The sequence below is a fragment of the Comamonas sp. C24C genome, assembly GCF_053345995.1.
In genome coordinates, this window is record NZ_JBKFBC010000005.1 from 292,928 (window position 1) to 348,783 (window position 55,856).

Annotated in this window: 51 protein-coding genes (1 of these 51 cut by a window edge); 24 read left to right on the top strand and 27 right to left on the bottom strand. The window is 64.8% G+C overall.

Annotation, left to right across the window (positions count from 1 at the left end; genetic code table 11):
• Positions 1-122 (top strand): D-aminoacyl-tRNA deacylase (locus tag ACLBXN_RS11975; RefSeq protein WP_447612316.1); only part of this gene is annotated, 122 nt, incomplete at its 5' end.
• A 54-nt stretch (positions 123-176) separates the two neighbouring features.
• Positions 177-1,958, top strand: coding sequence for a dipeptidase (locus tag ACLBXN_RS11980; RefSeq protein WP_447612270.1), 1,782 nt, complete (start codon positions 177-179; stop codon positions 1,956-1,958).
• A 30-nt stretch (positions 1,959-1,988) separates the two neighbouring features.
• On the opposite strand, the gene ACLBXN_RS11985 is transcribed toward ACLBXN_RS11980, so the two are convergent.
• Positions 1,989-3,314: an amidohydrolase gene (locus ACLBXN_RS11985; protein WP_447612271.1), complete on the bottom strand. Its 1,326-nt coding sequence runs from the start codon at positions 3,312-3,314 to the stop codon at positions 1,989-1,991.
• Between the two features lie 163 nt (positions 3,315-3,477).
• On the opposite strand from ACLBXN_RS11985, the gene dbpA reads away from it, so the two are divergent.
• The gene (gene dbpA, locus ACLBXN_RS11990) at positions 3,478-4,887 is read left to right on the top strand and encodes an ATP-dependent RNA helicase DbpA (RefSeq protein ID WP_447612272.1); all 1,410 of its coding nucleotides are present in this window, start codon (positions 3,478-3,480) and stop codon (positions 4,885-4,887) included.
• Positions 4,888-4,990: 103 nt separating this feature from the next.
• On the opposite strand, the gene ACLBXN_RS11995 is transcribed toward dbpA, so the two are convergent.
• Entirely contained in the window at positions 4,991-5,755 is a 765-nt protein-coding gene (locus ACLBXN_RS11995; protein ID WP_447612273.1) for a sulfite exporter TauE/SafE family protein, read from the bottom strand.
• A gap of 190 nt (positions 5,756-5,945) precedes the next feature.
• On the opposite strand from ACLBXN_RS11995, the gene ACLBXN_RS12000 reads away from it, so the two are divergent.
• Positions 5,946-6,929, top strand: a complete 984-nt coding sequence (locus ACLBXN_RS12000; RefSeq protein ID WP_447612274.1) for a Bug family tripartite tricarboxylate transporter substrate binding protein — start codon at positions 5,946-5,948, stop codon at positions 6,927-6,929.
• Between the two features lie 145 nt (positions 6,930-7,074).
• Here ACLBXN_RS12000 and ybeY read toward each other — a convergent pair whose 3' ends face one another.
• Both ybeY and ACLBXN_RS12010 read right to left on the bottom strand, forming a co-directional pair.
• A complete protein-coding gene (ybeY, locus tag ACLBXN_RS12005; RefSeq protein WP_003050847.1) occupies positions 7,075-7,533 on the bottom strand; it encodes an rRNA maturation RNase YbeY in 459 nt (152 codons plus the stop codon).
• A 49-nt stretch (positions 7,534-7,582) separates the two neighbouring features.
• On the bottom strand, positions 7,583-8,596 hold the full coding sequence (locus ACLBXN_RS12010; protein WP_043006009.1) for a PhoH family protein: 1,014 nt from the start codon (positions 8,594-8,596) through the stop codon (positions 7,583-7,585).
• Positions 8,597-8,645: 49 nt separating this feature from the next.
• Here ACLBXN_RS12010 and ruvA point away from each other — a divergent pair, with 49 nt between their 5' ends.
• Both ruvA and ACLBXN_RS12020 read left to right on the top strand, forming a co-directional pair.
• Positions 8,646-9,221 carry a Holliday junction branch migration protein RuvA gene (gene ruvA, locus ACLBXN_RS12015; RefSeq protein WP_003050853.1) on the top strand — a complete coding sequence of 192 codons (576 nt, stop codon included), beginning with the start codon at positions 8,646-8,648 and terminating at the stop codon, positions 9,219-9,221.
• A 49-nt stretch (positions 9,222-9,270) separates the two neighbouring features.
• Positions 9,271-10,836: a trypsin-like serine peptidase gene (locus tag ACLBXN_RS12020; protein WP_447612275.1), complete on the top strand. Its 1,566-nt coding sequence runs from the start codon at positions 9,271-9,273 to the stop codon at positions 10,834-10,836.
• Positions 10,837-10,863: 27 nt separating this feature from the next.
• Here ACLBXN_RS12020 and ACLBXN_RS12025 read toward each other — a convergent pair whose 3' ends face one another.
• Positions 10,864-11,400, bottom strand: coding sequence for a peroxiredoxin (locus tag ACLBXN_RS12025; protein WP_343677261.1), 537 nt, complete (start codon positions 11,398-11,400; stop codon positions 10,864-10,866).
• Positions 11,401-11,519: 119 nt separating this feature from the next.
• Positions 11,520-13,757, bottom strand: coding sequence for a ParB/Srx family N-terminal domain-containing protein (locus ACLBXN_RS12030; RefSeq protein ID WP_447612276.1), 2,238 nt, complete (start codon positions 13,755-13,757; stop codon positions 11,520-11,522).
• A gap of 186 nt (positions 13,758-13,943) precedes the next feature.
• On the opposite strand from ACLBXN_RS12030, the gene ruvB reads away from it, so the two are divergent.
• Positions 13,944-15,041 carry a Holliday junction branch migration DNA helicase RuvB gene (gene ruvB / locus ACLBXN_RS12035; protein ID WP_003050864.1) on the top strand — a complete coding sequence of 366 codons (1,098 nt, stop codon included), beginning with the start codon at positions 13,944-13,946 and terminating at the stop codon, positions 15,039-15,041.
• 131 nt (positions 15,042-15,172) lie between these two features.
• On the opposite strand, the gene ACLBXN_RS12040 is transcribed toward ruvB, so the two are convergent.
• The 5 genes from ACLBXN_RS12040 to ACLBXN_RS12060 form a co-directional block, all read right to left on the bottom strand.
• Entirely contained in the window at positions 15,173-15,892 is a 720-nt protein-coding gene (locus tag ACLBXN_RS12040; RefSeq protein WP_003050868.1) for an MgtC/SapB family protein, read from the bottom strand.
• 105 nt (positions 15,893-15,997) lie between these two features.
• Positions 15,998-18,745 carry a magnesium-translocating P-type ATPase gene (gene mgtA, locus ACLBXN_RS12045; protein WP_447612277.1) on the bottom strand — a complete coding sequence of 916 codons (2,748 nt, stop codon included), beginning with the start codon at positions 18,743-18,745 and terminating at the stop codon, positions 15,998-16,000.
• Positions 18,746-18,757: 12 nt separating this feature from the next.
• Positions 18,758-19,081, bottom strand: coding sequence for a hypothetical protein (locus tag ACLBXN_RS12050; RefSeq protein WP_447612278.1), 324 nt, complete (start codon positions 19,079-19,081; stop codon positions 18,758-18,760).
• A 236-nt stretch (positions 19,082-19,317) separates the two neighbouring features.
• Complete coding sequence (locus tag ACLBXN_RS12055; protein WP_211457203.1) at positions 19,318-19,515, bottom strand: hypothetical protein; 198 nt, start codon at positions 19,513-19,515, stop codon at positions 19,318-19,320.
• Between the two features lie 390 nt (positions 19,516-19,905).
• On the bottom strand, positions 19,906-21,708 hold the full coding sequence (locus ACLBXN_RS12060; protein ID WP_447612279.1) for a lysoplasmalogenase family protein: 1,803 nt from the start codon (positions 21,706-21,708) through the stop codon (positions 19,906-19,908).
• Positions 21,709-21,970: 262 nt separating this feature from the next.
• On the opposite strand from ACLBXN_RS12060, the gene ACLBXN_RS12065 reads away from it, so the two are divergent.
• The 9 genes from ACLBXN_RS12065 (at position 21,971) to ACLBXN_RS12105 (ending at position 31,739) form a co-directional block, all read left to right on the top strand.
• Positions 21,971-22,963, top strand: a complete 993-nt coding sequence (locus ACLBXN_RS12065) for a Bug family tripartite tricarboxylate transporter substrate binding protein (RefSeq protein ID WP_205244651.1) — start codon at positions 21,971-21,973, stop codon at positions 22,961-22,963.
• A 3-nt stretch (positions 22,964-22,966) separates the two neighbouring features.
• Positions 22,967-24,196, top strand: coding sequence for a M20 aminoacylase family protein (locus ACLBXN_RS12070; protein ID WP_447612280.1), 1,230 nt, complete (start codon positions 22,967-22,969; stop codon positions 24,194-24,196).
• Positions 24,197-24,203: 7 nt separating this feature from the next.
• A complete protein-coding gene (locus ACLBXN_RS12075) occupies positions 24,204-24,959 on the top strand; it encodes a phosphoribosyltransferase (RefSeq protein WP_447612281.1) in 756 nt (251 codons plus the stop codon).
• A 138-nt stretch (positions 24,960-25,097) separates the two neighbouring features.
• A complete protein-coding gene (locus ACLBXN_RS12080; protein WP_034391161.1) occupies positions 25,098-26,606 on the top strand; it encodes an amidohydrolase family protein in 1,509 nt (502 codons plus the stop codon).
• Between the two features lie 102 nt (positions 26,607-26,708).
• Positions 26,709-27,827 carry an ABC transporter substrate-binding protein gene (locus ACLBXN_RS12085; protein WP_034391158.1) on the top strand — a complete coding sequence of 373 codons (1,119 nt, stop codon included), beginning with the start codon at positions 26,709-26,711 and terminating at the stop codon, positions 27,825-27,827.
• Complete coding sequence (locus ACLBXN_RS12090) at positions 27,827-28,675, top strand: ABC transporter permease (protein ID WP_447612282.1); 849 nt, start codon at positions 27,827-27,829, stop codon at positions 28,673-28,675. Before ACLBXN_RS12085 ends, ACLBXN_RS12090 begins: the two co-directional genes overlap by 1 nt.
• Positions 28,672-29,448 (top strand): ABC transporter permease, encoded by a 777-nt coding sequence (locus ACLBXN_RS12095; RefSeq protein ID WP_211457198.1) that lies wholly within the window; start codon positions 28,672-28,674, stop codon positions 29,446-29,448. Before ACLBXN_RS12090 ends, ACLBXN_RS12095 begins: the two co-directional genes overlap by 4 nt.
• Positions 29,449-29,485: 37 nt before the next feature.
• On the top strand, positions 29,486-30,346 hold the full coding sequence (locus tag ACLBXN_RS12100) for an ABC transporter ATP-binding protein (RefSeq protein WP_447612283.1): 861 nt from the start codon (positions 29,486-29,488) through the stop codon (positions 30,344-30,346).
• A gap of 25 nt (positions 30,347-30,371) precedes the next feature.
• Positions 30,372-31,739 (top strand): LLM class flavin-dependent oxidoreductase, encoded by a 1,368-nt coding sequence (locus ACLBXN_RS12105; protein WP_447612284.1) that lies wholly within the window; start codon positions 30,372-30,374, stop codon positions 31,737-31,739.
• Positions 31,740-31,878: 139 nt separating this feature from the next.
• Here ACLBXN_RS12105 and ACLBXN_RS12110 read toward each other — a convergent pair whose 3' ends face one another.
• The 7 genes from ACLBXN_RS12110 to ACLBXN_RS12140 all read right to left on the bottom strand — a co-directional run bounded on the left by ACLBXN_RS12110 (position 31,879) and on the right by ACLBXN_RS12140 (position 37,472).
• Entirely contained in the window at positions 31,879-33,063 is a 1,185-nt protein-coding gene (locus ACLBXN_RS12110) for a DSD1 family PLP-dependent enzyme (RefSeq protein ID WP_211457195.1), read from the bottom strand.
• Positions 33,047-33,688 carry a histidine phosphatase family protein gene (locus ACLBXN_RS12115; protein WP_447612285.1) on the bottom strand — a complete coding sequence of 214 codons (642 nt, stop codon included), beginning with the start codon at positions 33,686-33,688 and terminating at the stop codon, positions 33,047-33,049. The genes ACLBXN_RS12110 and ACLBXN_RS12115 overlap by 17 nt, the downstream gene beginning before the upstream one ends.
• Positions 33,689-33,900: 212 nt before the next feature.
• Entirely contained in the window at positions 33,901-34,383 is a 483-nt protein-coding gene (locus ACLBXN_RS12120) for a DUF2501 domain-containing protein (protein WP_003050913.1), read from the bottom strand.
• Positions 34,384-34,485: 102 nt separating this feature from the next.
• Positions 34,486-35,217 (bottom strand): DUF4136 domain-containing protein, encoded by a 732-nt coding sequence (locus ACLBXN_RS12125; RefSeq protein ID WP_343677245.1) that lies wholly within the window; start codon positions 35,215-35,217, stop codon positions 34,486-34,488.
• An 83-nt stretch (positions 35,218-35,300) separates the two neighbouring features.
• Entirely contained in the window at positions 35,301-36,296 is a 996-nt protein-coding gene (ttcA, locus tag ACLBXN_RS12130; RefSeq protein WP_003067973.1) for a tRNA 2-thiocytidine(32) synthetase TtcA, read from the bottom strand.
• Positions 36,290-36,661, bottom strand: a complete 372-nt coding sequence (locus ACLBXN_RS12135) for a dihydroneopterin aldolase (protein WP_003050921.1) — start codon at positions 36,659-36,661, stop codon at positions 36,290-36,292. Before ACLBXN_RS12135 ends, ttcA begins: the two co-directional genes overlap by 7 nt.
• A 25-nt stretch (positions 36,662-36,686) precedes the next feature.
• Positions 36,687-37,472, bottom strand: a complete 786-nt coding sequence (locus ACLBXN_RS12140; RefSeq protein ID WP_043007238.1) for an SDR family oxidoreductase — start codon at positions 37,470-37,472, stop codon at positions 36,687-36,689.
• A gap of 9 nt (positions 37,473-37,481) precedes the next feature.
• On the opposite strand from ACLBXN_RS12140, the gene ACLBXN_RS12145 reads away from it, so the two are divergent.
• Positions 37,482-38,609: a class I SAM-dependent methyltransferase gene (locus tag ACLBXN_RS12145; protein ID WP_447612286.1), complete on the top strand. Its 1,128-nt coding sequence runs from the start codon at positions 37,482-37,484 to the stop codon at positions 38,607-38,609.
• Positions 38,610-38,638: 29 nt separating this feature from the next.
• Here the strand turns inward: ACLBXN_RS12145 and ACLBXN_RS12150 are convergent, their stop codons facing one another.
• Positions 38,639-39,625, bottom strand: coding sequence for a Bug family tripartite tricarboxylate transporter substrate binding protein (locus tag ACLBXN_RS12150; protein WP_447612287.1), 987 nt, complete (start codon positions 39,623-39,625; stop codon positions 38,639-38,641).
• A 208-nt stretch (positions 39,626-39,833) separates the two neighbouring features.
• Between ACLBXN_RS12150 and ACLBXN_RS12155 the strand changes: the two genes are divergently transcribed.
• Both ACLBXN_RS12155 and trxC read left to right on the top strand, forming a co-directional pair.
• Positions 39,834-40,034, top strand: a complete 201-nt coding sequence (locus ACLBXN_RS12155; protein WP_012839950.1) for a DUF2905 domain-containing protein — start codon at positions 39,834-39,836, stop codon at positions 40,032-40,034.
• Between the two features lie 199 nt (positions 40,035-40,233).
• Positions 40,234-40,668: a thioredoxin TrxC gene (trxC, locus tag ACLBXN_RS12160; protein ID WP_167004068.1), complete on the top strand. Its 435-nt coding sequence runs from the start codon at positions 40,234-40,236 to the stop codon at positions 40,666-40,668.
• 60 nt (positions 40,669-40,728) lie between these two features.
• Here trxC and adhP read toward each other — a convergent pair whose 3' ends face one another.
• The 3 genes from adhP to ACLBXN_RS12175 form a co-directional block, all read right to left on the bottom strand.
• Positions 40,729-41,763: an alcohol dehydrogenase AdhP gene (adhP, locus tag ACLBXN_RS12165; RefSeq protein ID WP_447612288.1), complete on the bottom strand. Its 1,035-nt coding sequence runs from the start codon at positions 41,761-41,763 to the stop codon at positions 40,729-40,731.
• Between the two features lie 237 nt (positions 41,764-42,000).
• Positions 42,001-43,263: a multifunctional CCA addition/repair protein gene (locus ACLBXN_RS12170; protein WP_447612289.1), complete on the bottom strand. Its 1,263-nt coding sequence runs from the start codon at positions 43,261-43,263 to the stop codon at positions 42,001-42,003.
• A gap of 59 nt (positions 43,264-43,322) precedes the next feature.
• Positions 43,323-44,003 carry a glutathione S-transferase family protein gene (locus ACLBXN_RS12175; RefSeq protein WP_447612290.1) on the bottom strand — a complete coding sequence of 227 codons (681 nt, stop codon included), beginning with the start codon at positions 44,001-44,003 and terminating at the stop codon, positions 43,323-43,325.
• A gap of 116 nt (positions 44,004-44,119) precedes the next feature.
• Here ACLBXN_RS12175 and queC point away from each other — a divergent pair, with 116 nt between their 5' ends.
• Entirely contained in the window at positions 44,120-44,869 is a 750-nt protein-coding gene (gene queC / locus ACLBXN_RS12180) for a 7-cyano-7-deazaguanine synthase QueC (RefSeq protein WP_447612291.1), read from the top strand.
• A 117-nt stretch (positions 44,870-44,986) separates the two neighbouring features.
• Here the strand turns inward: queC and ACLBXN_RS12185 are convergent, their stop codons facing one another.
• On the bottom strand, positions 44,987-45,247 hold the full coding sequence (locus ACLBXN_RS12185) for a hypothetical protein (RefSeq protein WP_043007814.1): 261 nt from the start codon (positions 45,245-45,247) through the stop codon (positions 44,987-44,989).
• Between the two features lie 19 nt (positions 45,248-45,266).
• Complete coding sequence (locus tag ACLBXN_RS12190) at positions 45,267-45,839, bottom strand: 5-formyltetrahydrofolate cyclo-ligase (protein ID WP_019044041.1); 573 nt, start codon at positions 45,837-45,839, stop codon at positions 45,267-45,269.
• Positions 45,840-45,854: 15 nt separating this feature from the next.
• Between ACLBXN_RS12190 and ACLBXN_RS12195 the strand changes: the two genes are divergently transcribed.
• From ACLBXN_RS12195 to ACLBXN_RS12205, 3 genes are all read left to right on the top strand, one after another.
• Positions 45,855-47,834, top strand: coding sequence for a transglycosylase SLT domain-containing protein (locus ACLBXN_RS12195; RefSeq protein WP_447612293.1), 1,980 nt, complete (start codon positions 45,855-45,857; stop codon positions 47,832-47,834).
• 368 nt (positions 47,835-48,202) lie between these two features.
• Entirely contained in the window at positions 48,203-50,383 is a 2,181-nt protein-coding gene (locus ACLBXN_RS12200; RefSeq protein WP_211457186.1) for a TonB-dependent receptor domain-containing protein, read from the top strand.
• Positions 50,384-50,592: 209 nt separating this feature from the next.
• The gene (locus ACLBXN_RS12205; RefSeq protein WP_447612294.1) at positions 50,593-51,165 is read left to right on the top strand and encodes a DUF4124 domain-containing protein; all 573 of its coding nucleotides are present in this window, start codon (positions 50,593-50,595) and stop codon (positions 51,163-51,165) included.
• A 15-nt stretch (positions 51,166-51,180) separates the two neighbouring features.
• On the opposite strand, the gene ACLBXN_RS12210 is transcribed toward ACLBXN_RS12205, so the two are convergent.
• The 3 genes from ACLBXN_RS12210 to ACLBXN_RS12220 form a co-directional block, all read right to left on the bottom strand.
• The gene (locus ACLBXN_RS12210; protein ID WP_043007806.1) at positions 51,181-51,861 is read right to left on the bottom strand and encodes a Fe2+-dependent dioxygenase; all 681 of its coding nucleotides are present in this window, start codon (positions 51,859-51,861) and stop codon (positions 51,181-51,183) included.
• 215 nt (positions 51,862-52,076) lie between these two features.
• Positions 52,077-54,392 carry a catecholate siderophore receptor Fiu gene (locus ACLBXN_RS12215; RefSeq protein WP_447612295.1) on the bottom strand — a complete coding sequence of 772 codons (2,316 nt, stop codon included), beginning with the start codon at positions 54,390-54,392 and terminating at the stop codon, positions 52,077-52,079.
• 338 nt (positions 54,393-54,730) lie between these two features.
• Positions 54,731-55,174, bottom strand: coding sequence for a MarR family winged helix-turn-helix transcriptional regulator (locus ACLBXN_RS12220; protein WP_043007802.1), 444 nt, complete (start codon positions 55,172-55,174; stop codon positions 54,731-54,733).
• Positions 55,175-55,241: 67 nt separating this feature from the next.
• Between ACLBXN_RS12220 and ACLBXN_RS12225 the strand changes: the two genes are divergently transcribed.
• Positions 55,242-55,856, top strand: the 5' portion of a protein-coding gene (locus ACLBXN_RS12225; protein WP_447612296.1) for a siderophore-interacting protein. It continues 186 nt past the right edge of the window; the window shows 615 of its 801 coding nt (coding positions 1-615); its start codon is at positions 55,242-55,244; its stop codon lies off the right edge, out of view.

A 55,856-nucleotide genomic window follows, 5' to 3' on the forward strand; every position in this document is an offset into this window, starting at 1 on the left:
TGGACCAGGCCAGGCTGGCCCATGCTCAGGTGCAGACCGGTGAGTTTGCCGCCGACATGCAGGTGCATCTGGTCAATGACGGCCCCGTCACCATTCCCATGCGCATGGAGCCACAGGTCTAGGCAAGGCCAGGCCTGCGAACCCATCCGTCACCACGACTTCAACAACAGCTGTCCATGAAGCCATCCTGCAAGCCCTCTTTGCCCCTCATCACCGCCGGCCTGATTCTCGGTCTGGCAGGCGTCAGTCTGCCCATCCAGGCGCAGACCTTGAAGAAACCCGCGCTGGACGCCCTGATCGCATCGTCCGCTGCGACCCCGTCCGAATCCTTCAAGGCCTTTGCGCAACAGGCCGCCAGGGCCGAGCCTGGCGTGGCGGCTGCCGTGCAGCGCTATACGCGCGGCCAGACGCTGTCGGACGGCGAACTCGCGGATATCGCCCGGTTGCTGGGGGTGTACAACCGCCTGACCCAGGAGACTGCGGTGCTGGAAAGCCTGCAGCGCATGGTGGCGCTGCCCACGGTGCGTGATCCCAAGGTGCCTCCACATGAGAGTCCGGCCATCCTGGACTTCGGCAAGCTCGTTGCATCCATGGCTGCCGAGTTCGGGCTGCGCTTTCGCAATGTGGACAACCGCATCTTTGAGGTGACGCTGCCTGCCAATGCGGCGAGCCGCGCCAGCGAGGCCCCCGAGTTCGGCATCCTGACCCATGCCGATGTGGTGCCGGTGGTGGCCGCCGAATGGGTACTGGACGGCAAGCAGATCAATCCTTTCCAGGTCACCCGCGTGGGCGATCGGCTTTACGGGCGTGGCACGATTGACGACAAGGGCTCCATCGCCACAGTGCTGTATGCGATGAAGGCGGTCAAGGACAGCGGTCTGCCGCTGTCGCGCAGCATTCGCCTGATGATAGAGACCACCGAGGAAACCGGCGGCGATGCCATGAAGTACTACCAGAGCAAGACCTCGCTGCCGCAGTACAACATCGTGCTGGACAGCAAGTACCCGGCCGTGGTCGCTGAAAAGGGCACGGGCGCGCTCAAGGCCTTGTTTGCGGATGTCGCCGTGGATGCCGCCAAGCCTGCCATCACCGCCATGGCCGGCGCCGCCTCGGCCAACTCCATTGCGCAGACGGCCTCCGCCACCGTCTCCGCCACCGATGTGGCTGCGCTGGATCTGATCGCGCAGCGGCTGTCCAAGGACAAGGACGACTTTGTGCGCCGGCACGAGGCGCAGGGGAAGTTCTCCATCGATGTGCAGCGCGCCGAGGGCCAGGTCATGGTCAAGGTCAGCGGCGCATCCGCTCACGGCTCGCGCCCCGAGGAAGGGGTGAATCCCGTGCCGCGTCTGGCGCTGTTCCTGCAGCAGAGCCTGATGCCCGAACAGGGCGCAGCACTGGTGCAGCCCAATCAGTACAGCCAGGCCGTGCGCTATATCAATGGCGTGTTCGGTCTCGACTACTTCGGCAAGCAGCTGGGTATTGCCTATGCCGATGATTTCATGGGGCCGCTCACGCTGTCGCCCAATCTCATCAAATCCGCGGACGGCAAGCTCGAGGTGACGGCCAATGCGCGCATGCCGCGGGGCAAGACGCCGGAGCAGCTGCGCGCCGAGGTGGAGCAGGGCATTGCTCGCTGGAGCGATGCGGCCAAGGTCGCGGTGACCGTGCAGTACACGCAGGGTAACTGGATGGCCCGCGACCCCAAGGGCGCATGGCTGAGCACTTTGCTCAATATCTTTGGCGACACCACGGGGCTGGATGCAAAGCCCGTTCCTACTGCCGGCAGCACCACCGCCAAGCTCATGCCCAACGCCATCAACTTCGGCCCCGCCATGCCCGGCAAGAAGTACACGGCCCACAATGCGCTGGAGTACCAGGAACTGCCGGACCTGCGCACTGATATGCAGATGTTCACCGAGATGCTGGTGCGCATCGGCAATCTGCAGCAGATGCAGTGACGGCAGCCCCGATGGCGGGGCTGGCGCTGCTTACTGCATCACGTTCATGACCGCCAGGGTCATGGTTTCCACGCCGGTCTTGAACGTGGGTTCGGGTTCTGGGGCGAAGAAGGGTGAGTGATTGAAGGGCAGGGGCTTGCCACCGGGCTGACTGGCCTCGGCCACCTTCTTGGGGTCGTACACGCCCAGGGTGTAGAACATGGATGGCACACCCTGATTGATGAAGTCCGAGAAATCTTCGCTGGCCGTGATGGGTGAGATGGGGATCACATTGCGGTCGCCGAGTGCGGCCTTGAACAGCTTGACCGTGCGGCCTACCAGTGCCGCGTCATTGACCACGGCATCCGAGCCCTTGACCAGCTTGACCTCGGGTGCAGGAGCGCCCGACATGGCGGCTTCGGCCTTGGCCGTGCGCTCAATGCCTTCGTGCATTTTTGTGCGCACCTCGCTCTTGTAGCTGCGGATTGTTCCGAGCAGCCGCGCCTGGTCGGGAATGATATTGCCCGCGCTGCCCGAGTTGAAGGCACCCACGGTGACCACACCGAACTCCATGGGATCTTTTTCGCGGCTGATCACGCCCTGTACATCGACCACAAAGCGTGAGGCCATGAGCACGGGGTCAATGCCTTTGTCCGGCATGGAGCCATGGCTGCCACGGCCATGAAACGTGATGTCCAGCGAGTCCGAATTGGAGGTCGCCGGCCCGGCCACATAGCCGACCATGCCGTAGGGCATGGAGCCGGTATGCAGAGCAAAAGCGTAGTCGGGTTTGCCGAATTTCTTGAACAGACCGTCGGCCAGCATGGCCTTGGCTCCGGTCACGGTTTCCTCGGACGGCTGGGCCACGAACATCAGCGTGCCCTTCCATTGGTTCTTCAGGCCCAGCAGCGCCTGCGCCGTGCCCAGCCAGCTGGTCATATGCATGTCGTGGCCGCAGCTATGGGCGACAAAGCTCTCCTTGCCGTTGTACTGGGCCTTGGCCTTGCTCGCATAGGGCAGGCCGGTTTTTTCCTCCATCGGCAGGGCGTCCAGCTCGGTGCGCACCATGACGGTGGGGCCCGCGCCATTGCGGTAGATGGCGACCAGGCCGGTCTTGCCAATGCCCTCGGTGACTTCAAAGCCCAGCTTGCGCATCTCGGCAGCCAGCTTGGCGGCGGTGCGCGTTTCCTGAAAGCCCAGCTCGGGATTGGCATGCAGGTCTTCGTAGATGCCGCGCATCTGCGGATACATCTGGGCGATCAGCTGCTGCAGCTGGGGCTTGAGCGGCTGGGGGTCCAGCTCCGCTGCCTGGGCCGATCCCAGAGTGACGGCCAGCGCGGCGACGGCGCAGAACTTGCGGGTAAGGCTATGGTGCATGTGAGGGTCTGTGGTTGGCTTCAAACAGAGGCAGCTCATGGAGAGCGCGCTTTCAGACTAGGAGCATGGCCGGCTTGAATTGAAGAGGGGCAACCCGCAAATGGCACCGTGAATAACGATGGCACAAGGCTTTTGTGGCGCAGGCCCGGGATAATCCGCTCCCATGAATACCTCCTCCAGCGCCGCCCAGGCCTCTGATTCCTCCGCTTTCTCGGCGCTGCCCCTGTCACCCGAAATGCTGGCCAATCTCCAGCAGCTCGGCTATGCGCAGATGACGCCCATCCAGGCCGCCAGCCTGCCGCTGACCCTGCAGGGCAAGGACCTGATCGCCCAGGCCAGCACCGGCAGCGGCAAGACGGCTGCCTTCGGCCTGCCCATGGTCGATCGCCTGAACCCGCGCTGGTTTGCCGTCCAGGCCCTGGTGCTGTGCCCCACGCGCGAACTGGCCGACCAGGTCGCCACCGAAATCCGCCGCCTGGCGCGCGCGCAGGACAACATCAAGGTCGTCACCGTCTATGGCGGCGTGCCCTCGCGCAACCAGATCGCCTCGCTGGAAAACGGCGCCCACATCGTCGTCGGCACACCCGGGCGCGTGATGGATCTGATGGAGCGCGGCAAGCTCGATATCGGCAACCTCAAGACCCTGGTGCTGGACGAGGCCGATCGCATGCTGGACATGGGCTTTCTCGGCGACATCGAAACCGTGGTGCGCCAATGCCCGGCGGATCGCCAGACCCTGCTGTTCTCGGCCACCTACCCCGAAGGCATTGCCTCGCTGGCCAGCCGTTTCATGCGCGACCCGCAGACCGTCAAGGTCGCGACCCAGCACAGCGCGGGCAAGATAGAGCAGCGCTGGTACGAAGTCGGCGCCCGCGAAAAAGTGACAACGGTGGCCAGGCTGCTGGCGCACTTCCGTCCCGAATCGAGCATTGCCTTTTGCAATACCAAGCAGCAATGCCGCGACGTGGTGAGCGAGCTGCAGGCCCAGGGCTTTAGCGCCCTGGCCCTGTTCGGCGAGCTGGAGCAGCGCGAGCGCGACGAGGTGCTGGTGCAGTTTGCCAACAAGAGCTGCAGCGTGCTGGTCGCCACCGATGTGGCGGCGCGCGGACTGGACATCGCCGACCTGTCTGCCGTCATCAATGTGGATGTCACGCCCGACCCCGAGGTCCACATCCACCGTATCGGCCGCACCGGCCGTGGCGATGCCGAAGGGCTGGCGCTGAATCTGGTGTCCATGGACGAGATGGGCAGCGTGGGCAAGATCGAGCAGCTGCAAGGCCGTGCTTCGCAGTTCTTCCCCGTGGACGAGCTCACGCCCGCCGCTGGCGGCGAGTTGCTGCCGCCCATGATGACCATACAGATCATCGGCGGGCGCAAGGAAAAGATCCGCGCCGGCGACGTGATGGGTGCCATGTGCGCCGACTTCGGCTACAGCCGCGACCAGATCGGCAAGATCAGCGTCAACGACTTTTCCACCTATGTGGCCGTGGACCGCAAGATCGCCTCGGCTGCCTGCGCCAAGCTCAATGCGGGCAAGGTCAAGGGCAAGACCGTGAAGGCGCGGCTGCTCTAAGAATCAGCCGTCAGATTGATTCCAGCGCTTGTCCACAAGGCGCTGGATGCTCACAAAAAAGCCTTCTCGTGACAGAGAAGGCTTTTTTATTTTGGGCGGCGCTTCAGCCTCTTGCGAAGAACAGCCCGGCCATCACCAGCCCCGTGGCCACAATGCCCCAGCGCAGGACATGGGGTGCAATCCTGCGCGCCGTGCGGGCTCCCAGATAGCCGCCCAGGGTGGCGGCCACCATCATGACGAGGGCCAGCTTCCACTCCACAATGCCGCCCACGGCGTAGATCACCACGGCAATCGCCGTCAGCAGGGCCGAGACCAGGTTCTTCATGCCGTTCATGGCGTTGAGCGAGGTCTGGCCCAGCAGCCCGAACAAGGCCAGCAGCAAAATGCCCAGGCCGCCGTTGAAGTAGCCGCCGTAGATGGCCACGATCAGCATGCCTGCAGCGGCCTTGGGCGCCGATGTGGCGGCGTGGTCGGCATTCTTGCCCGAGGCCCAGGCGCGCAGTTGCGGGCCGAAGGCGAACATGGCGGTGGCGGCCAGCAGCAGCCAGGGCACGACCTTGCGGAAGGTGGCGTCGGGCGTGAACAGCAGCAGCGCCGCGCCGGCGGAGCCGCCGATCAGGGACAGAGCCACCACCTGCTTCATGGACAGGCCTGGCGGGGACTGCATATCGTCCTTGAAGCCCCAGGCGCCAGCGATATAGCCTGGCAGCAGGGCCACAGTGCCCGTGGCATTGGCAATCACGGGCGGCACGCCCGTGAAGACCAGGGCGGGAAGGGTCAGAAAGCTGCCGCCACCGGCGACGGCGTTGAGCGTGCCGGCCGTGAAAGCTGCGGCCAGCAAAAGGGCAAGGTGGCCCAGGTTCTCCATGTTCTTGTCTCCTGATTTTCTCTGTCGGCTTTGCGCCTTGTGATGAGGACGATCTTAGGCGCAGGCCCGCGTCGCCTTTGTTCTTTTCTTGCGTGGTTAATTATTTTTGGAAATAAAAGAATTTGAAAACAGTATTTTGAGGAATAAGTGATTGTTTTGACAATCAACTCCTTAGTTAAGGAGTTTTCCCGTGAACCTGCCCCGTTTCCTCTCCCGCACCGCATGGGCCATGCTGGCCGCAACCTGGGTGTCGGGCGCAGCCATGGCGCAGCAGCCGGAGTTCCCGGCGCATTCCGTCAAGCTGGTGGTGGCCAACGGCCCCGGCAGCGCTCCGGATCTGCTGGCCCGTCAGGTGGGCAATCTGGTGGGCAGGGACTGGAAGCAGGCCGTCGTGGTGGAAAACAAGGGGGCGGCTGGCGGCGTCGCGGCCGTGGATGCCGTGGTCAAGGCCCAGCCCGACGGCTACACCTTGCTGGTGGGCGGCGACAGCGCCATCACCATCATGCCCAATGTGCAGCGCAATCTTCCCTATGACGTCAAGAACGATCTGGTGCCGGTGACCAAGCTGGGCCAGTCCGACTTCGTGCTGGTGGCCAATCCCAGGAAGGGCTTCAAGACCTTGCAGGACTTTGTGGCCTACGCCAAATCCCACCCGGGCAAGATCAACTATGCCTCCTCGGGCACGGGCGGTGCCCAGCATCTGGCCATGGAGCAGTTCAAGCAGCGCGCAAGCTTTTTCGCCACGCACATTCCCTATCGCGGCGGCCCTCAGGGCCTGCAGGATGTGTTGGCCGGCCAGGTCGATGTGATGCTGATTGCGATCGCTCCGGCGCTCACCCAGATCCAGAGCGGCAAGCTCACGGCGCTGGCCGTGTCCGGCCTGCAGCGTCACGCGTTGCTGCCCCAGGTGCAGACCCTGGCCGAGAGCTACAAGGGCTTTGAGGCCGGTGCCTGGTTCGGCCTGTTCGCACCCAAGGGCACGCCGGCTGCCGTGGTCCAGGCCATTGCCCAGGATACCGACAAGGCGCTGAAGGACCCCGAGCTGCGCAAGAGCCTGCTGCAGCAGGGCATCACTCCCGTGGGCGAGGGCCAGCAGGTGTTTGCCAGACAGATCAAGACCGAAGATGTGCGCGTGGCCCAGTTGGTGCGCAGCATCGGCCTGAGCGTGGAGTAAGCCCGGTCGGGGTACTCTCATAAAAAGAGCTGCCTGCGCTTGTCATTCTTGAGTTTCAAGGCTAAATGCCTTTGAAACACATGATTGACCTGCGCTGGCAGCTCTTTTTTCAGGAGTCTACGGCACGTGGGCCGATGCCTGTCCGCTATTTGGCGTAGGGGTCTTCGTAGCCCATTTCCTTCATGATGTCGGTCTCGTAGGCCTCCATCTCTTCGGCGTCCTCCTCACTGGTCTCGTGGTCCCAGCCCTGGGCATGCAGCGTGCCATGCACCAGCAGATGGGCGTAATGCTCTTCCAGCGTCTTGTTCTGCTCCTGGGCCTCGCGCTCCACCACGGGGGCGCAGAGCACCAGATCGGCCATCACGGTCGGCTCCTGCTGATAGTCGAAGGTCAGCACATTGGTCGCGTAGTCCTTCTGGCGGTACTCGCGGTTGAGCTTGCGGCCTTCCTCGGCATCGACGATGCGCACCGTGATCTCGGCATCCACGGCCAGCGCATGGCGGATCCAGCGCGTGACCCGGCTGCGGCTCAGCAGTTCGCGGTGGGCGGCCGCCTCGGCGCTGGGGCCGAATTGCAGCGATAGTTGCAGTTGATTCAAGGTCATTTTGGCTTTTAGCCCTTATTTGGTAAGTGCTAGTAGCTATGGATTTTGATTAAAGCTCGTCGGCCGTGGGCAGGGAGCGGGCCGTACGCGGGCTGCTGCTGCGGTGCTTGGGCGCCGAAGTGCCTTCGGACACGCGCCCGCGCGCGTCGTACGCGTCCACGATGCGGGCCACCAGCGGGTGGCGCACCACGTCGGCGCTGGTGAAGTGGTTGATGGAGATGCCCTTGACACGCCTGAGCACGCGCTCGGCATCGACCAGGCCGCTGGGCGCGCCCTTGGGCAGGTCGACCTGGCTGACGTCGCCCGTGACCACGGCCTTGGCGCCAAAGCCGATCCGGGTCAGAAACATCTTCATCTGCTCGGGCGTGGTGTTCTGTGCCTCGTCGAGGATCACGAAGGCATTGTTCAGCGTGCGACCGCGCATGAAGGCCAGCGGCGCGATCTCCAGCGCATTGCGCTCGAAGGCCTTCTGCACCTTCTCGTAACCCATCAGGTCGTAGAGCGCGTCGTACAGAGGGCGCAGATAGGGGTCCACCTTCTGCGTCAGGTCGCCGGGCAGAAAGCCCAGGCGTTCGCCGGCCTCCACGGCGGGCCGGGTCAGCACGATGCGCTGCACGGCGCTGCGCTCCAGTGCGTCCACGGCACAGGCCACGGCCAGATAGGTCTTGCCGGTGCCGGCCGGACCGATGCCGAAGCTGATGTCGTGATTGGCGATGTTTTCCAGATACAGCGCCTGGTTGGGCGTGCGGGCGCGCAGATCGGCACGGCGCGTGGTCAGCTGCGGAGCCGTCAGATCGGCCTCCAGCATCTCGACATCGCCGGCCAGCATCAGCTGCAGCGTGTCTTCGGCGATCACGTAGTCGGCGATTTCATAGAGCGCCTGCAGCAGCTCCAGCGTCTCATTGGCCTTGGCCTTGGGGCCGTCGATCTTGAACTGCTCGTGACGGTGAGCGATCTTGACGCCCAGCGCGACTTCGATGGTGCGCAGATGCGCATCCGCCGGGCCGCAGAGATGGGTCAGGCGCGTATTGTTATGGGGAGTGAAGGTATGGCGCAGGATCACGCGGATAATTTCTCAAAAGAATCGCCGCACGGTGCGGCAAAGGATTTCAATGATAGGCAAATTGACGGGAACGCTGCTGGAAAAAAACCCGCCCGAAGTCCTGGTGGACTGCGCTGGCGTGGGCTACGAGGTGCAGGTGCCCATGAGCACCTTCTACAACCTGCCCGCCAATGGCGCCAAGGTGGCCCTGCTGACCCATTTTGTGGTGCGGGAAGACGCCCAGCTGCTGTTCGGCTTTGCAACGGCCCGCGAGCGCCAGACCTTCCGTGAGCTCATCAAGATCACCGGCATCGGTCCGCGCATGGCATTGGCCGTGCTCAGCGGCATGAGCATCGATGATCTCGCGGACGCGGTATCGCAGCAGCAAGCAGGGCGATTGGTCAAGGTGCCGGGCATCGGCAAGAAGACCGCCGAGCGTCTGCTGCTGGAGCTCAAGGGCAAGATCGGCGCGGATACCGGTGCGCAGTCGCTGTTTGCCAACAACAGCGAGCAAAACGATATCCAGCAGGCGCTGATGGCGCTGGGCTATTCCGACAAGGAAGCCTCGGCCGCCCTCAAGAAACTCCCACCCGAAGTAGGGGTGAGCGAGGGCATTAAGCTCGCGCTCAAGGCTTTGACCAAATAGCTCCGCTGGCCCTGTGCCAGTCCGATCGTGAACTGCAGGAGAACACGATATGCATTGGTGGATACAGGGCAGACGCATTCCCTCCCGATGCGCAGGCCTGATGCTGGTGGTGCTGACGGCTTGCGGCGGCGGCGGGGGTGGAGGCAGTGTTCCGGACCCCGGTCCCGGCCCTGGCGGCGGGGGCGGGACCGGGGGCGGCAATGGCGCGATCATTGGCGGCGCGGCAGAGATCAGTTCTCCTTCGGGTCCGCCCACGGCCAATGTGCTGGATTCACTGATCGTGCCCGCCGCCCAGGCTGCGGCGGCGACCAGAAGCGTGACGGTGGCATCCGTGGCGGTGCGGCCCAAGGCCGTCAGTCTGGCATTGCCGCAGTGGAGCGACGCGCCTTCGCCGGTCATGCCCATGCCCGGCCTGCCCATGCAGATCGGGGCGCCACGTGAGCTGGCTTCGCTGCAGTCCGCAGGCGATATGGCGCGCACGCTGCACTGGTCCGAGACCCCGGGGGGCGGTCAGGTGGCGGCGATCAGCATCACCTCGGCCGGCGCCCATGGCCTGCGGCTGGGCCTGGTGGTCGACGCCATGCCCGATGCCGCCGAGCTGAGGCTGTACCGCAAGGATCGCAGCAAGACCGGGTTCGAGACCACGGGCCAGGCCATCAACGAGGCCATTGCGCGCAACCGCCGGGCCGATGGCGACACCCGGGCGGCCAGCATCTGGTGGACTCCTGACCTGGGAGCCGATGAGGTCACGCTGGAGATCGCACTGCCTGCGGGACTGTCGGCATCGCAGCTGCGCGTTGCCATTCCCACGCTCACCCATGCCTATGTCAATCTGGCCCTGCCGACGGAGCTGGAACTGCGCGATAGCCTCGTGCCCCGGAATGTGGGCGATGCCGCGGGTTGCGAGCTCGATGCCAGCTGCGCCGATCAGTACGCCACCGAGCGCAATGCCGTGGCGCGCATGACCTATGTGGGCTCCGACAACCGCTACTACTACTGCACGGGCTCCCTGCTGAACAACACGCGGCGCGATTTCACGCCGTATTTCCTGTCGGCCAATCACTGCATCTCCACCCAGGCATCGGCCACCTCGCTGCGCACGGACTGGTTCTTCCGCTCGGCCAGCTGCAACAGCTTCGAGCCCAGTGCCCAGACCACGGCGCTGCAGAGCGGTGCCACCTTGCTGTATGCCACTGCGGCGCACGATGCCACGCTGATGCGGCTCAATGACGCAGCGCCCGCCGGTGCGACGCTGGCCGGCTGGGATGCGAGAGGAACGGCGGTGACGGGGACGGCCATCTACGGACTGCATCACCCGCAAGGCGATTTGCTCAAATACAGCGAAGGCCAGGTGCAGAGCTACCGAAACTGCACCCTGGGCGCCGGCAGCATCACCTGCAACCCAGGCAATGCCCAGAGCGATTTCGTGAATGTCGGCTGGAGCAAGGGCGTGACCGAAGGCGGCAGCAGCGGCTCAGCCATGTTTGCGAGCGGACGCGTGGTGGGCACGCTGTCCGGCGGCAGCAGTTCGTGCACGGTCAGCGGGGGCTCGGACGTCTACAGCCGCTTCGACCGGACCTTCAGCAGCCAGATCGGGAACTGGCTGGCGCAGTGATGGAGGGCCGGGCCAGGCCGGACAGGGCTATTTCCCCTGCAGCTGCCTGACGGCTGCCTTGGTCTGCTCCACATGGGCCAGCGGGTCGCTGCTGACAAGGGCGAACTTCACCTTGCCGTCCTGGCCCACCACATAGGAGATGCGGTCGGCCCTGGCCGGGTTGGCTGCAGCCCCTGCGTCATAGGCCTTGATGGTGACGGCCTGCGGGTCCGAGGCCACGGCAAACTGGTCGCGGCAGGCCTCGGTGGAAAAGCGTTTGAGGGTGTCGATATCGTCATGCGACATGCCCACCACCGTGGCTTTCATGGCCGCGAACTGGGGCGTGGCTTCGGCAAAGGCATGGGCTTCCAGCGTGCAGCCCTGGGTGAAGGCCTTGGGGAAGAAATACAGCACCACCGGCCCTTTCTTGAGCGCTTCGGCCATGTCGAAGTCAAAGGCTTTGCCGGCTACGGCGGCGGGCGTCTTGAAGCCGGGTGCTGCATCGCCGGCCTTGAGTGCGGCCTGAGCAGCGGGGGCTAGCAGGGCGGCAAGCAGCCAAGGGGCGAGCTGATGGATCTTGAACATGGCAAAGCCTTTAAGAACATGTGTGTGGTCTCTACGATGCCATGGATTGTTCGCCATCCCTCATTCGCCCTGCTCTTGTCCGGCCTACTGCATTCTTGCCGGCCCCTTGGCTTGCGTGCTTACTTTGCGCTGCTTAGTGATGCGCGGTATTCCAGCGCATAGGCCAGCTTGCCGGCCTTTTTGCCATCTGCGGGCTTGGGCGTGGACAGGTCGGTATAGGTGGCCGTGCCAAAGGCCGCCATCTGTCCCATCTGCACTGCGTTGTAGCCCGAAGCTCCGATCATTTCCGAGGGATTGGCGGCCAGCATCAGGTTGGATGCATCCTTGATGGCTTGCATATAGCCGCCGTCGGAGCCGTTGCCCGCCTGGCTCAGGTTGTACTGGCTGAGTTTGAAATTACGCGGCGAGGCCTGCAGCCATTCGCTCCAGTAGAACTCCAGAAACTCGGAAGGGTTGACCGGCTTGTTGTAGCCCACTTCGCGGGTGAAGTAGACCAGCGAGCGGAAGGGGTCGTCCTTGAGACCATTGGACAAGCCCAGCTGGCGCGGCAGATCGGCGGGGGTGATGGCCGAGCCGTCAGGCAGCTTGAGCCAGACGAACTTGTTGGCGCGCATGGTGCGCCAGAAGCTGGCGTTGTTGGCGTCCTTGTAATTGCCCTTGATCATCACCGGCATCTGCACCTGACCACCGGCTAGGCCGTTGGCCACATTGCCGTTGCTGTTGGGGGCTTCCCAAAGGCTGGTGAAGCTGTGATGTCCGTCGGTCAGGAAGAGCTGGCCTTTGGGACCGACCACGGCGGTCTTCAGCAGGCTCTGGTAGTTGGCGACCTGGGCCTTGCAGGTGAAGCTGCTGCGGTCGTTGAGCTTGGAGCTGGCCGTGATGCCATTCTTGGCCGTGGAATCCTGGCCGCTGTCTTCGCACAAGTCATCAAAGGCTTTTTGCCATTGCGAAGAGGCCACGCTGCCGGTCGCAGTGTGGGTGTAGCGACCCTGCTTGTAGTAGATCTGGTCGTAGCCGATGGCGGGTTGCGTGGGCAGTGCATCTGCCAGCGTGATCATGACCGGGTCGGTGCTTGCTGCGCTCTTGTCCAGGTACTTGGGCAGCACTGCCTGCTCGGGCAACCGCTGGCACGCGCCCAGTGCACTGGTGTCGGTATCTGCAGGGCCGCCGCTGCCTGCGTAGTAGAAGTTGTTGGCCGAGACCGGCAGCAGCGTGCGCGCCGCACCGTTGCCGCCGGCCCATTGGCCGCCGAACAGGCCATTGGCCGCGCCGCCTGTGCCGGACGCGGCATTGGCGCTGAGCTTCAGATCGATGTCGATGGTGTCGGTCTGCAGCAGGCCGTTGCCGATGGAGACATAGTGGCGCATGCTGCGGCCCGTGCTTGCCTGCTCGGGATGGGTGCACAGCCACTCGCCATCCAGCGCCGTGGCGGCCACGGGGGCCGTGGCGGCAGATTGCAAGGTCCAGTTACCCGAGGTGAAGCTGCCACCCGCAGCGGCGCTGTAGACATCGACGGATAGGGCCGCGCCGTCGCTGCGCTTGCCCACCACGGCACGGCCGATGCGCTGGCCGCCCAGCTCCAGCACCAGGGCGCCGGGATAGGTGGTCTGGTCGGGATCTACCGTCACGCGACCGGTGATGCCGTTGGCGCAGGTGTCGCTTGCGCCCTGGCCGGGGCAGACGCGCACAACGCCATCATTGGCAATGCGCAACTGGCCCGCGCTGGCGCTGGGTGCGCCGGGCTTGCCCGAGGCGGAATACACAGCCTCATTGCGCAGATAGTTGTAGGTACCGGCCAGTGCACTGATCTGTGCCGCCCCCTGGTTGGAGGCGGTCAGCACGCCCTGCAGCGATGCCGTCGATGTGGCCGAGGTGTCCAGCAAATTGGGCAAACCGTCAACGTTGCCGGTGACCAGTCCGGTTTCCGCTGAAAAGCGCAGAGTGACGTCGCTCAGACGACTCACCAGAGCGGCAGGGAGATTGCTGCCTGCCACAGCCTGGAATTTCTGGGCCACGAACTGGCCGTTGGCATCCACGCTGTAGACGCTGGTGATGGCTCCGGCCAGACCAAAGCGCGAATCCACAAAGCGCAGTGTGATCTGCTTGGTGGTGCTGTCCAGGCTCAATGCCACGGTATCGCCAAAACTCAGCGTGCCCAGATAGCTGTTGCTGCCTGCAAGGGGAGCCAGTGCTGGAGCGGGTGCGGGCGCAGGAGCGGGCGCTGGCGCGGGAGCCGGGGCTGGTGATCCATCGCCACCACCGCAGGCCGCGAGGGCTGCCGAGGCCGCAACAAGAACGGAGACTTGGGCGAGGCTGCGAAAGGCAGCACCAGTTGGCGTGGGAGGGTTGAGGCGCATGGAGGGGGCTTCAGGAAGAGGTGGTGGGATATCGGTGCAAGCGCATCGATGTATCTGCCGTGCAGAACTGTGCGGGGCGTTTGCGCTGCATTCTGTGAAACATCTGTGACGAAGCTGTGACATGCAGGCGGCGCCAACAGTCTGTGCGCAACAGTGCGGTGCCGATGCACGGCACAATTGAGGCCTATGACGATTCATGTGGACGAATTTGCGGCAACGCCATCCCCCAAGCCAGTGCGTGATTCATCGCGTGAAGCCGTGCGCGAGCCGGCACCACGCGTGGTGTCGGCAGGCAGCGCCTTCATGGGGGAGGAGGCACTGGAGAGGGCTCTGCGCCCCAAGCAGCTCGATGAATATGTGGGCCAGGCCAAGGCGCGCGAGCAGCTCGAGATCTTTATCAGCGCTGCCAAGAAGCGCAGCGAGGCGCTCGATCACGTGCTGCTGTTCGGCCCCCCGGGCCTTGGCAAGACCACGTTGTCCCACATCATTGCGGCCGAACTGGGCGTGAACCTGCGTCAGACCAGCGGCCCGGTGCTGGAAAAGCCCAAGGATCTGGCGGCGCTGCTCACCAATCTCGAGCCCAACGATGTGCTGTTCATCGACGAGATTCACCGCCTGAGCCCGGTGGTCGAGGAAATCCTCTATCCGGCGCTGGAGGACTATCAGATCGACATCATGATCGGCGAAGGCCCGGCCGCGCGCTCCATCAAGCTTGACCTGCAGCCTTTCACGCTGGTGGGGGCGACCACGCGCGCCGGCATGCTCACCAATCCGCTGCGCGATCGCTTCGGCATCGTGGCGCGGCTGGAGTTCTACAGTTCCGAGGAACTCTCGCGCATCGTCAAGCGCAGCGCGGGCTTGCTCAATGCGCCGATTGACGAGGAAGGCTGCTTCGAGATTGCACGCCGCTCGCGCGGCACGCCGCGTATCGCCAACCGCCTGCTGCGCCGCGTGCGCGACTATGCCGATGTCAAGGGCGACGGCCGCATCACGCGCGAGATCGCCGACAAGGCGCTGGCCATGCTCGATGTGGACCCCCAGGGTTTTGACATCATGGATCGCAAGCTGCTCGAGGCCGTGGTGCATCGTTTCGATGGCGGCCCGGTCGGCCTAGACAATATCGCGGCGAGTATCGGCGAGGAGTCGGGCACCATCGAGGATGTGATCGAGCCCTATCTGATCCAGCAGGGCTTTTTGCAGCGCACGCCGCGCGGACGCATGGCCACGCAAGCCGCCTACCGCCATCTGGGCCTGCAGGCCCCGGCAGACGATACGGCTGCATAAGCACCGAGAACCGGCGCCCCCACCCTAGCCATAGGTGCCGAGCAAGGGCCCGGGCGGCACCGCCGCCCCGCAGCGAAGGCGTCGTCCCCCTGGGGGGCGTGCAACGGGAAGCCGCAAAGCGGCTCAGGGGGTCAATTATTCTGTGGTCCGGCGTTCCAGAAGGCTTGCAGCACGCCGGGCAAGGCTTCGATCTGCGTGACCACCTGGTCCAGCTCCTCGGCATGCACGGCCGTGGCGAACAGCTCGGCCTCTATTTCGGTGTTGTGTGGCGGGATTTCGTGCTTTTCCACCGCGCGCACGGGGTAATTGGCCGCTTCCAGCAGCTCCTGCATGCCCTCGCGCACATCGGCCTGGGCTTGCTGGCCGCAGATCACGTAGACATAGTAGGTGGCCTCGCTGGCATGCTCGGCCACGGGGTGGCGGTTGATGTAGTTGACCACGGGGCGCAGCAAGGTGTTGCTGGCCAGCACGAACAGGGTGGCAATGCCGGCCTCTGGCAGCAGACCCGCGCCCGCACAGGCGCCGACGGCAGCCGAGCCCCACAGCGTGGCGGCGGTGTTCAGTCCCGTGATGTTGGCGCCTTCCTTCATGATGGCGCCGGCGCCCAGAAAGCCCACGCCCGAGACCACATAGGAGATGACGCGCGTGGCGCCGTCGGCTCCCGAGACGCGCATGGCCAGGTCGACGAAAACGGCCGCGCCCACGGCGACCAGGGTATTGGTGCGCAGGCCCGCCGTGCGCTGGCGTATCTGGCGCTCAAGGCCGATGATGCTGCCGCAGACAAAGGCCACGACAAGGCACAGCACCGTGTTCAGCGTGGCGAGCAGATTGAAGTTCTGTAGGGATTGCATGAAGTTCCGATTGTTATTGGTGATGGATCGGTGTCTGGGTTCATGAAACATGTGGCCCGGGCTGGCGCGCCTGCTCCGCAAGGCAGACGCGAAGCTGCCCGGTGCTCACCAGCCGTACTTGCGGATATAGACGCGCTTGAGCAGCGTCGTCAGCACAGCATAGGCCAGCAATATGACGATGAGCCAGGGGAAATAGCCTAGCGGCAGGGCCTGCAGCTTGAAATGCCCGGCCAGCGGTCCCATGGGCAGGAAGATGCCTATGGCCATGATGGCCGCCGTGGCAGCCAGCAGGGGCCAGGAGGCACGGCTTTGCACAAACGGGATCTTCGGCGTGCGGATCATGTGCACGATCAGCGTCTGCGTCAGCAGTCCCACCACGAACCAGCCAGACTGGAACAGGCTTTGGTCTGCGGCCGTGCTGGCATGGAAGACGAACCACATCAGCGCGAAGGTGAGCACGTCGAACAGCGAGCTGATGGGGCCGAAGAAGAGCATGAAGCGGCCCAGGTCCTGAGGGTTCCAGCGCAGCGGCCTGGCCACCATTTCCTCGTCCACGTTGTCGAAGGGAATGGCGATCTGCGACAGGTCGTAGAGCAGGTTCTGCATCAGCAGCTGCATGGGCAGCATGGGCAGGAACGGGATGAAGGCCGAGGCGATCAGCACCGAGAACACGTTGCCGAAGTTGGAGCTGGCCGTCATGCGGATGTACTTGAGCATATTGCTGAAGGTGCGGCGTCCTTCGAGCACGCCTTGCTCCAGCACCATCAGGCTTTTCTCGAGCAGGATGATGTCGGCCGCCTCGCGGGCGATGTCCACGCCGCTGTCGACGCTGATGCCGATATCGGCGGCGCGCAGCGCAGGCGCGTCGTTGATGCCGTCGCCCATGAAGCCCGTGACATGACCGTTGGCGCGCAGCGCATGCACGATGCGCTCCTTGTGCAGCGGCGTCAGGCGGGCGAACAGCAGGTGCGACTCCACGCAGCGGCGCAGCTGCTCCTCGTCCATGGCTTCGATGTCGTTGCCGACAATCGCCTCGTCCACCTGCAGACCCACGTCGCGGCAGACTTTGCGTGCCACCAGCTCGTTGTCGCCCGTGAGCACCTTGACCGTCACACCGTGCTGCAGCAACGCGGCGATGGCGGCCTGGGTGGATTCCTTGGGTGGATCGAGAAAGGCCACATAGCCGATCAGGGTCAGCTCGGACTCGTCGGCGATGCCGTAGGTGCTCTTGTCGGGCGGCACTTCCTTCATGGCCACGGCCACCACGCGCAGGCCCTCGCGGTTCAGGCCTTCGGTGACGGCGCGCACCTGCTCGCGGCGCTGCGGCGTCAGGGCCTGCACGGTCTCGCCGTCCGGCCCGCTGTCCCGGATATGCGTGCAGACCTCCAGGATTTCCTCGACCGCCCCCTTGCAGATCAGCTCGTGGTGGTGGTTGCGCTCGGCCACCACCACGGACATGCGCCGGCGCTGGAAGTCGAACGGAATTTCGTCGACCTTGCGATAGTCCTCGTTGACATGCAGCCGCGTGTGCAGCTCCACATGCTCGAGCACGGCGCGGTCCAGCAGGTTCTTGAGCCCGGTCTGGTAGTAGCTGTTGAGGTAGGCGAACTGCAGCACCTCGTCGCTGGGGCGGCCCTGCACATCGGTATGGCGCTCCAGCGCGATGCGGTCCTGCGTCAGCGTGCCGGTCTTGTCGGTGCACAGCACATCCATGGCGCCGAAGTTCTGAATCGCGTCCAGGCGCTTGACCATCACCTTCTGGCGCGACAGCACCACCGCACCCTTGGCCAGCGTGGAGGTGACGATCATGGGCAGCATCTCGGGCGTCAGGCCCACGGCTACCGACAGCGCGAACAAAAAGGCCTCGCCCCAGTCGCCCTTGGTGTAGCCGTTGATGAACAGCACCACGGGCACCATCACGGCTGCGAAGCGGATCAGCAGCCAGCTGACGCTGTTCACGCCCTGTTCGAAGGCTGTGGCCGTGCGGTCCTGGTGGGTGATGCGCGCTGCCAGCGTGCCGAAATAGGTCTGGTTGCCGGTGGCGACCACCACGGCCATGGCCGAGCCCGAGACCACATTGGTGCCCATGAAGAGCAGGTTGCCGGCTTCCAGCAACTGGCCTGTCTGCAGGGCAGCCAGGGTGCGTGCATCCTTTTCCACGGGCAGCGATTCGCCCGTCATGGCTGCCTGGCTCACGAACAGGTCCTTGGCAGACAGCAGGCGGCAGTCGGCCGGAATCATGTCGCCGGCCGACAGGGCCACGATGTCCCCGGGCACCAGCTCGCGCATGGGCAGCTCGGACAGCGAGGCGTCATGGCCGCCGCCGCTGTCGCGAAAGTCTGCGGCCTGTGCATCGCTGCTGCGGCGCACGGTGACGCGGTTGCTGACCAGGGCCTGCAGGCGCGCGGCGGCGCGCCGCGAGCGCCCTTCCTGGACAAAGCGCAGCAGCGTGGACAGCAGCACCATGCTGGCGATGACGATGGTGGCCTTCTCATCCTCGGTGAGGTAGGAGACCACGGCCAGCAGCGTCAGCAGCAGGTTGAAGGGGTTGCGGTAGCAATGCCACAGGTGCAGCCATGCGGGCAGCGGCTTTTCATGCGCGACCTCGTTGGGTCCATGGTGGAGCTGGCGCTGCTGGGCCTGCTCGGGGCTCAGGCCCCGGCTCGATGTGTCCAGCTGCTGCAGCAGGGCAGCCACGGGGCTGCAGGCGGCGGATTGCAGGGCCTGTACCTGTGCCGGTGGCACGGTGACGGCGGTGGAGGGGCCGCCAGCGGGCATCGGCTGGCGACCGAAGAGACCGGCCAGGCGGTGGCTGCGCAAAAAGGCCCGGAACAGGTTTTTGAGGATTTGCATCACGGCCTCCTGTCAGTGCAGCGTCTTGCCGGAGCTAGCGAGCTGCGTCCATGGCAGCTGCGCCTGACTGGAGCGCAGTTGTGCGTCGAGGCGGCTGCGTTGCTCGCGGGTCAGCAGCGACAGCGCATCGGCGCGCTGGCGGATGCTCAGATTGGCCATGGCACTGGCCATGAGGGGCGCGGCATGGCGGTCGACCAGGTGGCGCAGCACATCGGTGCGGCGCTCGCTCAGTGCCGAGCTCACGGCATGGGTCAGGCCATGGTGGCGGGTGGTGTCATCGAGGCGGGGGGCAGGGCGGCTGCGTTGCAGCACGCGCAGCCAGGCGAGGCGTTGCATGGGCATGCTCCTTGGGGTGACCCGGGAGCTGCCCGCCGCTGCTACTGCATCAGGCATTCAGCCCCGAGGTCGGGGTTCCAGTCCCTGCGTGCAGCCGTCAAGGTCACACGCAGGCCAATGGCTTGACAGCGCGCCGCATGGGGCGCGCTGCAAGATCGACTAGGGTCGGGATCCATACGTGTTCCTTGGTTAAGAGTGAGTGAAAGCGGGCCGGAGCCGGTCCGCGACCGGGTTGCTCAGCGCACGCTGCGGCTGCTCAGGTAGCTGCGGATGCGGTGCGTGGGCCAGCTTGTCAGGGCGTCGAGCTCCAGCGTCTGTTCCAGCGCTTGCGGCAAGGCTGCCGGTGCGGCGGGCGCAGCCTGGGAAGGCGTGGCGCGGGCGCGCAGCAGCAGAGGGCGCAGCTGGTGCAGAGTGCGGGTCAGGCGATTGCTCATGGCGGTCTCCTCATCGGTTGAGGGAGCGGGCCAGGCGGCAGTGCGGCACAAGCGTTCTGGCGCGGCCACGAACCGGCATGCTGCCGGAGGGGGATGGCGACGCGAGAACTCAGTGATGAGCAGAGCTTGCGAGCTTGAGGCCACTATCCGTGCTGCGCACGGCGGGCCGTCCCGAACGTCGGGAAGCCAAACAGCAAGTTGCGAGGGGCGCGGGGCAAGGGATGCGGGGCGGTCGATGACGACTCCCGATCCGGGGGAGTCTGTCAGTCGGCCAGCTTCGCAGCCGTTGCGGCGTGCGATAAATCACTGGTTGAACTGGCACTGTCCACGTGGGGACTCCTGAAATTGCGATCTGCCGATTATCGGCCGAGACCGGTCCCAGGGTCAACCCTAGGTGGCTTTCAGTTGCAATTGCGCCGGGGCCTGTCGAGTTGCGGGCTCGGCCCATTGCCGCACGCAGCCCCAGACGATGAGTGACTGCGCTGCGTAATAGCTGGCGAGCACGCTCACTGCGGACCAGGGCAGCGGCTGCACAAAACGGTTGATGGCGAGGATGGAGTCGCTGAGCATGAAAAAGCTGGCGCCCAGGGCGGTCAGCAGTGCGGCGCGGCTGCGCAGCTGACGATAGCGTCCCCAGGCCTGAGCCGCCATCAGGGCGATGACGCCGACATAGGCGGCCACGGGCAGACGCAGGGCGGCAGGCAGGCCATGGGTCCAGAGAAAGACATACATGGAGGCGCCGATCGCAGCCACCAGCAGCAGTGCGCTGCGATCCGCAAACCAGGCCACATCGAGCCTGAACAGCGCAACGTAGCAGACATGGGCCAGCAAAAAGCTGACCAGGCCGGGAATGAACAGACTGGTGGGCAGCTGTCCGTCCAGCATCAGGAAGACATCGCCGGACATGGAGAAAACAATAGCTGCCAGCAACAGATGGACATGCCTTTGAGGCAATTTTTGTATCTTTTTTGATGCCTGTATTGCGCAAGAAGCTACGCATATGAGAGCAAAAAACATGGTGGCAGGCTTGAGCAGCCAATGCCATGCCTGCAGTCCCAGCGCCGCCGTGGCCGTGGCCAGTGCGCCGCTTTGCAGCATCAGTGCCAGCCACAGGCTGATGCGGCCCTGCATGGCTGCACCCAAGGCCCATTGCCCGGTGAGCAGCACGCCGAACCAGATCAGGTTGGTGGCCAGCGGCGACTGGTCGGCATGCCAGAGAAAGACCGAGGTGCCCGCAATCAGCGCCGCGAACTGCAGGCCGGCGAACCAGCGCAGCGCCCGGCCCATGGGCGGGGCATAGATGATGCGGTGCTCGTCCAGATCGAAGGCGGGCCTGGGAAAGCGCTGCGCCACATCGGCCGGCCGCCAGCCCGGTGGCTTGAACCAGACGCGGATCTTGTCCAGCCAGCTGCGTGCATGCCAGCTGTCATGGGCCAGCTGGCGGTAGACGCTGAAGTTGGCCCAGAGCGGGTCCCAGCTCTTGAGCAGGCCGCGCGTGCCGTAGACGCAGGGCTCCTCGTCGTCCTCGGTTTTGTAAGTGCCGAAGAGCCGGTCCCAGACGATGAGAATGCCGCCGTAGTTGCGGTCCAGATAGCGCTCGTTGACGGCATGGTGCACGCGGTGATTGCTGGGCGCGCAGAACCAGCGGTCGAACCAGCCCAGTTTCTTGACCTGCTCGGTATGCACCCAGAACTGGTAGAGCAGATCGATCAGCCCAACCACGGCAAACACCAGCGGCGGCACGCCGGCCAGGGCCATGGGCAGATAGAAGATCCAGCCCAGCAGTGCGCCGGAGCTGGTCTGGCGCAGCGCGGTGGAGAGGTTGTAGGCCTGGCTTTGGTGGTGCACGGCATGGGCGGCCCAGAGTACGCCCACTTCGTGGCCCATGCGGTGCAGCCAGTAGTAGCAGAGATCGTAGAACAGCAGGGCCAGCAGCCAGCCCGGCAGGCTGAGCCAGAAGGCATCGGCCTCGATCAGCGTCACATGGCTGGCCACGACGGTGTAGATGCCCAGCGTCAGCAGCTTGGTGAAGACGGCGCTGGTCTGGCTCAGGATGCCCAGGTTCAGCGAGCTGATGGCATCGGCCAGCGCATAGGCATTGCGCCCGCGTTTGAGGCTGATGATCCATTCCACGGCAATCAGTGCGAAAAAGACCGGCGTTGCCAGAACGATGACTTGGCTGGGGGAGAGCATGGACTCCGATTCTGGAGCGGGCCGGTGTCCGGCGGCTTGGCATGAACCCTAGCGCCCGGCGCTGCAGGCCTCATCAGGTTTCAAGGGTGAATCAGGATTGCTAAGTATTTCCAGTTATGGCAGTCAACAAGGTGCTCTGGGATAATCGGCGGCTTGCCCGTCCGCCGGAGGGCGCACTCAAATTTACCGGCCAGTACAGCGACGCTGCGACGCCGGGATGGGCCTGGAGCCGTCAGCCTGTCTGCTTTCTTGCTGCATGCCCATGTCCACATCCCGCCGCTCCTTTGTTGCCGCCGCCGCCTTGCTGGCCTCAGGCTTTACCGCGCCCGCCGTTTTCGCCGCCGCCGATGCCTGGCCCGCCACCAAGCCCATCACGCTGATCGTGCCGTTCAGCGCCGGTGGCAATGTGGACACCACGGCGCGCCTGATCGGCCAGAAGCTGGGCGAGCGCCTGCACCAGTCCATCGTGGTGGACAACGTGCCTGGCGCCGGCGGTGTGCTCGGGGTGAGCAAGGCCGTCAAGGCCCCGGCCGACGGCTACACCTTGCTCATGGGCTTTGACGGCCCCATCAGCATTGCCCAGCTGGTGAATTCCGCCGTCAAGTACGACGCCGAAAAGGATCTGACCCCTGTGGGGCTGACCACCATCGCACCCGTGGTCGCCGTGGCCCGTCCCGGCCTGCCGGCGCACAATCTGAGCGAGCTGATTGCACTGGCGCGTTCCAAACCCGGCTCGCTGACCTATGCCACCTCGGGCGTGGGCACCATGCTGCATCTGGCCATGGAAATGCTGCAGGAGCGCGCCAAGATCAAGCTGGTGCATGTGCCCTATCGCGGCGGTGCCCAGATCACCAGCGACGTGATGGGCGGTCAGGTCGATGTGGGCATGCTCACCACCGTGAGCGCCGTGCCCATGATCCAGCAGAAAAAGCTCGAAGGTCTGGGCGTGACATCGGCCAAGCGCATCGATGCCATCCACGCCGTGCCCACCTTTGGCGAGACGGCCGAACTCAAGGGCTTTGACCTCAACACCTGGACGGGGCTGTTCGTGCCCGCCAAGACGCCTCAGGCCGTGGTCACGCGTCTGGCCACCGAGCTCGATGCCGTGCTCAAGATGCCCGATGTGCGCAAGCGCCTGGAAGATGGCGGCGCCACGCCCGGCTCCGGCACCCAGGCCAGCTTTGTCCAGTTCCTGAAGAAGGAAAAAGCCGGCTATGCCCAGATCGTGAAGTCGGCCAACATCCAGGCGGAATAAGCCATGACCGCGCCTCTGAACCCGGTGCATGCCGAGATCCATCCGCCCGTGCTGCCCGAAGTGGCTGCCGTCGCGGACGAGATGCTGGCCCTGCGCCATGATCTGCATGCCCATCCCGAGCTGGCCTACGAAGAGCATCGCACCGGCGATATCGTGGCCGCCAGGCTGGCCGAATGGGGCTACGAGGTCCATCGCGGTCTGGGCGACACCGGCGTGGTGGGGACGCTGCGCTGCGGCGATCACGCGAATGGCAAGCACATCGGCAAACGTCTTGGCCTGCGCGCCGACATGGATGCGCTGCCGATCCGTGAAGCCACGGGCCTGTCCTATGCCAGTCGTCACGACGGCAAGATGCATGCCTGCGGCCACGACGGGCACACGGCCACGCTGCTGGCCGCAGCCAGGGTGCTGGCCGGGCGCAAGAACCAGCTCCAGGGCACGCTCAATCTGATCTTCCAGCCTGCCGAGGAAGGCCATGGCGGTGCGCAGAAGATGGTGGAGCAGGGCCTGTTCGAGCTGTTTCCCTGCGATGCGCTCTACGCCTTTCACAACGAGCCCGGCTATCCGGCGGGGCAGTTCGGCTTTCGCCCGGGCGTGATGTATTCCAGCTCGGACACGGCCATCATCACCATCCGCGGCAAGGGCGGCCATGGCGCCATGCCCCATGTGGCCGTGGACCCCATCGTCGTGGCCTCGCATCTGGTGCTGGCACTGCAGACCATTCGTTCGCGCGAGATCGACCCCAACGACATGGCCGTGGTCACCATCGGTGCCATCCATGCGGGCGATGCGCCCAATGTGATTCCGGAAACCTGCGAACTGCGCGTGACCATCCGCGCGCGCTGCCCCGAGGTGCGCCAGCAGCTGCGCGAGCGCATCACGGCCATGGCCCATGCCCAGGCCGCCGTGCACCGCGCCACGGCCGAGGTGGACTACAAATGGCGCTATCCGCCCGTCATGAACGACAAGGCCGCGACGGAGTTTGCCGTCGAGGTGGCGCGGCAATTCCTGGGCGAGGAATGGCTGATTCCTGATCTGCAGCCGCTGCAGGCCAGCGACGACTTCGCCATCATGCTCAACCAGGTCCCCGGCAACTATTTCATCGTCGGCAACGGCATGGGCGAAGGCGGCTGCATGGTGCACAACGCGGCCTATGACTTCAACGACAACCTGCTGCCCGTGACTGCCTCGTATTGGGTGAAACTGGCCGAGAGCTATCTGCGCCGCGACTGAGTTTTGTATGAGTGAAATTGCATCCGTGGCCGATCTTTGCGGCCAGAACCTGCCCGGCTTCGACGCCACGACCGACTACTGGCAAGCCATCGTCACCGAGGCCGAGCTGAGCCAGTCGCCGCTGCCGCCCTATGCGAAGAGCTACCCGGCCAGACTGCCCGACGGCCGTTATCTGCTGCTTCCGCTGCGCGGCATGCCGACAGCCGATGGCTCGGCGCCGGACCGCTGCGTGGCCTCCCTGATTGCCAACCAGGCCTCGATGGAGGTGGTGGAGCAGCTGGCGCTGCACATGGCGCAAGGCGCCGGTGCGCACGACTTCGACATGGTCATAGGCCTGCCCACGCTAGGCCTGGCTTTTGCGCCGCTGGTGGCCAAGCAACTGGGCCACAGCCGCTATGTGCCCCTGGGTTATTCGCGCAAATACTGGTATCGCGACGAGCTCTCCGAGCCCGTCAGCTCCATCACCACGCCGGGCAAGGGCAAGCTGCTCTATATCGACCCGAATCAGCTGGGCCTGATTGCCGGCAAGCGCGTGCTGGTGGTGGACGATGCCGTGAGTTCGGGCACGACCATGGTGTCCGGCCTCAAGCTGCTGGAGCGTTGCGGCGCCGAAGTGGCCGCCATTGCCGTGGCCATGCGCCAGGGCACGCAGTGGCAGCAAAAGCTGGTGCGTGCCGATGGCAGCGCCATCCCCGTGGTCGCGGCCTACGACTGCCCGCGCATGGAGCGCCGGGCCGACGGCTGGTGGCCTGAAAGCCCATAGCAAGAGGACTGCTCGCGCGCATGGCGAAATGACGCAAATATCTAAGTCAAATCGTTCATAAGAAGCGTATTTTTTATTCGTTCTGTTTTCCCTCGGGCTTGCGTACTCTGCGCTTACGCATCCACGAAGGAAAACGTCATGACGAACAGACTTCCGAACAAGACCTCCTCGCGCTCGGTGGCCGTGAAAGCGCGCCTCGACTACCCCGTGATCGACACCGACGTGCATGTCAACGACTACACGCCGGCACTGGAGGACTATGTTCAGCACTACGGCGGCAGCGCCTTGGTGGATGCGCTGCGCAAGGCGCTGGGCGGGCGTTTCGCGACGCGCTCTGCCGAGGGCAGGGACTGGTACCAGCAGAGCCCCGAGGAACGCCAGCACCACCGCACGTTGCGCTCGCCTTGGTGGGCCAGGGTGACGCGCAACACGCTGGACTTGGCTACCTACACCTTGCCCGATCTGCTCGCCGAGCGGCTTGAGGAGCAGGGGGCGGACTATTCGGTGCTGTTTCCCAACGATGTGTTGGCACCGGCTGCTGCGGGCGACGAATTCCGTCAGCCGCTGCACCGCGCCATCAATCACTTTCATGCCGACCTGTATCGCAAGCATGCGCACCGGCTGACGCCCGTGGCGGGCATTCCGCTCAATACCCCGCAGGAAGGTATCGAGGAGCTGGAGTTCGCCGTGAAGACGCTGGGGCTCAAGGTCATCAATATCGCGGGCGGGGTGCGCAGGCCGATTGCGGCGATTGCGGCCAAATACCCCAAGGCCGAGCACCCCGAGGTGGCGCGTCACGCGAGCTACACCGACTTCTACGGCCTGGACAGTCCCTACGACTACGACCCGTTCTGGGCCAAGGTGGTGGAGCTGGGCGTGCCCGTCACCACGCACTACGGCAGCCAGGGCTGGACCGGGCGCCAGTCCATCAGCAACTACATGTTCAACCACATCGGCCACTTTGCCGATGGCTCGCAGGCCTTTGCCAAGGCCTTGTTCTTCGGCGGCGTGACGCGTCGCTTTCCGGGGCTGCGCGTGGGCCTGCTCGAAGGCGGGGCAGACTGGGGCTCGCATGTGTACACGCATCTGGTGGATCGCTTTGAAAAGCGCAACCGCCATGCCGTGCAGAACTACAACCCCGCGCATGCCGATGTGGAGTTGCTGGCCGCGCTGTTCGAGCAATACGGCGCCGACCTCACCAAGGGCAGGCCGCTGAACAAGGAGACGTTGCTGCGCGACAGCCTGGGCATTTCCGCGCTGCCGCACAGCCGCGACCCGCAGGGCGACGAACTTGACGATTTCCTGGCCGCCGGCATCGAGAGCGTGGAGGACATCCGCGAGCGCTGGGTCAAACCCTTTTTCTTCGGTGCCGAGGCCGACGACCGCACCGTGGCCGCGGCCTTCAACACCCGGGTGAATCCGCTGGGTGCCAGGATCAATGCCATCTGGTCCTCGGATATCGGCCACTGGGACGTTCCCGATCTGACCGAGCCACTGGCCGAGAGCTGGGATCTGGTGGAGCAGGGCGTCATCAGCGCCGAAGACTTCCGCGCGCTGGTGTTCGACAACCCCTACCGCTTCTACACCGAGGCCAGGCCCGACTTCTTCGCGGGCACCGACATCGCCAGCAAGCTGGCCGCGCGCTGAGCGGCCGCGATCTCTCTCCCTATTTTTTCCCGTTCCGGCCCCAGAGAGCGGCGCGCCACAAGCGCGGCGCCGGGGCCAGCCTTTGCCTTTGAAAGACTGCAGATGACCCATTCCCTGATTTCCCGGCCCTGGGGCCGTCGTGCCGCTCTGGCGGCCCTGGGCTTGTTGTTCGGCTCCCTGGCCCACGCGGCGCCGCCCCAGGCCATACGCATCGGCGTGGCCACGGCGGGCGGCGGCGAACCCATCAACTGGGGCGGCTCGCCTGGCGGTGTGGTGCGTGCCAACCAGTGGCTGGAAGAGGCTTTCAAGGACTCCGGCATCAAGGTGGAATGGCTGTTCTTCAAGGGTGCGGGACCGGCCGTGAACGAGGCGCTGTCGAACAAGCAGATCGACTTCGCCTATCAGGGCGACCTGCCCTCCATCGTGGGGCGCGCCAACGGACTCAGGACGCGGCTGCTGGTGACCAGCGGTGCACGCAACAATCTCTATGTGGTGGTGCCGCCGCAGTCGGGCATCCAGCGCATCGAGGAGCTGAAGGACCGCAAGGTGGCGATCTTCCGCGGCACCAACGGCCATCTGGTGGCCATCAACGCGCTGCAAAGCGTGGGGCTGGCCGAGCGTGATCTCAAGGCCATCAACCTCGACACGGGAAGCGCCCAGGCGGCCCTGGTCTCCAACGGTGTGGATGCCTCGTTCGGCGGCTACGAGTGGTTCAAGATCCGCGACCAGGGTCTGGCCAGGGTGGTGTATTCCACCCAGGGCAAGGACCCGGCCCTGACACGCCAGGCGGCGCTGCTGGTGCGCGAGGAGTTCGAGAAGGAGCATCCCGAGCAGGTGCAGAAGGTGGTGAACCAGTTCGTGCGCGCAGCCAACTGGGCTTCGGACGAGAAGAACCGCAGCGAGCTGTTCCAGCTCTGGGCACGAACGGGTACGCCTGCGGCTTCCTGGGAAGCGGAATTCGACAAGCAGGCTCTGGCCGTGCGCAACTCGCCGCTGCTTGATGACTTCATCGTGGCGCGCTACCGCTCGGTGGCCGAGGATGCGGCCAAGCTCAAGCTGATCCGCCGGCCGGTTTCGCTGGAGGGCTGGTTCGAGCCGCGCTATCTGCAGGCTGCACTCAAGCAGCAGGGGCTGGAAAAGCGCTGGACCGTGTTCGATGCCAAAGGCCAGGTCAAGGTCCGGGGCCAGAACCCTGATGCCAGCCCGGTGGCACTGCGCTGATGCCCATGGCCGATATCCTGATTGATGCCGCTGCGACGCGTCAGCGTCCTGCCGGCCCGCCTTTCTGGCAGAACCTGCTGCGCAGTGCCGAGCCTTTCTTCCTGCCCCTGGCTCTGCTGCTGCTCTGGGCCCTGGGCGCGGCACGCGGCTGGATCTCGCCGCAGGTACTGCCATCGCCCCAGTTCGTCTGGGAAACCCTGGCCGAGCTGGCCACGAATGGCGAGCTCTGGACCCACACAGCCGCGAGCCTGCAGCGCGTGCTGGTGGGCTTTTTGGCGGGCAGTCTGCTGGGTCTGCTGCTGGGCGCGCTCATGGGCCTGTCGCGGTTCGTGGAAGCCTATCTGCTGCCCAGCTTCAATGCGCTGGTGCAGATTCCCGTTCTGGGCTGGATGCCTTTTGTGCTGCTGCTGGTGGGCATAGGCGAGCCGCTCAAGTACATCCTCATCGCCAAGGCCGCCCTGGTGCCCGTCACGCTGGCCACGCTGCAGGGTTTTCGGCAGGCGCCGCAGAACCTGCTGGAGGTGGGCAGCGTCTATGGCTACACGCGTCGTCAGCAGGTGCTGGAGATCGTGCTGCCCACGGCACTGCCCACGCTGTTCACGGGGCTGCGCCTGGGCTTTACCAAGGCCTGGTTGTCGCTGGTGGTGGTGGAACTGGTGGCGTCGAGCGAAGGCCTGGGCTACCTCATCGTCTATGGGCGCCAGCTGTTCCAGCTCGATCTGGTCATGGCCGCCGTGATCATCGTGGGCGCGCTGGGCTATCTGATCGACCGCCTGCTCGATGCGGCCGAGGCGCGGCTGGCGGCGCGCAACGGCGTGCGCCCGGTCGTCGAGGGAGGACTGCTGTGAGCACACCGAACACCCTGTCTTCCGTCCCCGCACGCTGGCGCGGCCTCGTGCTGCCTGTGGCGGCCGTGCTGCTGTGGGCGCTGGCGTCGCACCTGCGCCTGGTCAACTCGGCGCTGCTGGTGTCGCCGCTGCAGGTGCTGGGCACGGGCCTGGAGCTCATCACCAGCGGCCAGCTCTGGTTGAACCTGCGGGCCAGTCTGCTGCGCGAGCTGACCGGCTTTGTCATCGGCAGCACGGGCGGGCTGGTACTGGGCGGGCTGCTGGGGCTGTGGCCGCGCTTCGGCCGTCTCGTGGGGCCCAGTTTCAATACCTTCAAGCAGATCTCGCTGTTTGCCTGGATTCCGCTGATCTCGGTGTGGTTCGGGCTGGGCGACGTGGCCAAGGTGGTCTTTCTCTCGCTCGCGGCCCTGGTGCCCGTGGTGGTCAACACCGTGGACGGCATCCGCAGCACGCCTGCCTCGCTGCTGGAGGTGGCGCGCGTCTACGGCTACACGCGTTGGCAGACCACCTGGCATGTGGTGCTGCCTTCGGCCGCGCCCTCGATCTTCACCGGCATCTACCTGGCGCTGGTCTATTCGTGGCTGGCCACGATAGGAGCAGAGTACCTGCTGGTGGCCGGGCGCGGCGTGGGCAATCTGCTCATCGAGGGCAGCGAGCATTTCCGCATGGATCTGGTGCTGTTCGGCATGGTCACCATCGGTTTCGTCGGCTGGCTCATGAACGCCAGTGCCCGTGCACTCGAACGCGCCCTGGCGCGGCGGCTCGGGCGCTGAGCGTCTTCTCTCTTCTTTCCAGGAAAGCATCTTCCCTATGGCAACGACGACCGCGACAGACGATCTGCATATCCACGTCGCCTCCAAACAGTTCGATCATGCCCAGGCCGCCAGCGGCAGCCTGCAGGTGCTGCAGGACATCGACCTGCAGGTGCGCGCCGGCGAGTTCATCAGCATCGTGGGCGCCAGCGGCTGTGGCAAGTCCACGCTGCTGCGTCTGGTGCTGGGCATCGATGTGGACTACGAGGGTCACATCGCACTGGGTGACGAACGCATCACGGCGCCCGGGCTGGACCGGGGCATCGTCTTCCAGGATCACCGGCTGTTTCCCTGGCTCACGGTGGAGCAGAACATTGCCGTGGGTCTGCGCAACGCCGACCGCAGCGCGGCCGAGAAGCGCGAGCTGATCGCCGAGCACGTGGCGCTGGTGGGCCTGCAGGGCTTCGAGCAATCCTTTCCGCGCCAGATCTCGGGCGGCATGGCGCAGCGCGTGGCCATTGCGCGCGGCCTGGTCAACCGCCCGCGCGTGCTGCTGCTCGACGAGCCTTTCGGCGCGCTGGACGCGCTCACGCGCACGCGCCTGCAGGGCGAGCTGCAGCGCATCTGGCAGCACGAGCGCATCACCATGCTGCTGGTGACCCACGATGTGGAGGAAGCCGTCTTCCTCGGCGACCGTGTGGTGGTCATGCAGCCGCATCCGGGCCGCATCCGGCGCATCGCGCCCGTGGACCTGCCCCATCCGCGCAACCGCAGCGACCCGGCCTTCCTCCGCATCCGCGATGCGCTGCTGTCCGACTTTCTGGGCCCCGAGCGGCGCGGCCCCAGCGATGTGCCGCCCCCGGCCGAGCCGCGCGCGGCGCTCTGGCTGCCGCACGACGGCCTGCGCTTTGCATGGTGACTTTTCCCTTCATTGAAAGCCTCTCATGACCACACAGAAAAAGCAGATCAGGCTCGGAGCCTTCCTCATGCAGACCGGCCACCACATCGCAGGCTGGCGCCATCCCGGCGCGCAGGCCGATGCGGGCGTGAACTTCGGCCACTATGCGGCGCTGGCGCAGAAGGCGGAGGCCGCCAAGTTCGATGCGGTATTCCTGGCCGATGGCGTGGCGGTGCGCTCCGACAACGATCAGGCGCTGGCCCGCATTGCACGCAGCGACCAGTTCGAGCCGCTGACGCTGTTGTCGGCACTGGCCGCCGTGACGCAGCGCATCGGCCTGATCGCCACGGCTTCCACGAGCTACCACGAGCCCTACAACCTGGCGCGTAAGTTCGCTTCGCTCGACCAGATCTCGGGCGGCCGTGCGGGCTGGAACCTGGTGACTTCGGCGACCACGGCCGAGGCCCTGAACTTCAACCGCAGCGCCCAGGATGCGCATGGCGACCGCTACCGCCGTGCAGCCGAGTTCCATGACGTGGTCGTGGGCCTGTGGGACAGCTGGGAGGACGATGCCTTTGTGCGCGACAAGGAAAGCGGCATCTACCTCGATCCCGGCAAGCTCCATGCGCTGCACCACCAGGGCGCGCATTTCCAGGTGCGCGGCCCGCTCAATGTGGCGCGCTCGCCCCAGGGGCGGCCGGTGGTGGTGCAGGCCGGTGCCTCGGACGAGGGGCGCGAGCTGGCCGCGCGCACGGCCGAAGTCATCTTTGTGGCGCATCAGACGCTGGAGGAAGGCCAGCGCTTTTACCGCAGCATCAAGTCACGCGTGCAGCACTACGGCCGCCACCCCGACGATGTGAAGATCATGCCCGGCATCTTCCCCGTGGTGGGCCGCACCCAGGCCGAGGCCGAAGCCAAGTTCGAGCAGCTGCAGTCGCTGATCGACCCCGTGGTCGGGCTGTCGCTGCTGGCGGGCATTGCGGGGGAGCTGGATCTCTCGGCCTATCCGCTGGACGGCCCTTTGCCGGAACTGCCGCCCACCGAGGGGCCGCAGAGCCGCCAGCGCCTGCTGGTCGATCTGGCGCGGCGCGACGGCCTGAGCATTCGCCAGCTCTATCTGAAGATCGCCGGCGCGCGCGGCCACCAGCAGATCGTGGGCACGCCGCAAACCATTGCCGACCAGCTGCAGCAGTGGTTTGAGGAGGGAGCGGCCGATGGCTTCAACATCATGGGGCCGTGGTTTCCGGGCGGGCTCGACGATTTCATCGAACTCGTGCTGCCCGAGCTGCGCCGACGCGGCCTGTTCCGCACCGAGTACGAGGGCCGCACGCTGCGCGAGCACCTGGGCCTGCAAAGGCCGGAGCATCCGCAAGCCCTGCGCCGGCTGCAGGCGTCGCACAAGATCGCGGCCTGATGCCGCGCCATATGGCCAAGCTCTATCAATAGAGGAGCTGCTTGCGCTTGTCAAGTATGAATTTCAGGTTGTTTTTACCTTGAGATCAATGCATGGAAAGCGATACAAGCTCTGTTTTTGATAGTGATGGAAGCCTCTATCAGGTCAGCGCACCGCGCCCGTCCACGGTAAAGATGCGCTCGACCACGCCCTTGAGCCGGCCGCCGCGCACGCCGATCAGATGGTCGTGCAGATTGACCGTGGGGTCGCAGTGGCCGGGAATCAGCCACAGCGTCTCGCCCAGGGCGGGCAGCCAGCCGCTGTGGTTGCCCGCATCGGCATCGGGGTGCAGCACGCCATGCTCGTCGCCGCCGTTGGCAAAGCGCAGTGCGTTTTCGGGCGCCAGCGCATGCAGCCGTGGCAGGCCGGAGTCTATGGCATGGGCCTTGTGGCCGGCGTCGCAGACGGCGTGATCGCTGCTGAGCGACATGACCTGGGTCTTGACGTAGAGCGCATGCTCGAACAGGGGCTGGGCCGCGTCGCGCTGGTTGGCCGCGTAGTCGGCGTCCATGAAGAGGAAGGAGCCGGGCTGGATTTCGCCATAGATGCCGCTGGCAGCCTCGTTGACCATGGTGCCCGTGCCGGCGCCCGTGATCAGCGGTATGGCCAGGCCGGCGCGGTCGAACTCGTGGCGCGTGCGGTTGACGAGCTTGAGCACCTGCTCGATGGCGGTCTTGCGCTCCTCGGCACCGCGCAGATGCTGGGCGCCGCCGTGATAGGCCTGCAGGCCCGCAAAGCGCAGCACGGGCTGGGCCGCAATCGCCTGTGCCAGTGCCAGGGCGGCTTCGCCGGGCTCTGCGCCGCAGCGGTTCTGGCCGACATTGATTTCCACCAGCACATCCATGGCCGCATCGCCTGCCTGCGCATCCTGCAGGGCCCGCGCCAGCCGCGTGATGCCTTCCTCGCAATCGACGGCCAGGGCCAGTCGGCCGCCCTGGGCATTCAGTGCCTTGGCCAGAGCCGCCACGCGCGCCAGCTTGGTCTGGGCGATGACTTCGTTGCTGATGAAGATATTGGTGATGCCGCCCTGGGCGAGGGCTTCGGCTTCGCTGACTTTTTGCACGCAGTGGCCGCAGGCGCCGGCATGCTCGAGCAGATGGGCAATATGCGCGCTCTTGTGCAGCTTGGCATGCGGGCGCCAGAGCACGCCATGCTGCTGGGCAAAGCGGGCCATGCGCTCGATATTGCGGTCCATGGCGTCCAGGTCTATGACCAGGGCGGGTGTGTCTATGCGTTTGACGGCCTGGCCGACCAGGGTTTGCAGATGCTCAGGAATGTGCTTCATCTCGGCTGCCTTGCTGAAGGTGTGCGGTATCTGCCCAGCCTACCAAAGACAGGCCGTCAGGCGTCCAGAGCAGGCGATTGATGGCGCAGTTGCTCAGTTCCCAGGTGCGGGGCGTCTGGAAGTCCTGGCGCGTGGCCAGGCGGTAGAGCACGTCCAGCACGCCGCCATGGGCGACCAGCACGATCTGCTCGCCCTCGTGCTGGCGCGCAATCCGGTCCACCGTGGTGGAGATGCGTTCGCGCAAGGCCTGCAGCGAGTCGCCGCCGCCGGGCGGGGCATAGACCGGGTTGCGCGTGCGCCACAGCTGTGCGTCCTCGGGCTGGGTGGCTTCCACATCCTTGAAGGTACGGCCCTGGAAATCGCCGAAGCAGCGCTCGCGCAGGCCGGTGGTGGCGTGCAGCGGGGCGCCGGATGTGCGGGCAATCGCCTGCGCCGTGACATGGGCACGCTGCAGGTCGCTGCTGTAGATGGCGGCAATGCTCTCGTCGGCCAGCGCCTGGGCGGCCTGTTCGGCCTGCCACAGGCCGGTGTCGTTCAAGGGAATATCCAGATGCCCCTGGATGCGTCCATCGACGTTCCAGGTTGTCTCTCCGTGCCGGATGGCAATGATGCGCGTGGCGTGCATGTCTTGGCTCGTTCAGCGTAGGTTGTTTTATTAGGCAGTCATTGTCTTGCAAACAAAGTCTGCCTGTACCCCGGTCTGTTGTTACAGACTTTTCGACGCCCGGCCTGCATCGAGGTGCAGCCGGCAAGAAAAAAGGCCTGCAACCGTGGTTGCAGGCCTTTCGGGCATTGCAGCATCTGCGCTTCAAGCGCCGGCTGTCATGGCTTTCGGTGTCAGATCAGTGACTTGGCATTGTCCAGCACAAAGTCGCAGGCCTTTTCCTTGAGGTTGCTCTTGACCTTGTCCAGGCTGAAGCTCTTGCCGTCGGCGCCCGTGACCATGCCCATCAGACCGTTCTGGTAGCCCTGATCCTTGGGCTCTTCCTTCTGGCCCAGGCCCAGCTTGCCCAGCAGCTGATTCTTGACCTGGGCGGCCTTATCGGCGTTCAGGTAGTTGTTCTTCATGCAGTAGGTGAGGACACCGGCGGCATTGCTGGCCGTGCCGGAGCTCAGATTGCCAAGGCCCAGGGCCGACAGTGCAGAAGAGCCTCCGGAGCCGCCAAGCATGCCGCCCAGGCCCGAGGTACTGGAGCTGCTCTCGGCCGCGCCGCCGCCCAGCTGACCGCGCAAGGCGTCGCCGAGACCGCTGGCATGGGCGCTGAAGGAGCCCGCGGCCACTGTGGCGCAAAGCAGGGTGGAGAGAGCAAATTTCTTCATGACTTCATCCTTTTCATGGCGAAGGCCCGGGCAGGAGGCCCCGGTTCAAGCCGAGCTGCACGTTAGCACGCGTCAGGCCCGGCAACTGTTGAAGATTGCAAATCAACGTACTGGCGCCGCGGTGGCCGGTGCCACGGTGGCCGGGGCGGCCGGTGCAACCGATGCGGCGGGCTGTGCAGGAGCTGCCGGCGTGCCGCTGGCAGGCTGGGCTCCCGGCGGCTGGATGACGGTGCGCACATTGCGCTGGCCCTGCGGCGGCTTGGGGAAGCCCGTCAGCGCGGCATCAAACAAGATGCCGAAGATGGCCGGGTCGTCGGTCCATACATCCTGGCGCTGGGCCGAGGTTTCGTAGACGATCTGCTGGGTCTTGATGTCGCGCATGACGATGCTCACGGCGCGGTAATACTCCAGCGGCGGCTCGTTGAACATCATGCCGCCGCCAAAGCCCCAGCCGAAGCCGCGCCCGTAGCTCATGCCCCAGCCCCAGCGCGGACCCCAGTAGGGGTCGTAATAGGGCCAGCTGGCGTAGTCGCGCGCATAGCGGGCCATGGCGCTGATCTGCACCACCAGGCTGGCGCGCGAGTCATCGCGCGTTAGGCCGACGCGGGCCAGCGCATGCTGGGCCTGGGCTTCCACGGCCGCGAAGTTCACCTGGCCTTGCTGCGAGGGCAGGGTCTCCAGCCGGTAGGTGGCCGGCACAGGGATGGTGTTCAGTGCGGAAAAGCTCTGCACCGTGCTGTTCACCTCGCGCACCGTGCTGCAGCCGGCCAGCAGAGCCGTCGCAGTCAGGGCCACAAGGCCGATCCAGCGTAAGGAGGTTTTGCGCAGGTTCATGATGATTTCTCTGAAAACGACAAAGGCCCATGGGATGGGCCTTTGATTGGACTGCTGGGTCCGGTTTTAGTTCAAAAGTCCGTTCAGGACAGTTGTACCACTTGTACCCCGCCGGGCAGGGCGGCCATGGTTGGCAGCTCTTCATGGTCAAAGGCCATGTCGCCGTTGGGATCGGCAATGCCCGTGGCCTTGGCGTTCCTGAAGTCGTGCAGCTGGGGGTCCATCATGTGCGTGGTCACGATGTTGCCCATGGCGCGGAACATGCTCTCGATGCGGCCGGGGAACTTCTTGTCCCACTCGCGCAGCATATTGCCCACGGCCACGCGCTGCAGGCCGTCCTGGCTGCCGCAGAGGTTGCAGGGAATGATGGGGAAGTTCTGGTACTGAGCCCAGCGCGTCGTGTCCTTCTCGGGCACATAACACAAGGGGCGGATCACCACATGCTTGCCGTCGTCGCTGACCAGCTTGGGCGGCATGCCCTTCATGCGGCCGCCGTAGAACATATTGAGCATCATGGTCTGCACGATGTCATCGCGGTGATGGCCCAGAGCCACCTTGGTGCAGCCCAGCTGGTCGGCCACCTTGTACAGGATGGCGCGGCGCAGGCGCGAGCACAGACCGCAGGTGGTCTTGCCTTCGGGCACGACGCGCTTGACGACGCTGTAGGTGTCCTGGTTCTCGATGTGGTAGTCCACACCGATGCTCTGGAAGTACTCGGGCAGCACATGCTCGGGGAAGCCGGGCTGCTTCTGGTCCAGGTTCACGGCCACGATGTCGAACTTCACGGGCGCACGCTTTTGCAGCTTGCGCAGAATGTCGAGCAGGGTGTAGCTGTCCTTGCCGCCGGACATGCAGACCATGACCTTGTCGCCTTCCTCGATCATGTTGTAGTCGAGGATGGCCTTGCCCACTTCGCGGCACAGGCGCTTTTCGAGCTTGATCTGTTCGCGCTCGATCTTGATCTTGCCGGGCTTGGCAGCTTCTTCGCCGTTGGCGTTCTCTGCGGCCGCAGCATCGGCGGCTTCTGCCTCTTCGGCAATCCAGGGGTTGTCGTTTACTGCATTCATGGGGTTCACCATTGTCCGGTTTCGATGCGAATGGCTACTTCGCAGTCGTCAAAAATTTCCAGCTTCGCAATTTTCACACGCACGCCGCGCACGCCGGGCAGCTGCAGCAGGCGCTGGGCCAGCTTGCCGATCAGGCTCTCGAGCAGGTTCACATGCTCGGAGGTGCATTCGTCGATGATGATCTGGCGCACCTTGCGGTAGTCCAGCACATGGAGGATGTCGTCATCGCGCGGAGCCAGGGGCTGGGGGCCGAGATTGAGTTCGGCGTCGACCTGGATCGGCTGAGGCTCTTGTTTCTCATGCGCAAGAATCCCCAGGCTGGCGTCAAAGCGCAGGCCGGTGAGCGTGAGAATCTGTTGTCCGGAAGTGGAAGTCATGGAAAAGGGTGCGGCCTCGGCGGGCTCACATCATCGAAAAATCGCGCTCGAAGCGCTGTAAATGTTGGCCGCCATCGACCAGCATGGTGGTGCCCGTCATGGAGCGGTTTTCCAGTGCAAAGCACACGGCGGCGGCAATGTCCTCGGACGAGGAGGAGCGTCCCAGCGGGCTCATGGCGTGCAGGGCCTCGAATTTTTCCTGGCTCAGCATATGGCTGGTCAGCGTCAGGCCTGGCGCCACGCCCACCACGCGCACGCTTGGGGCCAGAGCCAGGGCCAGCATGGTGTTGGCGGCTTCCAGAGCCGCCTTGGAGAGGGTGTAGCTCAGGAAATCGGGGTTCTGGTTCCAGAGCTTCTGGTCCAGCACATTCACCACGGCGCCCTGGGCCGACTCTTCGCCCGCCGCCACGCGCTCCTGCACATGGGCGTGCAGCGCCTGGGACAGCAATATGGGCGCGCCCGTGTTGCTGCGCAGATGCGCTTCCAGCGCCACATAGCTGAAGCTCTGGGCATCGTCATGTTCGAACAGCGAGGCGTTATTGACCACGGCGTCGATGCGGCCAAAGCGCTCCACCACACGCGGCACCAGCGAGCGTACCGATTCCTCGTCAAAGAAATCAGCATCAAAAGCGGCGCTATCGCCCGACAGCTCTGCGCAGGAAGCTACGGTTTGCATAGCTTGATCGCGGGAGTCGCGGTAGTGCACAGCCACTTGCCAGCCCGCGCGGGCCAGGGCCAGGGCCATGTCACGTCCAAGGCGACGGGCAGAACCGGTCACCAATACTGTGCGTGGTCGGGCGGGTGAGGACATTCGTGGAAAATGCGGGTTGTGACGACAGAACCCTCAAGTTTAACGAGCGCCTTGCAATCCCGCATTGCCAAGGAGATTGCCGCCGTGGGCGGCTGGTTGCCTTTCGACCGTTTCATGGAGCTGGCGCTCTATGCGCCGGGACTGGGCTATTACGCCAATGAAACGGCCAAGTTCGGCACCATGCCGGAGTCGGGGAGCGACTTTGTAACAGCGCCGGAAATTTCAGCTATTTTTGGTCAGCTGGTGGCGTCCCAGTTACGGGAAGCGCTACAAAAAACGAATACCCGCGAGATCTGGGAGTTCGGCGCTGGAACCGGCGCGCTGGCGCTGCAGATCCTCGACGAGCTGGCGGCTCAGGGTGCGTTGCCAGAGCGCTACACCATCGTCGATCTCTCGGGCACGCTGCGTGCGCGCCAGAAGCTGGCGCTGACGCGCTACGAACATCTGGTGCGCTGGGTGGACGCGCTGCCAGAGACCATGGAAGGCGTGATCATCGGCAACGAGGTGCTGGATGCCATGCCGGTGCAGCTGCTGCAGCGCACCGCAGGCCAATGGCATGAGCGCGGCGTGGTGCTCGGCGCAGGCGGCGATGAAGCGGCCTTCGCCTGGGAAGACCGGGCAACCGAACTGCGCCCGCCTGTGGATATCGGTGGGCCGCATGATTTTCTGACCGAAATCCACCGCCAGGGCGAGGCGTTTATCCACACCCTGGGCGAGCGTCTGACCCGGGGAGCTGCCTTCTTTATCGATTACGGCTTTGGCGAGAGCGAGTACTACCACGAGCAGCGCCATATGGGGACCCTGGTCTGCCACTACCAGCATCAGGTGGACAACGATCCGCTGGTGCTGGTCGGCCTCAAGGACATCACGGCCCACGTCAATTTCACGGGCACGGCAGTGGCGGCCCAGGATGCGGGCTTCGACGTGCTGGGCTATACCAATCAGGCGCACTTTCTCATCAACTGCGGGCTTGCGCCCCGCCTGGATGCGGTCGGCATCAAGGCCCGCTCCATGGCCTCCAAGCTGGTCATGGAGCATGAGATGGGCGAGCTGTTCAAGGTCGTTGCCCTGTCCAAGGGCGTGGAGCCCTGGACGCCGCTGGGCTTTGTGCAGGGCGACCGCACGCACCGGCTATAGCGGCTATAGCGTCTGCGTGCCCGCCGAGCTCACTGCTTTTCGAGCTTGGCGGCCTGGATGATGCTGCCCCAGTGCTTGTACTCGGTGCGTGTGAAGTCGCGGAAGGCGGTCGAGCCGAGCAGGCGGGGCTCGCCGCCCAGGGCCGCGACGCGGGCCTTGAACTCGGGGCTGCTGGCCACCTTGAGCGTGGCCGCTTCCAGGCGCTGGACTGCGGCGCGCGGTGTTCCCTTGGGTGCCAGAACGCCGTTCCAGGTGGCGGTGACAAAGGACGGGAAGCCGCTTTCCTTCATGGTCGGAACTTGGGGCAACATCGGCAGGCGCTCGGCCGAGGTCACGGCCAGCGCCTTGAGCTTGCCGCTCTGGATGAAGGGCAGCGCCGGTGTGATGTTCTCGAAGATGAAATCGATCTGCCCGCCGATCAGATCGGTGAGCGCCGGAGCGCTGCCCTTGTAGGGAGCGTGGATCAGGTCGAGCTTGGCGGCGCTCTTGAGCAGCTCGCCCGACAGATGCACGGTGGAGCCCATGCCCGGCGAGCCATAGCTCATGCCGGCGCGGCGCTCGCGCGCATGGCTCACCAGCTCGGCCACCGATTTGACTGGTGTCCTGGACTCGTTGACCACCAGTACGTTGGGAATCGAGGTCACCAGCGCGATGTACTCGAAGTCGTCCAGGCTTTTCTCGCTGAGATTGCGGTACAGGCTGGGGTTGATGGCCTGCGTGCCCGCCGTGCCGAACAGCAGGGTGTAGCCGTCATTGGCGGCGGCCGCGACGCGGCTGGCACCGATGGCTCCGTTGGCGCCGGGGACGTTCTCCACCACGACCGGCTGGCCCAGGGCCTCGGCCAGACCCTGGCCGACCAGGCGCGCCACGACATCGGTGTTGCCACCGGGCGAGAAAGGCACGACCAGCTTGAGCGGGCGATTGGGGAAGCTGTCGGCCGCGGCCGGCAGGGCCAGGCTGGCGCCTAGCAGCGCTGCGCTGAGGAGAAACTGTTTGCGTGAAAAGGTCTGGGGCACGGTATGTCTCGTTGTTTGTAGTTGGCGGGCCGTGACGGCAGACGCATGGGCCCGATCCCTGCATGGCGCAGGGCTTGGACATCATGGGCAGAGGGGGTAATTGAGGTCAATCAATCTTTGGGAAGCATGTCATGCATAAACGGAATGGCTGCCTGACAGCATGGGCGCGCAGGTCGCCAGGACGGCGCGCCTCTATACTTGCGACCTCATGATTCGCTGGTTGATCGTCATTTTTCTGGCCCTGTTGCTCGTCAACGGGCTGCACGGCTGGCTGCAGCGCATAGGGCTGGGGCGTCTGCCCGGCGACTTCCGCTTTCGCCTGTTCGGCAAGGAATTCTTCCTGCCGGTGGCCAGCACGGTGCTGCTCAGCGTGGTGGCGGCGCTGATTGCCCGCTTTGTGAAGCTCTGAGAGCGTAGGCAGGTTACGGCTTGAATCTGCGGGCTTTGGCTGCACATACAAGCCTGAGCCCGACCTGCGCCTGCCGGCGCAAGCCGGGTATTGCCAAAGAAAGTACGACTTGCGCAAAGCGGGTTCAGGCCTAGCGACTGCCTCAGGAAGCAGGCCGTTGTCGCGTTCCTGTTTGCGTAAATCCCAGAAAGGTTGCCTCGTGTCCGAATCCCTGCACTACGTCTGCCCTCATTGCCACACCACCAATCGCATCGCCAGCGACCAGCTGGGCAATCAGCCCGATTGCGGCAGCTGCCACCAGCCGCTGGTGACGGGCGAGCCCGTGGCCCTGGACAACGACAGCTTTGCGAGGCACACCGGCCGCAGCCAGTTGCCCGTGGTCGTGGATTTCTGGGCTCCCTGGTGCGGCCCCTGCCGCATGATGGCGCCGGCCTTTGCCCAGGCGGCCCAGCAACTGGCGGGGCAGGCACAGCTGGCCAAGCTCGATACCGAGGCTTATCCACAGGCTGCGGCGCCCTTGGGCATCCGCAGCATTCCGACCATGGTGATCTTCAAGGAAGGCCGGGAACTGGCACGCATCTCCGGGGCCCTGCCGGCCTCGGAGATCGTGCGCTGGGTGCGCTCGGTGATCTGAGCGGCGGTTTCGCGGGAGCCGGCCCGCTCACCCGGCCCCGGCCCGGGGCCGGTCAGACTCTCAGGCGGCGATGTCCAGCACCACGCGGCCTTCGATCTTGCCCTCGTGCATGCGGGCAAAGATGTCGTTGATGTTGTCCAGCTTGTCGGTGGATACGGTGGCCTTGACCTTGCCCTGGGCGGCAAAGTCCAGCGATTCCTGCAGGTCCAGGCGCGTGCCGACGATGGAGCCACGCACGGTGATGCCCTTGAGCACCATGGAGAAGATCGGCAGCGGAAAGTCGCCCGGCGGCAGGCCATTGAGCGAAATCGTGCCGCCGCGACGCACCATGCCCAGCGCCTGCTCGAAAGCCTTGGGGGATACGGCCGTGACCAGCACGCCGTGGGCGCCTTCGATCTCTCTTTGCAGATAGGCCGCCGGGTCGGTGTTCATGGCGTTGACGGTGACCGTGGCGCCCAGCTGGCGCGCCAGCGCGAGCTTGCCGTCGTCAATATCGACCGCTGCGACATTGAAGCCCATGGCCTTGGCATATTGCACGGCCATATGGCCCAGGCCGCCGATGCCGGAAATCACCACCCAGTCGCCGGGCTTGGCGTCGGTGACTTTCAGGCCCTTGTACACCGTGACCCCGGCGCAGAGCACGGGAGCGACGTCGATAAAGCTCACATTGGACGGCAGATGGCCCACATAGGCGGGATCGGCCAGTGCGTAATCGGCAAAGCCGCCGTTGACCGAATAGCCTGTATTGGTCTGAGATTCGCACAGGGTCTCCCAGCCGCCTATGCAGTGGCGGCAGAAGCCGCAGGCGCTGTGCAGCCAGGGCACGCCCACGCGATCGCCTTCCTTGACATGTCTGACGTTCTTGCCCACTGCGGCCACATAGCCCACGCCTTCATGGCCGGGGATGAAGGGCGGCTGGGGTTTGACAGGCCAGTCACCTTCGGCCGCATGCAGATCGGTGTGGCAGACGCCGGAGGCGGCAATCTTGACCAGGATCTGATCGTCTGCCGGTCGGGGAACCGGCATCTCCTCGATCGTGAGCGGTTTCCCGAAGGAACGCACCACGGCGGCTTTCATGGTCTGGGGTAAGGACATCAGAGCACCTCCTTGAAGCAAGAGGGCAAGGCCTTGGCCTGTGGGCCGGACACTTGCCCGTCAAAGAACCACGCCGTCAAGGCATGGGTGTTACAGCGGGTTTCGTGACCCGCTGCATGGCCTTGGCGGAGCGCATCGCCACCGCCGTCTCGTACTGTGCAATGGCTGCAGCATACCTTCTTTGACTTAGCTCAAGCCGCGCCCATCCCTGCCTCGCGGGCCTCGGTGCGCTGACGGCTAGGCGCCGCCTTCCAGATAGGCGGCAATCGCCTGCTCGCGCGCCTTGCTCACGGCATCGCCAATGGCCTTGCCCTTGAGGCCGCGCTGCGCCGCCGCCTGGGCAACGGGAGCGGTCTCCACGGCAAGTGCCGCCTTCAGGGCATGGCCCAGGCGCTGGCGCTGCGGGTAGGCCGTCTCTTCGAAACCCAGCCGGCCGCGTGCATCGCATTCGCAGGCCTGCAGGGCTTCCTCGAAGCGCTGGGGCTTGCGGATGGCGTCGCAGCGCTCCAGCAGGCGCAGCAGGGCGGCGGCGTTGAGTTCGTTGCTGCGGTGGAGGTTGCCATGCTCGCGTGCCACGACCTCGGCCAGCTCCTTGCAGTCGTTGGGCACGCGCCAGCGCTCGCAGACCTGCAAAAGCAGGCGGGCACTGCGCTGTTCATGGCCGATATGGCGGGGCAGCACATCGGCCGGCGTGGTGCCTTTGCCGAAGTCATGGCACAGGCAGGCAAAGCGCACGGACAGCGGAGCCTGCAGGCGCGCCGACATGTCCAGCACCATCATGGCATGCACGCCGCAATCGATCTCCGGGTGGTATTCGGCGCGCTGGGGCACGCCCCAGAGTCTGTCGAGTTCGGGCAGCAGCCGGACCAGCGCCCCGCATTCGCGCAGGATGTCGAACATGCGCGAGGGCCGCTCCTCCATCAGGCCGCGGCTGATTTCCTGCCACACGCGCTCGGGCACCAGGGCATCGACCTCGCCGGCCGCCACCATCTCGCGCATGAGCTCCATGGTTTCGGGCGCGACGCGGAAATCGGTGAAGCGCGCCGCAAAGCGCGCCAGACGCAGAATGCGCACCGGGTCTTCGCGAAAGGCATCGGTCACATGGCGCAGCACGCGGTCCTTCAGATCCTGCTGGCCGTGATAGGGGTCCACCAGGCCCTGGATCTCGTCCTTGCCACTCCAGTCCGCGGGAGCGGCGATGGAGTTGATGGTGAGATCGCGCCGCGCCAGGTCTTCCTCCAGGGTCACATCGGCGGCGGTGTGCACCACAAAGCCGCGATAGCCCATGCCGTTCTTGCGCTCGGTGCGCGCCAGCGCGTATTCCTCATGGGTCTGAGGGTGCAGGAATACCGGAAAGTCGCGCCCCACGGGCACGAAGCCGCGTGCGCTCATCTGCTCCGGTGTGGCACCGACCACCACCCAGTCCGTGTCGTTGACGGGCAGGCCCAGCAATGCATCGCGCACGGCGCCGCCTACCTTGAAAACCTTGAATTCACTCATGCTGCAATGTTAGTGGCTGCGCATCGGCCTGCAGATACCGCAATTGCGGGATTGCTGCCTCAGCGCTGCTGGCGATAGGGCTCTTCGAACTGCAGAAAGTCCTGCTCGGCCAGGGCGGCCTGAATCCATTCCTGGGTGGCGGGCAGCTGGGTGACGCGCTGCACATAGGCGCGCACCGGGGCCGAGGTCGGCAGGCCGTAGCTGTTGATGCGCATGCAGACCGGCGCAAAAAAGGCATCGGCAATGCTGAACTGGTCGAACAGCATGGGGCCGCTGGCGGCGTTCAGCAGCGGGGTCCAGAGCTCTTCGAGCTGCTGGACATCGCTGCGCAGATCGGCATGCTCGGCCCAGAGCCGGGCACCGGTCTCCTGCAGCTGGGCTTCGATATTCATGGGGCAGAAGCTGCGCAGCGCACCGAAGCCGCTGTGCATCTGCGCCACCAGGCTGCGGGCGCGGGCGCGCTGGGCCACGGTCTGCGGCCACAGGTGCTTGTCGGGAAAGCGCTCGGCCAGGTATTCGCAGATGGCCAGGCTGTCCCAGATGGTCAGCCCTTCATCGACCAGCAGCGGCACCTTGCCGGTGGGCGCAAGTGCCAGCGCCTGCAGCTTGAAGCTGGAGTCGGGGGCAAAGCTGTCAAAGCGCAGCGTGAGCTCTTCGAAGCTGATGCCGCTTTGGCGCATCAGCACCCAGGGACGCATGGACCAGGATGAGTAATTCTTGTTGCCGATATAGAGCTTCATGGCGGACTCCTGTGTGTATCTGCCGCCGAGCTTATCAAGCTTGGGCCGGGCGGTCTGTGTGTTTTGATTCCACAGTCATGCCGGGGCGCCGCGCCTGATGATGTAATCGCAGCACTATGGCAAATACTTCGACTTCTTCTGCAAACCTGGCCGGCGCGGGTCACCACAAGGGCGCGCTGGTGCTGTTCTCCGGCGGTCAGGACTCGACCACCTGCCTGGCCCAGGCCCTGGCCATGTTCGAGCGCGTGGAGACGCTGGGCTTTGACTACGGCCAGCGCCACAGCGTGGAGATGCAGGTGCGCGCCGGCGTGCGCGAGCAGCTGGCCGAGCGCTTTCCCCAGTGGGCGCCGCGTCTGGGCGAGGACCATGTGCTGTCGCTCGACGTGCTCAAGCAGATCGGCGGCTCGTCCCTGACCGAGGATGTGGCTTTTGCCATGCAGGCCGACGGCCTGCCCAACACCTTTGTGCCGGGCCGCAATCTGCTGTTCCTGACGCTGGCCGGCGCGCTGGCCTATCGCCGCGGGCTGACGGTGATCGTCACCGGCGTCTGCGAGACCGATTACTCCGGATATCCCGATTGCCGCGACGACACCATGAAGGCCCAGCAGCTGGCGCTGAACCTGGGCCTGGAGCGCCGGCTGCGCATCGATACGCCGCTGATGTGGCTGGACAAGGCCCAGACCTGGCAACTGGCCCATGACCTGGGCGGCAGCGATCTGGTGGAGCTGATTCGCACCGAGACCCACACCTGCTACCAGGGCACGCGCGATGTGCTGCACGACTGGGGCTATGGCTGCGGCAGCTGCCCGGCCTGCGAGCTGCGTGCATCGGGCTGGCACAACTGGCGCGCCAGCCAGTCGGCTTGAAATTGATAGCTGCTTGCGCTTGATAAAAAAGGATTTCAGGTCGAAAAGACTCTGAAATCCTTTTATTGAATGCGGTAGATGCTCCTCAATGAGGAGCATCTACGCTATGGGCCCGATTCAGGCGCTGGGCCGCGTGGCGATCTGGCCGGCCTGAATCTGCGCCGTCATCTGGCTGAGCCAGGCCTGGCTTTCCGGCCGCTCGAACAGAAAGTCCCAGATGGCATCGTGCTGGCGCGCCGTCAGGCTGAGCGGGCCATGGCGACGCATATGGGTTTGCAGCCGCTGCAGCTCGAGCTCGGTCAGCGGCAGCCGCATCACGGTCAGCGGGGGGCGCGGGCGGTAGCTGCGCTGGGGAATGTTCTTGCGGGGACGACTCATGGCAAAGCGAAATAGGGGTTCAGACGGGCCAGACCACGCCGTTGTCGTTGAGGATGGCGTCCAGCGGCAGATCATGCGTCTCGGGCTGGAAGTCATCGACATAGCCATTGGTGTAGCCCAGACCCACGGTGAAAGGGCGCGGGCTCAGCTCGGCCAGCGTGCGGTCATAGAAGCCGCCGCCATAGCCGAGACGGTAGCCGCCGGCCGCATAACCCACGCAGGGGACAAACAGCAGCGTGGGCACCAGCAGTTCGGTATCCTTGGGCTTGGGAATGCCATAGGCGTCCTCCTCCATGGGGCAACCGGGGTACCAGGCGTGAAAACTCAGCGTCTTGCGCTGTTTGTCGATCACCGGCAACCCAATCCTGCGCCGTTGTGGAGTACCCTGTAGCTCGCCATCTTCCTTCCAGCGATGCAGAGCTGGCAGCGGATCGAATTCACCCTTGATGGGCCAGTAGGCGCCAATCACGGTATCGGGCCGTTCCATCAGCCAAAAGCGCATCACCTGCTGCAGCGCATCGGCGCGTTGCAGGCGATCTGGAAGGTTGAGGCGCAGTTCAATCAACTTGCGGCGTAACGCTGCTTTGTCCATCGGATAATTTCCTCCATGCACTGGCTGAAGATTTTGACACCGCTTTGTGCGGCTTCCCTGTTGACTGTAGCTGCTCCTTTTGCGCAGGCACAGAACCCGGGCGATGCCGTGTTGCTGGACATGCAAAAAGCATTCCGCAGCCGCAATCAGGCGGCGCTGACCCAGCTCCTGCCCCAGGCTGCCGGTCACCCCCTCGAACCTTGGGCCGCTTACTGGGAACTCAAGAACCGCCTGGAGACCGCATCGCCCGATGAAATCCAGGGCTTTCTGAACCGTTACGCCGGCACCTACCAGGAAGACCGCTTGCGCAACGACTGGCTGTTGCTGCTGGGCAAGCAGCGTGACTGGAGCACCTTCAGCCAGGTCTATCCCAGGTTCCGCATGCGCGACGACAAGTCCGTCACCTGCTACGCCCTGCTCGCCGACGCCCTGCAAGGCCGGGGCGCACCCAATGTGGGCCAGCAGGTACGCGATCTGTGGATGGCGCAAAAAGATGCCGATGACGGCTGCACCACGGCCGCCGGCCAGCTGTATGCGAGCAAGCTGATCACCGACGCCGATGTCTGGCGCCGTGCCCGTGTGGCCACCGAAGCCAATCGCCAGAAGGCGGCCCGTGATGCGGTGGCCATCGTTGCCCCCGAAGCGGCCGACCAGGTGGCTCAGGTGTTTGCCTCGCCCGCCAAATACCTGTCAGGCCAGAGCAAGGCGCGCGGTCGCGAGCGCAAGGAGCTGGCCCTGCTGGCGCTGATCCGCATGGCGGCCAGCGACCCCGATGCGGCCGCCACCCAGATCGACGGCGGCTGGGGCGCCCAGCTCAATGGCGAGGAGCGCAACTGGGCCTGGGCCGTGGCCGGCAAGCAGGCCGCCTTCAAGCTCTCGCCCGATGCCAACAACTACTTCGGCAAGGTGCGCCGCAACGAAGACCTGAGCGATGACCTGCTGGGCTGGAAGGCCCGTGCCGCGCTGCGCGCCGGCGACTGGAAGGCCGTTCGCCGCGCCATCGACGCCATGGGCCCGGAGCGCACCGACCCGACCTGGGCCTACTGGAAGGCCAGGGCCATGCTGGCAGGCCGCCCCAATGCCGAGGAAAAGGCCGAAGCCCGGCAGTTGCTCGAAGACACGGCCGGCAACGGCAGCTTCTACGAGCAGCTGGCGCTGGAGGAGATCGGCCAGCGCATCACGGTGCCGCCTGCACCGGCACCGTTGACGGCGCAGGAGAAGGCGGCTGCGCGCAGCAACCCCGGTCTCAATCGCGGCCTGTATGCCATAGGCATGGGGCTGCGCAGCGAGGGCGTGCGCGAGTGGAACTACTCCACCAATCTGCACCAGCCAGGCGGCATGGAAGACCGCGAGCTGTATGCGGCCGCCGATCTGGCCTGCGAGCGCCAGGTCTGGGATCGCTGCATCAACACCAGCGAGCGCACCAAGACCTTTGCCGACTGGAAGCAGCGCTTTCCCATGCCCTATCACGACACGGTGCTGGCCAAGTCGCGCAATATCGGGCTGGACCCGGCCTATGTCTACGGCCTGATCCGCCAGGAAAGCCGTTTCATCATGGATGCGCGCTCGGGCGTGGGCGCCTCGGGGCTGATGCAGGTGATGCCGGCCACGGCGCGATGGACGGCCAGGAAGATCGGCATGACGGGCTTCACGCCCGACATGATCAACGACCGCGACACCAATATCACCATCGGCACCTCCTACCTCAAGCTGGCGCTGGACGACTTCGAGGGCTCGATGGCGCTGGCGGCCGCAGGCTATAACGCCGGTCCGGGCCGCCCGCGCAACTGGCGCAACGGGCCCACACTGGACGCTGCCATCTGGGCCGAAAACGTGCCCTTCAGCGAGACCCGCGACTATGTGAAGAAGGTGCTCTCCAATACCACCAGCTATGCGGCGCTGATCACCGGCCAGCCGCAGTCGCTCAAAAGCCGTCTGGGCACCATAGGCCCGCGCCCGGCCAACGATCCCGAAACCATGAAGGACCTGCCGTAAGCATCGGCAGTGCGAGCGGACGGCTCGCCGATTCACCGCCTGCAGCGCTCTGCCCGAAAGGGTCAGGGCGCTTTTTTCATGGTGTTCCGGCTCTCGCGAAACTGCTCATATCTTCTCGGGCGTGCCGGGGCGCGCGAAATACCACGCAAAGTTTGATGTAGGTAAATAACCTACAAATAGATGGCGAATGAGACTGGTTTGCGTTTACAAAAAATACATAATTGCAACCGTCAAAGCCCATAACGCTACATACAACCTCGGCTTTGTCTCCCTCAAGCTGCCTGCCAGCTGCCAAGAAGGCCCCACGGGCCACCGCTTTCTACCCTGTTTGTGAACGACCTGCCCCCAGGGCAGGCCGAGGAGTCATCATGTCCAACGCCGCTATCAGCCGCGCCCGCCGCATTGGCTGGCAACCCCGTTTACTGGCCCTGGCCGCTGCCGCCACCTGCGCCAGCACTGCCGCTTTTGCGCAAGCCAGGGAGTCCACCATGGAGGAGGTGGTGGTCTCGGCCTCCGGCTTCGAGCAAGAGCTGAAGAATGCCCCGGCCTCCATCTCCGTCGTGACGCGCCAGGAGCTGGAGACCAAGAACTTCCGCGATCTGGCCGAAGCCCTGCAGGGCGTGGAAGGCATCGACGTGATGGGCGGCACCGGCAAGACCGGCGGCCTCGACATCAGCATCCGCGGCATGCCCAGCGACTACACGCTGATCCTGATCGACGGGCGCCGCCAGAACGTGGCCGGCGATGTCACGCCCAACGGCTTCGGTGCGGCACTGACCAGTTTCATGCCGCCGATCTCGGCCATCGAACGCATCGAGGTCATTCGCGGCCCCATGTCCACGCTCTACGGCTCGGACGCCATGGGCGGCGTGATCAACATCATCACGCGCAAGGTCAGCAAGGAATGGGGCGGCGAGGTCAGCGTGGGCATGGGCCTGCCGCAGGACAGCGAATGGGGCAACCAGTACCGCGGCAATTTCTATGTCAACGGTCCCATCAAGCAGGATCTGCTGGGTCTGGCCGTGCGCGGCAGCACCTATAGCCGCGATGCTTCCGACTGGGTGCTGGCACCCGGCGCGGCCCAGCCCGCCGGTGCACGCAACCCCGCGCCTGCGCAAAGCCGCCAGCACAATCTGGGTGCCCGCCTGACGCTGACGCCCAACCGCTATCACGATATCTGGCTGGATGTGGACCAGGGCCGCACCTGGTACAACAACGAAGATGGCCGCCTGGGCAATCGTGATGCGGAAGCGCCACGCAATCCGCCCGGTTACAAGGATGCGCTGCGTTTCAACCGCGATCAGGTCACCATCGGTCATACCGGCCGTCTGGGCTTCGGCACGCTGGAAAGCAGCCTGATGCATACCGAAACCGAGACCATCGGCCGCACCATTCCCGGCGCGGCAGTGCCGACCAACGACCCACGCCGCGGCGCAGACCGCGAGCTCAAGACCACCAATCTGGTGCTGGACAGCAAGCTGGTGGCGCCCGTGGGTGATGCCCACATGCTGACCGTGGGCGGCCAGTTCTGGGATGCCAAGCTCAAGGACGGCCTGCTGCCGCAAAGCCACAAGCAGACCATGTGGTCGCTGTTCGTGGAAGACGAATGGCGTCTGCGCCAGGGCCTGACCGCCACGCTGGGCGGTCGCTATGACCACCATGACGCCTTTGGCGGCCAGTTCAGCCCGCGCGCCTATCTGGTCTGGGATGCGACAACGAACTGGACCTTCAAGGGCGGCGTGAGCCAGGGCTTCAAGGCGCCGCGCCTGAACCAGCTGATCGACGGCGTCAGCGGCGTCAGCGGCCAGGGCACGACCATCAATATCGGCAACCCGAATCTCAAGCCCGAGACCAGCACCAATGTGGAGCTGTCGGCCCTGTTCGACAACAAGGCGGGCTGGACCAGCTCGGCCACCTTCTTCCACAACGACGTCAAGGACAAGATTGCCTCGGGCGGTTCCTGCGCCACGGCAGCCATCTCCAGCTGTGCCTACAACCCCACGGCCGATTACGCCATCAATGTGGACAAGGCCAAGACCTGGGGTCTGGAGCTGAGCAGCCGCGCCCAGCTGGCCAAGGACTGGGCCGTCAAGGCCGGCTACACCTGGACCAACAGCGAGGTCATCGAAGGCGGCCGCAAGAACGGTCAGCTGGCCAACACCGCCAAGCATATTGCCAGCGCCCAGCTGGACTGGACCCCGAGCGGCCAGTGGCGCCTGTGGGCGCGCGGCGAGTACCGCAGCAAGAGCCCGCGCTTCAGCGGCTCCTACGACAATCTGAGCAACGCCAACAAGGCCGTGTTTGATGCCGTGGGCGATATCAAGGGTTATGCGCTGTTCCATCTGGGCGGCAGCTATCAGGTCAACAAGAGCCTGAGCCTGAACGCGAGCATCTTCAATCTGTTCGACAAGGACTTCCGCAAGTACCAGCAGGTCAGCGTCAACGGCACGCCGACCTGGGTGAACAGCTACTTCCAGGGCGGCTCCTCGGTGTCGGGCGTGACCCAGGCCGGTCGTACCTTCTGGATTACGGCGAACATGAAGTTCTGAGGCTGAGCGCTTCAGCAGCGGCTTGAGCTTCTGAATCAGGAGCTGTCAGTGCACTTTACCCATAGGTTTCAAACTGATTCAGGTCTGAAATCAAGGATGAAGAAGCGCTGGCAGCTCCTGTTTTCATATTGGCGATTATTGTTTACACTTCTTTACAAGTGCCGGTTCTGCGCATGGCAGACCCATACCGAGTGAGGGAGAAAGTCGCAATGTCAGCAGCAAGAAGCCGCGTGCTCATCGCCACGCTGGGACTGGTCTGGGCCAGTGCCCTGATGGCACAGCCCGTCTACAAATGGGTGGATGCGCAGGGGCAGACGCATTACGGCTCGCAACTGCCGCCGCAGCAGGCCGATGCATCACAGGTCAAGGTCTCGCCCAATGGCAGCTCGGGTGCGGGGGCGGGGCGCTTTGGCGAAGGAGCCGAGGCACGCAATCCCGACGGCACCAGGAAGCTGCCCAAGGGCGCTCAGGAAATGGTGGATGGTCTGGCCCAGGGCCTGAGAAAGGTCGACGGCAAGGAAGTGGCGCTGAACTGCGCGCTGGCGGTGGACAACATTCGCAGCCAGATCGAGACCATGCTGGAAAACGGCCAGAAAAACCTCAAGGGCGGCTATATCACTCAGGCCCAGTACGACAGCTCGGCGGGCAACTTCGTGAAGCTGCGCTCCCAGGCCACGGTCAGCGACTGCAAGGCCGCCACGGGACGCTCGCGCGATATGTACCAGTGCATGACCAGCATGTACAACCACCTGGTCGGCTGCGCCGAAAAGCACCGGCCCTGAGCGTTCCGGCGGGCCTCAGGTTTCGGCCCACATGCGCAGCAGGTTGTGATAGTGGCCGGTCAGGCTCACGGTCTCCTCGGTTTCGCCGAGTTTTCCGCGCAGGCCGGTGATGGCCTGGTCCATCTCGAACAGCAGGGCCCGGCGCGCGTCGTCGCGCACCATGCTCTGGGCCCAGAAGAAGGAGCAGACCCGCTCGCCGCGTGTCACAGGCTCGACCCGGTGCAGGCTGGTTGACGGGTAGAGGATCAGGTCGCCCGCAGGCAGCTTGACCTCGTGCGTGCCGTAGGTGTCGACCACGACCAGCTCGCCGCCCTCGTAGTCCTCGGGCTCGCAGAGAAACAGCGTGCAGGACACATCGGTGCGCAGCCACTGCTCGGAGCCCGCGACGCGGCGTGCCGCGCCGTCCACATGCAGGCCGTAGGTCTCGCTGTCGCTATAGCGATTGAACAGCGGCGGCATGGTGCGCGCAGGCAGGGCGGCACTGAAGAACAGCGGGCTGGCTGCCAGCGCCTGCAAGATGATGCGGCCCTGCTCCTGGGCCACGGGCGAGTGCTCGGGCAGCTGCCGGTTGCGCTTGACCTGGGCGCCCTGGCTGCCCACGGTGGCGCGGCCGTCGACCCAGTCGGCGGCATCGATGGCGGCACGCATGCTGGCGACCTGCTCGCGGCTCAGGACCTGGGGGATATGCAGCATCATGGTGAGAATTCTTTGAAATGGAGAAGCCCCGCTTGGGCGAGGCTGCAAGACGGAAAGTGGATCGCTGCCGCTGAAGACGGCGCGATCCAGGTAAGGGGGCAGCGAGCAAGCGCCGCCGCGCAGCGAGGCTGTCGTCCCCCTCCGGCGCTCGGCGCCAGAGAGGGGGAAGGCGGGGCCGCCTAGGCGCGCCAGCGCCTCAGGGGGAGAAGTTCCAATCAGAACTTGAAGTTTGCCGTCAGACGGGCCGAGCGTGCAATACCGGGGAAGTAGCGGTAGCCGCTCTTGTTGATGGCCGCCACATAGTCCTTGTCGAACAGATTGAAGACATTGAGCTGGATGTCCAGATTCTTGTTCACGCGGTAGCTGGCCATGGCATCGAACACCCAGTAGGAGTCCGTGTGGTTGGGCGTGCCCACGGCGCCGTCGGTGCCGCGCTTGAGGCCGCCCGCATAGCGCGCGCCGCCGCCGACCGTCAGGCCGAAGGGCAGCTGGTAGGTGCTCCACAGGCTGAAGGCATTCTTGGGCGTATAGGTCAGGCCGTTGCTGGCGTCGGCTGCCACCAGTGCGCCGGTGTCGACCTTGGTGTTCTGCACGGTGTAGCCCGCGCTCACGCCCCAGGCCTTGCTGATCTGGCCGATCACGCCAAGTTCCAGACCCTGCACGATCTTCTTGCCGGTCTGGCCCACGGTGCCGTCGGAGTTGGTGACGATTTCATTGGTCACCTCGGTACGGAACAGCGCGCCGCTGAGCATCAGGTTCTTTTCCGCCAGCTCCCATTTGCTGCCCAGTTCCAGCGTCTTGGCCTTCTGCGGGTCCATATTGGGGTTGGCGGCATTGTTCACTGCGGCCGACAGCGCAAAGTTGCTGCCGCCCGGTGGCTGCTGCGAGAGCGCGTAGTTCAGATAGACGCTGCCATTGGGGGCGGGCTTGTAGAGCACGCCGGCCTTCCAGCTCAGCAAGGTGCCGGATTTGCTCAGGCCGTCCGACGTGGTGGGCACCACGGTGCCCACGGGGTTGCTGCCGCAGGGCTGGGTGGTCGAGGTGGCCGTGCAGACCGCCATGGCGTTGTACGAGGTCTTGTAGCGGTCCAGACGCAGGCCCAGATTGGCCTGCCACTGGTCGTTGAACTTCAGCGTGTCGAAGGCATACAGCGCCACGGTGTCGGTCTTGCCCTTGCTGTCGGCGCCGTTGCGCTGGTAGTCGGGCAGCGAGATGCTGGAGTCCGGGTTGTAGACGCTGACTGCGGGCACCGTGCCCTTGGTGGCCAGGCCGTAGTTGGTCTGTTCCTCACGCGTCAGCTCCAGGCCCAGGCTCAGATCATGCTGCACGCTGCCGGTGGCAAGGCTGGTGCTCAGATTGGTCTGGTTGGTCAGGATACGGTTGACCTGATCCTTGGTGTTGATGTTGCGCGACATGGTCCAGGTGGACGGATCGTTGGCATTGGGCGTGACCAGCTGGGTGCTGCCGGCCATGAAGGCGGTCAGCAGATAGTCCTGCTTGGTCTCGCCCCAGCGCGTGGTGTTGCGCAGCTTGGTGGTGGCGGAGAAATCATGCTCCACCTTCAGCGTGGCCATGGTGGCCGTCACATCGTCGTGATCCGAGGCCGTGCCGTAGAAGTTCTTGCTGTTGACGCGCGCCGCGCCGCTCAGATAGCCGCGCTTGGCGGGGTCCGGCGAGGTGTAGCCAGGCAGGCCCATGGTCAGCACGCCGCCGTCGGGCACATTGCTCTGCTTGATGTGCAGCAGGTTCACGAACACGCGGGTGGGCGAGTTCAGGCCGAAGGCAAACGAGGGCGCAATACCCCAGCGGTTGTTCTCGATGCCGTTGCGGCCCGCCACATTGGCGTCCTGCGCCATGGCGTTCAGGCGTACGGCCGTGCCGGTCTCGGCATTGACGACGCGATTCAGGTCGATGCTGGCACGCTTGTAGCTTGCCGAACCCAGGCCCAGCGAGCCGCCGAAGCTGTTGTTCAGATTGGCCTGCTTGCTCACCAGATTGATGGCACCCGTGGGGGCGCTGCGGCCGTAGTCGGTGCCGGCCGGGCCCTTGGTGACTTCGACCTGATCGATGTTGAACATATCGCGCGAGATCGAGCCGATGTCGCGCACGCCGTCCACGTAGATGCTGCTGGAGCTGTCGAAGCCACGCATATAGACGGCGTCGCCCGTGCTGGTGTTGCCGTTCTCGCCTGCGTAGAAGGTGCCGGCGCCGGGCACATTGCGCAGCGCTTCTGTCAGCGTGGTGGCGCCTTGCTCCTGCAGCAGCTGCTCCTTGATGACGTTGACGGTCTGCGTGGTGTTGACCAGCGGCTGGGTGAACTTGGGCGAAGACAGCTGGCCGGGCGTATAGCCGGTGTCGGCATTGCCTTCCACCTTGACTTCCTTGAGTGCGGTTTCTGCAGTCTGGGCCATTGCTGGCATTGCCAGGGTGGCACCGGCCAGCACGGTGGCGCAGGCGACCAGACCGGCGGAGGAAGGCAAGCGGCCCGCGGAATGCTTGCGGCTTTGGATATAGATGTTGGATTGAGCCATGTTGAAAGGACTGGAAGTGAAGACCGTTGGCTGGCTGGTACGGGCTGTCTGCACTTGTGATGCGAGCGCAGACGCGGGTGGCGTCCGGCGAAGTCCTGGCTGGCTAAAGCGTACTCGGGTACGAATGCAGCGAATGATAATGATTCTTAATATAACTTTGCGAAAGTTTACGGAGAATCATGTCTGGCGTTGTTGCACAGCAACATGGTCGGGATAGGCGGGCACTCGCTTCACTTCGGATATGAGAGCGGCTACCGCCTTTCCTACATGCATTTCAAGGTGCCAGGCCATTGAAATCATCTAGCAGCATGCGCTGGCTGCTTCTTTTTTAAGAGTCTTTACGGTCGCGTAGCCTGCGCGCTGTCCCTGGCCTGCAGCAGCAGCCCGTGCAGCACGCCCTGCTGGGCTTCGGGAAAGTCGCTGAGCAGCTCGGTGGCTATCTGCTCGCGCCGGTGCCTGAGCTGGTCGAACAGCTGCTGTCCCCGGGCGCTGAGCTGCAGGCAGCGCACGCGCTTGTCGGCTTCGCTGGCCGAGCGCTCCAGCCAGCCCTTGTCCTGCAACTGGGCCAGGGTGCGCGCCATCTGGGCCTTGTCGGTGTGGCTGTGCTCGACCAGTTCCTTTTGCGTGATGCCGGGGTGGCGGCCGGTGTGCATGAGGATGCGGAATTCGTTGAAGGTCAGACCCGGTTGCACCGCTTCAAGCGACTCAAGCAGGCGCGCCCGAAACAGGTGCAGCAGATCGTGCAGCACCTCGAACACATCGGCGGCAATGGATGAACTCATGGTGGGAAAGGTTGTTTGTTGACTTAGTCAACTTATTAATGGATATTTCGTGGACTTTATCAACTTAATGAAAATCATGTCCAACACCGAGACAGTGTCCATCATGCAGCGTGTACGCCACGAATTCAGCTCGCGCCATGTGCAGTTGCTGGCACGCGAGCAGCTCAGCCCAGGCTTTATCCGCCTGACCGTGGGCGGCCCCGAGCTGGCAGGCTTTGTCAGCGCGGGCTTTGACGACCACACCAAGCTCATCCTGCCCCAGGCCGGGATGGACAGGCCCAATCTGCCGCAGATGGTCGACGGTCGCCCGCATATCGACGGCGAGCGCCCCACCATGCGCGACTACACGCCGCTGAACTACGACGCCGCCCGCAACACGCTGCAGCTGGAGTTCGCCGAGCATGGCTCGGGCCCCGCCGTGGAATGGGCGCGCACAGCCCCCATCGGTCAGTGGCTGGGTCTGGCCGGCCCGCGCGGCAGCCTGGTCGTGCCCGCCGATCTGGAATGGCATGTGCTGCTGGGCGATGAAAGCGCCATGCCCGCGATGGAGCGCCGTCTGGCGGAACTGCCGGCCGGCAGCCGCGCCATCGTGCGGGTGCAGATCGGCAACCCGGCAGACCAGCGCCGCTGGAGCAGTGCCGCGCAGCTGGATCTGCAATGGGTGGAGTCCCTGGCCGCTGCC

Bases quoted from the DNA above. Each gene is read 5' to 3' on its own strand.
- ACLBXN_RS12170 (WP_447612289.1), bottom strand. From the start codon at position 43,263: ATGAGTGAATTCAAGGTTTTCAAGGTAGGCGGCGCCGTGCGCGATGCA.
- ACLBXN_RS12085 (WP_034391158.1), top strand. From the start codon at position 26,709: ATGACCCATTCCCTGATTTCCCGGCCCTGGGGCCGTCGTGCCGCTCTG.
- ruvA (WP_003050853.1), top strand. From the start codon at position 8,646: ATGATAGGCAAATTGACGGGAACGCTGCTGGAAAAAAACCCGCCCGAA.
- ttcA (WP_003067973.1), bottom strand. From the start codon at position 36,296: ATGGTGAACCCCATGAATGCAGTAAACGACAACCCCTGGATTGCCGAA.
- ACLBXN_RS12110 (WP_211457195.1), bottom strand. From the start codon at position 33,063: ATGAAGCACATTCCTGAGCATCTGCAAACCCTGGTCGGCCAGGCCGTC.
- ACLBXN_RS12055 (WP_211457203.1), bottom strand. From the start codon at position 19,515: ATGAGCAATCGCCTGACCCGCACTCTGCACCAGCTGCGCCCTCTGCTG.
- adhP (WP_447612288.1), bottom strand. From the start codon at position 41,763: ATGTCCTTACCCCAGACCATGAAAGCCGCCGTGGTGCGTTCCTTCGGG.
- ACLBXN_RS12060 (WP_447612279.1), bottom strand. From the start codon at position 21,708: ATGCTCTCCCCCAGCCAAGTCATCGTTCTGGCAACGCCGGTCTTTTTC.
- ACLBXN_RS12065 (WP_205244651.1), top strand. From the start codon at position 21,971: ATGTCCACATCCCGCCGCTCCTTTGTTGCCGCCGCCGCCTTGCTGGCC.
- ACLBXN_RS12040 (WP_003050868.1), bottom strand. From the start codon at position 15,892: ATGCAATCCCTACAGAACTTCAATCTGCTCGCCACGCTGAACACGGTG.
- ACLBXN_RS12030 (WP_447612276.1), bottom strand. From the start codon at position 13,757: ATGCGCCTCAACCCTCCCACGCCAACTGGTGCTGCCTTTCGCAGCCTC.
- ACLBXN_RS12175 (WP_447612290.1), bottom strand. From the start codon at position 44,003: ATGAAGCTCTATATCGGCAACAAGAATTACTCATCCTGGTCCATGCGT.
- ACLBXN_RS11985 (WP_447612271.1), bottom strand. From the start codon at position 3,314: ATGCACCATAGCCTTACCCGCAAGTTCTGCGCCGTCGCCGCGCTGGCC.
- ACLBXN_RS12145 (WP_447612286.1), top strand. From the start codon at position 37,482: ATGCGGGTTGTGACGACAGAACCCTCAAGTTTAACGAGCGCCTTGCAA.
- ACLBXN_RS12090 (WP_447612282.1), top strand. From the start codon at position 27,827: ATGCCCATGGCCGATATCCTGATTGATGCCGCTGCGACGCGTCAGCGT.
- ACLBXN_RS12120 (WP_003050913.1), bottom strand. From the start codon at position 34,383: ATGAAGAAATTTGCTCTCTCCACCCTGCTTTGCGCCACAGTGGCCGCG.
- ACLBXN_RS12155 (WP_012839950.1), top strand. From the start codon at position 39,834: ATGATTCGCTGGTTGATCGTCATTTTTCTGGCCCTGTTGCTCGTCAAC.
- ACLBXN_RS12205 (WP_447612294.1), top strand. From the start codon at position 50,593: ATGTCAGCAGCAAGAAGCCGCGTGCTCATCGCCACGCTGGGACTGGTC.
- ACLBXN_RS12080 (WP_034391161.1), top strand. From the start codon at position 25,098: ATGACGAACAGACTTCCGAACAAGACCTCCTCGCGCTCGGTGGCCGTG.
- ybeY (WP_003050847.1), bottom strand. From the start codon at position 7,533: ATGACCTTGAATCAACTGCAACTATCGCTGCAATTCGGCCCCAGCGCC.
- queC (WP_447612291.1), top strand. From the start codon at position 44,120: ATGGCAAATACTTCGACTTCTTCTGCAAACCTGGCCGGCGCGGGTCAC.
- ACLBXN_RS11980 (WP_447612270.1), top strand. From the start codon at position 177: ATGAAGCCATCCTGCAAGCCCTCTTTGCCCCTCATCACCGCCGGCCTG.
- ACLBXN_RS12105 (WP_447612284.1), top strand. From the start codon at position 30,372: ATGACCACACAGAAAAAGCAGATCAGGCTCGGAGCCTTCCTCATGCAG.
- ACLBXN_RS12075 (WP_447612281.1), top strand. From the start codon at position 24,204: ATGAGTGAAATTGCATCCGTGGCCGATCTTTGCGGCCAGAACCTGCCC.
- ruvB (WP_003050864.1), top strand. From the start codon at position 13,944: ATGACGATTCATGTGGACGAATTTGCGGCAACGCCATCCCCCAAGCCA.
- ACLBXN_RS11995 (WP_447612273.1), bottom strand. From the start codon at position 5,755: ATGGAGAACCTGGGCCACCTTGCCCTTTTGCTGGCCGCAGCTTTCACG.
- ACLBXN_RS12100 (WP_447612283.1), top strand. From the start codon at position 29,486: ATGGCAACGACGACCGCGACAGACGATCTGCATATCCACGTCGCCTCC.
- ACLBXN_RS12050 (WP_447612278.1), bottom strand. From the start codon at position 19,081: ATGCAACGCCTCGCCTGGCTGCGCGTGCTGCAACGCAGCCGCCCTGCC.
- mgtA (WP_447612277.1), bottom strand. From the start codon at position 18,745: ATGCAAATCCTCAAAAACCTGTTCCGGGCCTTTTTGCGCAGCCACCGC.
- ACLBXN_RS12220 (WP_043007802.1), bottom strand. From the start codon at position 55,174: ATGAGTTCATCCATTGCCGCCGATGTGTTCGAGGTGCTGCACGATCTG.
- ACLBXN_RS12200 (WP_211457186.1), top strand. From the start codon at position 48,203: ATGTCCAACGCCGCTATCAGCCGCGCCCGCCGCATTGGCTGGCAACCC.
- ACLBXN_RS12135 (WP_003050921.1), bottom strand. From the start codon at position 36,661: ATGACTTCCACTTCCGGACAACAGATTCTCACGCTCACCGGCCTGCGC.
- ACLBXN_RS12215 (WP_447612295.1), bottom strand. From the start codon at position 54,392: ATGGCTCAATCCAACATCTATATCCAAAGCCGCAAGCATTCCGCGGGC.
- ACLBXN_RS12185 (WP_043007814.1), bottom strand. From the start codon at position 45,247: ATGAGTCGTCCCCGCAAGAACATTCCCCAGCGCAGCTACCGCCCGCGC.
- ACLBXN_RS12020 (WP_447612275.1), top strand. From the start codon at position 9,271: ATGCATTGGTGGATACAGGGCAGACGCATTCCCTCCCGATGCGCAGGC.
- ACLBXN_RS12190 (WP_019044041.1), bottom strand. From the start codon at position 45,839: ATGGACAAAGCAGCGTTACGCCGCAAGTTGATTGAACTGCGCCTCAAC.
- ACLBXN_RS12070 (WP_447612280.1), top strand. From the start codon at position 22,967: ATGACCGCGCCTCTGAACCCGGTGCATGCCGAGATCCATCCGCCCGTG.
- ACLBXN_RS12140 (WP_043007238.1), bottom strand. From the start codon at position 37,472: ATGTCCTCACCCGCCCGACCACGCACAGTATTGGTGACCGGTTCTGCC.
- dbpA (WP_447612272.1), top strand. From the start codon at position 3,478: ATGAATACCTCCTCCAGCGCCGCCCAGGCCTCTGATTCCTCCGCTTTC.
- ACLBXN_RS12210 (WP_043007806.1), bottom strand. From the start codon at position 51,861: ATGATGCTGCATATCCCCCAGGTCCTGAGCCGCGAGCAGGTCGCCAGC.
- ACLBXN_RS12195 (WP_447612293.1), top strand. From the start codon at position 45,855: ATGCACTGGCTGAAGATTTTGACACCGCTTTGTGCGGCTTCCCTGTTG.
- ACLBXN_RS12115 (WP_447612285.1), bottom strand. From the start codon at position 33,688: ATGCACGCCACGCGCATCATTGCCATCCGGCACGGAGAGACAACCTGG.
- ACLBXN_RS12125 (WP_343677245.1), bottom strand. From the start codon at position 35,217: ATGAACCTGCGCAAAACCTCCTTACGCTGGATCGGCCTTGTGGCCCTG.
- ACLBXN_RS12025 (WP_343677261.1), bottom strand. From the start codon at position 11,400: ATGTTCAAGATCCATCAGCTCGCCCCTTGGCTGCTTGCCGCCCTGCTA.